The 57,671-nt window shown below is 42.1% G+C and carries 51 protein-coding genes and 2 tRNA genes (1 of these 53 running past the window's edge); 24 read left to right on the top strand and 29 right to left on the bottom strand.

All coding sequences use genetic code 11. The annotated features are described in order from the left end of the window. The 7 genes from VQ643_RS09355 to fabI form a co-directional block, all read left to right on the top strand. Positions 1-1,108 carry the 3' portion of a LysM peptidoglycan-binding domain-containing protein gene (locus tag VQ643_RS09355; RefSeq protein ID WP_414199497.1) on the top strand. Its footprint begins 401 nt before the window's first position, so 1,108 of the gene's 1,509 nt are visible here — the last part of the coding sequence; the start codon falls outside the window, past its left edge; its stop codon occupies positions 1,106-1,108. A gap of 83 nt (positions 1,109-1,191) precedes the next feature. Next, positions 1,192-3,015: an extracellular solute-binding protein gene (locus VQ643_RS09350; RefSeq protein WP_414199495.1), complete on the top strand. Its 1,824-nt coding sequence runs from the start codon at positions 1,192-1,194 to the stop codon at positions 3,013-3,015. Next, positions 3,015-4,829 (top strand): extracellular solute-binding protein, encoded by a 1,815-nt coding sequence (locus tag VQ643_RS09345; RefSeq protein WP_414199493.1) that lies wholly within the window; start codon positions 3,015-3,017, stop codon positions 4,827-4,829. Before VQ643_RS09350 ends, VQ643_RS09345 begins: the two co-directional genes overlap by 1 nt. Before the next feature lies 1 nt (position 4,830). Next, positions 4,831-5,916: a microcin C ABC transporter permease YejB gene (locus VQ643_RS09340; RefSeq protein WP_414199491.1), complete on the top strand. Its 1,086-nt coding sequence runs from the start codon at positions 4,831-4,833 to the stop codon at positions 5,914-5,916. Between the two features lies 1 nt (position 5,917). Continuing rightward, the gene (locus VQ643_RS09335; protein WP_414199489.1) at positions 5,918-6,937 is read left to right on the top strand and encodes an ABC transporter permease; all 1,020 of its coding nucleotides are present in this window, start codon (positions 5,918-5,920) and stop codon (positions 6,935-6,937) included. Beyond that, positions 6,915-8,555: an ABC transporter ATP-binding protein gene (locus tag VQ643_RS09330; RefSeq protein ID WP_414199487.1), complete on the top strand. Its 1,641-nt coding sequence runs from the start codon at positions 6,915-6,917 to the stop codon at positions 8,553-8,555. The genes VQ643_RS09335 and VQ643_RS09330 overlap by 23 nt, the downstream gene beginning before the upstream one ends. A gap of 2 nt (positions 8,556-8,557) precedes the next feature. Next, on the top strand, positions 8,558-9,355 hold the full coding sequence (gene fabI, locus VQ643_RS09325) for an enoyl-ACP reductase FabI (protein ID WP_414199485.1): 798 nt from the start codon (positions 8,558-8,560) through the stop codon (positions 9,353-9,355). A gap of 109 nt (positions 9,356-9,464) precedes the next feature. On the opposite strand, the gene rluB is transcribed toward fabI, so the two are convergent. Both rluB and rlmKL read right to left on the bottom strand, forming a co-directional pair. Continuing rightward, positions 9,465-10,706, bottom strand: coding sequence for a 23S rRNA pseudouridine(2605) synthase RluB (gene rluB / locus VQ643_RS09320; RefSeq protein WP_414199483.1), 1,242 nt, complete (start codon positions 10,704-10,706; stop codon positions 9,465-9,467). A gap of 73 nt (positions 10,707-10,779) precedes the next feature. After that, complete coding sequence (rlmKL, locus tag VQ643_RS09315; protein ID WP_414199481.1) at positions 10,780-12,960, bottom strand: bifunctional 23S rRNA (guanine(2069)-N(7))-methyltransferase RlmK/23S rRNA (guanine(2445)-N(2))-methyltransferase RlmL; 2,181 nt, start codon at positions 12,958-12,960, stop codon at positions 10,780-10,782. 396 nt (positions 12,961-13,356) lie between these two features. Here rlmKL and rmf point away from each other — a divergent pair, with 396 nt between their 5' ends. Then, positions 13,357-13,572 (top strand): ribosome modulation factor, encoded by a 216-nt coding sequence (rmf, locus tag VQ643_RS09310; RefSeq protein ID WP_414199479.1) that lies wholly within the window; start codon positions 13,357-13,359, stop codon positions 13,570-13,572. Positions 13,573-13,613: 41 nt separating this feature from the next. On the opposite strand, the gene VQ643_RS09305 is transcribed toward rmf, so the two are convergent. Continuing rightward, positions 13,614-14,645 (bottom strand): quinone-dependent dihydroorotate dehydrogenase, encoded by a 1,032-nt coding sequence (locus VQ643_RS09305; RefSeq protein ID WP_414199477.1) that lies wholly within the window; start codon positions 14,643-14,645, stop codon positions 13,614-13,616. A 209-nt stretch (positions 14,646-14,854) separates the two neighbouring features. Here VQ643_RS09305 and VQ643_RS09300 point away from each other — a divergent pair, with 209 nt between their 5' ends. The 3 genes from VQ643_RS09300 (at position 14,855) to sulA (ending at position 16,925) form a co-directional block, all read left to right on the top strand. Further along, the gene (locus tag VQ643_RS09300; RefSeq protein WP_414199475.1) at positions 14,855-15,703 is read left to right on the top strand and encodes a DUF6685 family protein; all 849 of its coding nucleotides are present in this window, start codon (positions 14,855-14,857) and stop codon (positions 15,701-15,703) included. 92 nt (positions 15,704-15,795) lie between these two features. Then, entirely contained in the window at positions 15,796-16,425 is a 630-nt protein-coding gene (gene lexA / locus VQ643_RS09295; RefSeq protein WP_414199473.1) for a transcriptional repressor LexA, read from the top strand. Positions 16,426-16,436: 11 nt separating this feature from the next. After that, positions 16,437-16,925 (top strand): SOS-induced cell division inhibitor SulA, encoded by a 489-nt coding sequence (gene sulA, locus VQ643_RS09290; RefSeq protein WP_414199472.1) that lies wholly within the window; start codon positions 16,437-16,439, stop codon positions 16,923-16,925. Positions 16,926-16,982: 57 nt separating this feature from the next. Here sulA and gltX read toward each other — a convergent pair whose 3' ends face one another. Further along, a complete protein-coding gene (gltX, locus tag VQ643_RS09285; RefSeq protein WP_414199470.1) occupies positions 16,983-18,467 on the bottom strand; it encodes a glutamate--tRNA ligase in 1,485 nt (494 codons plus the stop codon). Positions 18,468-19,161: 694 nt separating this feature from the next. Between gltX and VQ643_RS09280 the strand changes: the two genes are divergently transcribed. Beyond that, positions 19,162-20,076, top strand: coding sequence for a DMT family transporter (locus tag VQ643_RS09280; RefSeq protein WP_414199469.1), 915 nt, complete (start codon positions 19,162-19,164; stop codon positions 20,074-20,076). Here VQ643_RS09280 and uvrB read toward each other — a convergent pair. Beyond that, positions 20,073-22,082, bottom strand: coding sequence for an excinuclease ABC subunit UvrB (gene uvrB, locus VQ643_RS09275; RefSeq protein WP_414199467.1), 2,010 nt, complete (start codon positions 22,080-22,082; stop codon positions 20,073-20,075). The two genes, VQ643_RS09280 and uvrB, sit on opposite strands and share 4 nt — an antisense overlap. Before the next feature lie 146 nt (positions 22,083-22,228). On the opposite strand from uvrB, the gene VQ643_RS09270 reads away from it, so the two are divergent. Next, the gene (locus VQ643_RS09270) at positions 22,229-23,425 is read left to right on the top strand and encodes an amino acid aminotransferase (protein WP_414199466.1); all 1,197 of its coding nucleotides are present in this window, start codon (positions 22,229-22,231) and stop codon (positions 23,423-23,425) included. A gap of 54 nt (positions 23,426-23,479) precedes the next feature. Here VQ643_RS09270 and VQ643_RS09265 read toward each other — a convergent pair whose 3' ends face one another. From VQ643_RS09265 to tusA, 8 genes are all read right to left on the bottom strand, one after another. Next, positions 23,480-25,321, bottom strand: a complete 1,842-nt coding sequence (locus tag VQ643_RS09265) for an EAL domain-containing protein (RefSeq protein ID WP_414199465.1) — start codon at positions 25,319-25,321, stop codon at positions 23,480-23,482. 89 nt (positions 25,322-25,410) lie between these two features. Then, positions 25,411-28,065 (bottom strand): aminopeptidase N, encoded by a 2,655-nt coding sequence (gene pepN, locus VQ643_RS09260; RefSeq protein ID WP_414199464.1) that lies wholly within the window; start codon positions 28,063-28,065, stop codon positions 25,411-25,413. A 14-nt stretch (positions 28,066-28,079) separates the two neighbouring features. Continuing rightward, positions 28,080-28,925: a DUF2797 domain-containing protein gene (locus VQ643_RS09255; protein WP_414199462.1), complete on the bottom strand. Its 846-nt coding sequence runs from the start codon at positions 28,923-28,925 to the stop codon at positions 28,080-28,082. Beyond that, on the bottom strand, positions 28,925-29,197 hold the full coding sequence (locus VQ643_RS09250; protein ID WP_414199461.1) for a YeaC family protein: 273 nt from the start codon (positions 29,195-29,197) through the stop codon (positions 28,925-28,927). Before VQ643_RS09250 ends, VQ643_RS09255 begins: the two co-directional genes overlap by 1 nt. A 16-nt stretch (positions 29,198-29,213) precedes the next feature. Further along, positions 29,214-30,080, bottom strand: coding sequence for a rhomboid family intramembrane serine protease (locus tag VQ643_RS09245; protein ID WP_414199459.1), 867 nt, complete (start codon positions 30,078-30,080; stop codon positions 29,214-29,216). After that, positions 30,081-31,058: a metallophosphoesterase gene (locus tag VQ643_RS09240; protein WP_414199457.1), complete on the bottom strand. Its 978-nt coding sequence runs from the start codon at positions 31,056-31,058 to the stop codon at positions 30,081-30,083. Next, the gene (locus VQ643_RS09235; RefSeq protein ID WP_414199456.1) at positions 31,058-31,948 is read right to left on the bottom strand and encodes an NAD(+) kinase; all 891 of its coding nucleotides are present in this window, start codon (positions 31,946-31,948) and stop codon (positions 31,058-31,060) included. The genes VQ643_RS09240 and VQ643_RS09235 overlap by 1 nt, the downstream gene beginning before the upstream one ends. 20 nt (positions 31,949-31,968) lie before the next feature. Beyond that, the gene (gene tusA, locus VQ643_RS09230) at positions 31,969-32,208 is read right to left on the bottom strand and encodes a sulfurtransferase TusA (protein WP_414199455.1); all 240 of its coding nucleotides are present in this window, start codon (positions 32,206-32,208) and stop codon (positions 31,969-31,971) included. Positions 32,209-32,361: 153 nt separating this feature from the next. Between tusA and VQ643_RS09225 the strand changes: the two genes are divergently transcribed. Together VQ643_RS09225 and sodC are read left to right on the top strand one after the other, a co-directional pair. Then, positions 32,362-33,051, top strand: coding sequence for a crotonase/enoyl-CoA hydratase family protein (locus VQ643_RS09225; protein WP_414199454.1), 690 nt, complete (start codon positions 32,362-32,364; stop codon positions 33,049-33,051). Between the two features lie 90 nt (positions 33,052-33,141). Then, positions 33,142-33,669 carry a superoxide dismutase [Cu-Zn] SodC gene (gene sodC, locus VQ643_RS09220; protein ID WP_414199522.1) on the top strand — a complete coding sequence of 176 codons (528 nt, stop codon included), beginning with the start codon at positions 33,142-33,144 and terminating at the stop codon, positions 33,667-33,669. A gap of 60 nt (positions 33,670-33,729) precedes the next feature. On the opposite strand, the gene VQ643_RS09215 is transcribed toward sodC, so the two are convergent. Next, the gene (locus tag VQ643_RS09215) at positions 33,730-34,500 is read right to left on the bottom strand and encodes a spermidine synthase (RefSeq protein ID WP_414199452.1); all 771 of its coding nucleotides are present in this window, start codon (positions 34,498-34,500) and stop codon (positions 33,730-33,732) included. 116 nt (positions 34,501-34,616) lie between these two features. On the opposite strand from VQ643_RS09215, the gene VQ643_RS09210 reads away from it, so the two are divergent. Continuing rightward, complete coding sequence (locus VQ643_RS09210) at positions 34,617-35,945, top strand: class II 3-deoxy-7-phosphoheptulonate synthase (RefSeq protein WP_414199450.1); 1,329 nt, start codon at positions 34,617-34,619, stop codon at positions 35,943-35,945. An 80-nt stretch (positions 35,946-36,025) separates the two neighbouring features. Here the strand turns inward: VQ643_RS09210 and VQ643_RS09205 are convergent, their stop codons facing one another. From VQ643_RS09205 to VQ643_RS09175, 7 genes are all read right to left on the bottom strand, one after another. Next, positions 36,026-37,897 (bottom strand): SurA N-terminal domain-containing protein, encoded by a 1,872-nt coding sequence (locus tag VQ643_RS09205; protein ID WP_414199448.1) that lies wholly within the window; start codon positions 37,895-37,897, stop codon positions 36,026-36,028. A gap of 147 nt (positions 37,898-38,044) precedes the next feature. Beyond that, a complete protein-coding gene (locus VQ643_RS09200; RefSeq protein WP_414199446.1) occupies positions 38,045-38,317 on the bottom strand; it encodes an HU family DNA-binding protein in 273 nt (90 codons plus the stop codon). A gap of 128 nt (positions 38,318-38,445) precedes the next feature. Further along, positions 38,446-40,839 (bottom strand): endopeptidase La, encoded by a 2,394-nt coding sequence (gene lon, locus VQ643_RS09195; protein WP_414199444.1) that lies wholly within the window; start codon positions 40,837-40,839, stop codon positions 38,446-38,448. Between the two features lie 133 nt (positions 40,840-40,972). Next, the gene (gene clpX / locus VQ643_RS09190; RefSeq protein ID WP_414199442.1) at positions 40,973-42,250 is read right to left on the bottom strand and encodes an ATP-dependent Clp protease ATP-binding subunit ClpX; all 1,278 of its coding nucleotides are present in this window, start codon (positions 42,248-42,250) and stop codon (positions 40,973-40,975) included. Positions 42,251-42,337: 87 nt separating this feature from the next. Further along, a complete protein-coding gene (gene clpP, locus VQ643_RS09185; protein WP_414199441.1) occupies positions 42,338-42,979 on the bottom strand; it encodes an ATP-dependent Clp endopeptidase proteolytic subunit ClpP in 642 nt (213 codons plus the stop codon). 127 nt (positions 42,980-43,106) lie between these two features. After that, positions 43,107-44,438: a trigger factor gene (gene tig, locus VQ643_RS09180; protein ID WP_414199439.1), complete on the bottom strand. Its 1,332-nt coding sequence runs from the start codon at positions 44,436-44,438 to the stop codon at positions 43,107-43,109. Positions 44,439-44,548: 110 nt separating this feature from the next. Beyond that, entirely contained in the window at positions 44,549-46,126 is a 1,578-nt protein-coding gene (locus VQ643_RS09175; RefSeq protein ID WP_414199438.1) for a phospholipase D family protein, read from the bottom strand. 157 nt (positions 46,127-46,283) lie between these two features. Here VQ643_RS09175 and hemN point away from each other — a divergent pair, with 157 nt between their 5' ends. From hemN to VQ643_RS09160, 3 genes are all read left to right on the top strand, one after another. Beyond that, entirely contained in the window at positions 46,284-47,672 is a 1,389-nt protein-coding gene (gene hemN, locus VQ643_RS09170; protein ID WP_414199437.1) for an oxygen-independent coproporphyrinogen III oxidase, read from the top strand. A 76-nt stretch (positions 47,673-47,748) separates the two neighbouring features. Further along, complete coding sequence (locus VQ643_RS09165) at positions 47,749-48,450, top strand: Bax inhibitor-1/YccA family protein (RefSeq protein ID WP_414199435.1); 702 nt, start codon at positions 47,749-47,751, stop codon at positions 48,448-48,450. Positions 48,451-48,655: 205 nt separating this feature from the next. After that, complete coding sequence (locus VQ643_RS09160; RefSeq protein ID WP_414199433.1) at positions 48,656-50,221, top strand: ATP-binding cassette domain-containing protein; 1,566 nt, start codon at positions 48,656-48,658, stop codon at positions 50,219-50,221. Here VQ643_RS09160 and VQ643_RS09155 read toward each other — a convergent pair. The 5 genes from VQ643_RS09155 to VQ643_RS09135 all read right to left on the bottom strand — a co-directional run bounded on the left by VQ643_RS09155 (position 50,207) and on the right by VQ643_RS09135 (position 52,967). After that, positions 50,207-50,767: a hypothetical protein gene (locus VQ643_RS09155; RefSeq protein ID WP_414199431.1), complete on the bottom strand. Its 561-nt coding sequence runs from the start codon at positions 50,765-50,767 to the stop codon at positions 50,207-50,209. The two genes, VQ643_RS09160 and VQ643_RS09155, sit on opposite strands and share 15 nt — an antisense overlap. 8 nt (positions 50,768-50,775) lie before the next feature. Beyond that, entirely contained in the window at positions 50,776-51,543 is a 768-nt protein-coding gene (gene nagB / locus VQ643_RS09150; RefSeq protein WP_414199429.1) for a glucosamine-6-phosphate deaminase, read from the bottom strand. A gap of 9 nt (positions 51,544-51,552) precedes the next feature. Further along, positions 51,553-51,969: an NUDIX hydrolase gene (locus VQ643_RS09145; RefSeq protein WP_414199427.1), complete on the bottom strand. Its 417-nt coding sequence runs from the start codon at positions 51,967-51,969 to the stop codon at positions 51,553-51,555. A 5-nt stretch (positions 51,970-51,974) separates the two neighbouring features. Then, entirely contained in the window at positions 51,975-52,535 is a 561-nt protein-coding gene (locus tag VQ643_RS09140; RefSeq protein WP_414199425.1) for a TIGR00730 family Rossman fold protein, read from the bottom strand. A 117-nt stretch (positions 52,536-52,652) separates the two neighbouring features. Continuing rightward, positions 52,653-52,967 carry a hypothetical protein gene (locus VQ643_RS09135; RefSeq protein WP_414199423.1) on the bottom strand — a complete coding sequence of 105 codons (315 nt, stop codon included), beginning with the start codon at positions 52,965-52,967 and terminating at the stop codon, positions 52,653-52,655. Positions 52,968-53,165: 198 nt separating this feature from the next. Here VQ643_RS09135 and VQ643_RS09130 point away from each other — a divergent pair. Continuing rightward, positions 53,166-53,252, top strand: a tRNA-Leu gene (locus VQ643_RS09130). Between the two features lie 88 nt (positions 53,253-53,340). Continuing rightward, positions 53,341-53,427 (top strand) — tRNA-Leu (locus VQ643_RS09125). Positions 53,428-53,482: 55 nt separating this feature from the next. Here VQ643_RS09125 and VQ643_RS09120 read toward each other — a convergent pair. Next, positions 53,483-53,962 (bottom strand): bacteriohemerythrin, encoded by a 480-nt coding sequence (locus tag VQ643_RS09120; protein ID WP_414199421.1) that lies wholly within the window; start codon positions 53,960-53,962, stop codon positions 53,483-53,485. Between the two features lie 230 nt (positions 53,963-54,192). Between VQ643_RS09120 and VQ643_RS09115 the strand changes: the two genes are divergently transcribed. Beyond that, positions 54,193-54,411, top strand: a complete 219-nt coding sequence (locus VQ643_RS09115) for a hypothetical protein (RefSeq protein ID WP_414199420.1) — start codon at positions 54,193-54,195, stop codon at positions 54,409-54,411. Between the two features lie 156 nt (positions 54,412-54,567). Here VQ643_RS09115 and VQ643_RS09110 read toward each other — a convergent pair whose 3' ends face one another. Next, positions 54,568-55,698, bottom strand: a complete 1,131-nt coding sequence (locus VQ643_RS09110; protein ID WP_414199419.1) for an MFS transporter — start codon at positions 55,696-55,698, stop codon at positions 54,568-54,570. A 110-nt stretch (positions 55,699-55,808) separates the two neighbouring features. Here VQ643_RS09110 and VQ643_RS09105 point away from each other — a divergent pair, with 110 nt between their 5' ends. Both VQ643_RS09105 and VQ643_RS09100 read left to right on the top strand, forming a co-directional pair. Then, a complete protein-coding gene (locus VQ643_RS09105; protein ID WP_414199417.1) occupies positions 55,809-56,570 on the top strand; it encodes an AraC family transcriptional regulator in 762 nt (253 codons plus the stop codon). A 73-nt stretch (positions 56,571-56,643) separates the two neighbouring features. After that, positions 56,644-57,024, top strand: coding sequence for a hypothetical protein (locus VQ643_RS09100; RefSeq protein ID WP_414199415.1), 381 nt, complete (start codon positions 56,644-56,646; stop codon positions 57,022-57,024). A 64-nt stretch (positions 57,025-57,088) separates the two neighbouring features. Here VQ643_RS09100 and VQ643_RS09095 read toward each other — a convergent pair whose 3' ends face one another. Continuing rightward, complete coding sequence (locus tag VQ643_RS09095; RefSeq protein ID WP_414199413.1) at positions 57,089-57,508, bottom strand: hypothetical protein; 420 nt, start codon at positions 57,506-57,508, stop codon at positions 57,089-57,091. Positions 57,509-57,671: the final 163 nt, after the last annotated feature.

The raw sequence follows: 57,671 nt of genomic DNA, 5'->3' as shown, positions 1-57,671 counted from the left end.
CGCTTATGATCCAAGCGCTCTTTCATCTGCTAAGGCTGCTGGGCTTTGGCAGTTTATGCCTGCAACAGGTCGTTATTTCAATTTGCAGCAAACATCTTGGTATGACGGACGCTTAGACATAGTCGCTTCAACTGATGCAGCTCTAGACTATTTGCAATACCTTAACCAATTTTTTGAAGGTGACTGGCTATTGGCACTAGCTGCTTATAATGCAGGTGAAGGTACTGTGCAACGCGCCCAACGTAGAAATCAAAAAGATGGCTTGCCAACCGACTACTGGAATTTAAAATTACCAGCAGAAACACAGGCCTATGTGCCTAAGCTACTGGCGTTGTCTCAGATATTAAGCACACCAGAAAGTTATCAAATAGCCTTAGCTGATGTTCCAAATGAGCCTTATTTCACGGCGGTTGAATTACAACATCAAATAGCGCTCGAGCATCTTGCTCATATGGCAAAACTGGATAAAGAAGAAATGCAACGTTTAAACCCTGGCTATCGTCAAGGCGTAACTATGGGTGGACCTAAACGCATTTTAGTTCCTGCTGAAAAAGCACAAAAAATGCAACAACAGATTGCACAGCTTAAACCTGAAGATCAAGTACGCTGGCAAAGCTATATTGTACAGCGTGGCGATTCATTATCTGTTATTGCCAAACGCTTTAATAGCTCCGCAAAAACTATCAGCCAGCATAACAAGTTGCGCTCTAACAACTTACGCGTGGGTCAAGTTCTAACTATTCCAGGGCGTTTTGCCACTAGCCAGCAAACTTTAGCTGTGGATCATGTCCGTACGCAGAGCTATACAGTGAAGTCAGGTGATAGCTTATCCGTCATAGCGCAAGCACATGGCGTAAAAGAGGCTGATTTAAAACGCTGGAATAACTTAAAAAACAACACCTTGATGGTGGGTCAGCAATTAGCCATTAACCAAAACACGAGCAATACCACTAATAATGCAAAACAGCCTACGTACTATCAAGTGCAAGCTGGTGATTCTATGTATCAAATTGCCCAGCGCCACAAAGTCAGTTTGGAGCAATTACGCCAATGGAACCCAAAAACAAAAGTCATTCATCCTGGGCAACGCCTAGCACTGTATTTATAAAGTCGTAGAAGCAATATATCCCTAAGAAACTTGTTATAGTGCTACCTTGTCTAAATGCTGTTTGTATTTTTGATAAGGGTACTATGACGCGTTTTTTCACTCTTTTATTATTGGCTCTGCTCTCAACCCCTAGCTTTGCGACTATTGTGCAAAGCCACGGTTATGCACAGTTTGGCCAACTCAAATACCCTTCTACATTTACCCATCTGGATTGGGTCAACCCTAATGCGCCTAAAGGTGGAACTGTGCGCATTATGAACTATGGCACCTTTGATACATTAAACCCTTACACCATTAAAGGCATAAGCCCTGTTGCCTCAGATGATTTTTTAAATTACGGTGTCAACGAATTAAATGCCACATTAATGGCAGGTAGCGGAATCTATGACCCATCAGGCGATGAAGCAACCAGCGCTTATGGTCTTATTGCTGAAAGTTTAGAATACAGTCAAGACCGAAGCTGGGTCACTTTTAATCTGCGCAAAGAAGCAACCTTTCATGACGGTACACCTATTACCGCACAGGATGTCTTATTTAGTTATCAAATATTAAAAGAACAAGCACATCCCCAATACCGCGTACCCTTACAAGAAGTTGACCGCGTTGAGGTACTTAATAGCCACCGTGTACGTTTTGTGTTTAAGCGCGCTAATAACCCTTTATTGATTCTACGAATTGGAGAAATCCCCGTTTTACCTAAGCATTACTGGGAAAAACATGACTTTCAAGCCACTACCTTTAAGCCTCCTTTAGGTAGCGGACCTTACCGAATTACACAAGTAAAACCTGGCAAGCAACTTACATTTGAGCGTGTGCCAAATTGGTGGGGCGAAAACTTGCCAATCAATAAAGGAAAATACAACTTTGACAAAGTAATTCTTGATTTTTATCGTGATCGCCACGTTGCTTTTGAAGCCTTTAAAGCAGGCCAATTTGACATTTACATCGATCATCAAGCAAAAAACTGGGCTACAGCCTATAACTTTCCTGCCGTGCGAAAAGAGCAGATTATCCGCCGTGAAATTACTCACCAAATCCCTAGCCAAACCCAAGCTTTATTTTTCAACACACGGCGTACACAGTTTAATCAAATTGAAGTGCGTAAAGCACTAAGCTTGCTATTTGACTTTGAATGGCTCAATAACAGTTTATTTAACCAAGCTTACTTACGCTCTACAAGCTATTACCCCAATAGCCCCTTTAGCGCATTAGGCCTTCCAGATAAAAACCAACGTGTGTTGTTACAACCGTGGCAAGATAAGCTGCCGAAAGAGTTGTTTAGCCAAGCCTTTACCACAAGTACCACTGATGGTCGTGGGCTACCTCGTGAGAGTATTCGCCAAGCATTATTACTACTTGAGCAAGGCGGATGGAAACTCACAGAACAGGGTTTAAGAAACAGTAAAAACCAGCCTTTTAAACTAGAAATACTGCTCGTCAATCCAAGCTTAGAACGCGTCCTTCAGTCCTATATCAATAATTTACGCATGGTAGGTATTGAGGCAACGCTGCGAACTGTTGATCGCGCCCAGTTTAAACAACGTCTTGACCGCTACGACTATGATTTAACCTTGTTAACTCTGCCACAAAGTATTAGCCCTGGACTTGAGCAAGTCTTGTATTTTCACTCCAGCCAAGCCAATGTAACAGGTGGGAAAAATTACGCAGGAATACAAGATCCTGTAGTTGATAAAATGCTTGAACATTTAATGGCAGCGAAAACACGCGAGCAGCAAATAAATGCCACCCAAGCACTCGACCGTGTATTACTATGGCGCTACTACAGTATTCCTAATTGGCACATTAACAAGCATAGAATTGCTTATTGGGATCGTTTTGATTTTGTAAAAACCCCGCCTTATGCATTAGGTTTACGTGCATGGTGGATTAAACCGGAGAAACAGTAATGAAATGGATCTTACCTAATTGTCTTTTGCTGTTATCTAGTTGTTTTGCATTCACTGCATTAGCACAGCCGCAACATGCAATGACACTCTATGACGAGCCACCTGCTTATCCGGCAGATTTTACCCATTTCGACTTCGTCAATCCTCACGCCCCTAAAGGCGGTACTTTGCGCCTATCTGACTCGCGCACTTTTGATAGCCTTAACCCTTTTATTGCGCGCGGCAACCCATCAGCACACAGTATTTATATATTCGACATGCTCGGCTACCAATCCCCTGATGAGCCTTTTACAGTCTACGGATTAGTTGCAGAAAAAATGGAAAAAGCTGAAGACAATAGTTTTGTGCGCTTTTATATCAACCCTAAAGCTCGCTTTCATGATGACACGCCTATCACGGCCAAAGATGTTGCCTTTTCCTATAACATTCTGCTGGAGAAAGGCCATCCTCAATTTAAAACTTATTATGCCGATGTGAAACAAGCAGTTATTGAAGATGAGCTAACTATTAGGTTTGACTTTAAAACCAAAACCAACTACGAACTACCATTAATTCTAACTCAACTAGCTATTTTACCTGAGCATTGGTGGCAAGATCGTGATTTCTCTCGCGGCACATTAGAGCCTTTGTTAACGAGCGGCCCTTATAAAGTAATACGTGCCGAAGCTGGTAAGCGTTTGGTTTTAAAGCGCGTAAAAAACTGGTGGGCGAATGACTTGCCTGTTACCAAAGGCATGTTTAATTTCGATCGCATACAAGTAGATATTTACCGTGATAGTAATGTTGAGCTAGAAGCCTTTAAAGCAGGACAATTTGATTTAAACATAGAATATTCTGCGAAAAACTGGGCCACAGGCTATGAGAGTAATGCTCTTAAACGAGGGCTTTTTATAAAAGAAGAAATTATTAACCACATGCCCTCAGGCATGCAGGGCTATATATTTAACTTACGCGATCCACGTTTCCAAGACCCTAGAGTCCGCCAAGCATTAGGCTACCTATTTGACTTTGAATGGACCAATAAGCAAATTTTTTATAACAGCTACCAACGGACCAATAGTTACTTTGCTAACTCTGACCTTGCTGCTAAGGGCTTACCAAGCCAAGCTGAACTTGCCATTTTAGAACCTTTACGTGGTCAAATACCTGAGGAAGTATTTACTCAGGAATATCATCCCCCGAAAACCGATGGCAGCGGCATTATCCGTAAGCAACGCCTAGCTGCTTGGGCACTTTTACAGCAAGCAGGCTATCGTATTGAAAATGATAAAATGCTTGATCCTAATGGCCAGCCATTACGGTTTGAGTTTATGTTCTTTCAAGACTCATTGGAGCGCGTTCTCTTACCTTTTAAACGTAACCTTGCTGAATTAGGTATTGAAATGCAGTTACGCAAAGTCGATGTTGCGCAATTTATCAACCGCATGCGCAGCCGTGACTTTGAAATGAGTAGCGCTATATGGCCTCAAACCAACTCGCCAGGTAATGAACAACGTGAGTTTTGGCATTCTAGCAGCGCAGACAACCCCGCCAGCCGAAATTACTTAGGCATTAAGGATCCGGCTATTGATCAGCTAGTAGAGGGTTTGATTAACGCACACACACGTGAAGAGCTAATCACTTACACCCATGCATTAGACCGTGTTTTACTCTGGCATCATTTTGTAATTCCCAATTACTACTCAGATATATGGCGTATTGCCTACTGGAAAAAACTGCAACACCCCAAGCGGCTTGCGCAATATGACTATGCCTTAATGACATGGTGGATTGATACCTCGGCAGAAACCTCATCGTCATCGGTAGCGAAATAATATGCTTAGTTATATTTTTCGACGCTTATTACTGATTATTCCTACATTGTTTGGCATTTTATTAATCAATTTTTTGATTATTCAAGCAGCGCCCGGCGGTCCTGTTGAGCAAATGATTGCTAAACTTGAAGGATTTGATTCTATTGCAGGCGGTGCTACTGGGCGTATTAGCGGCGGCGGTAGTGAAGTGGCAACGAATGGCTCTGCCAACTACCGTGGCGCTCAAGGGCTAGATCCTGAACTAATTGCTGAAATTGAGCGCATGTATGGTTTTGATAAGCCAGCGCATGAGCGTTTCTGGTTAATGATCAAAAGCTACGCTCAGTTGGACCTAGGAAAAAGCTTCTTTCGTGATGCGCAAGTAACGGATCTGATTTTAGAAAAGCTCCCAGTCTCCATATCCCTAGGTTTTTGGAGCACACTTATTATGTACTTAGTTTCTATCCCATTGGGTATCTCTAAAGCAGTACGCCATGGTAGCCGTTTTGATGTATGGAGTAGTACTGCAATTGTCTTAGGCTATGCCATTCCTGCATTTTTATTCGCTATTTTATTGGTTATTGTTTTTGCAGGTGGCAGCTATTTCCAATGGTTCCCACTGCGCGGTTTAACCAGCGCCAACTTTGACGAGCTAAGTACACTAGGTAAAATTGCTGATTATTTCTGGCATCTCGCTCTACCTATCACTGCACTTGTTATTGGTCACTTTGCCACCCTCACCTTACTGGCTAAAAACAGTTTCTTAGATGAAATCAATAAACAATATGTAGTGACTGCTCGTGCTAAAGGTTTAACTGAGCGGGCTGTGCTTTATAAGCATATTTTTCGCAATGCCATGCTAATCATTATTGCCGGTTTTCCAGCGGCATTTATTGCTATGTTTTTTACAGGGTCCTTACTAATTGAAGTTATTTTTTCATTAGATGGCTTAGGCTTATTAAGTTTTGAATCTGCCATGAACCGTGATTACCCTGTGGTATTTGGCAGTTTATTTTTATTTACTGTTTTGGGCTTAATCGTTAAGTTGGTGGGCGATTTAACCTACACCTTAGTTGATCCACGCATTGATTTTGCAGGGAGACAGTAAGATGCGTCTTTCGCCCATTAATCAACGCCGTCTACATCGCTTTAAGCAACATAAACGCGGCTGGTACTCGTTATGGATCTTCTTATTCTTATTTGTCTTAACCCTAGGCGCTGAGTTTATTGCCAATGATAAACCCCTACTGGTCGAATATGATGGTGAATATTACTTTCCTATTGTAAAACGCTACCCTGAAACCGTATTTGCCGGTGAGTTTCCTCTACAAGCCAATTATAAAAGCCCCTATATCCAACAATTAATTGCTGAAAAAAATGGCTGGATGCTCTGGCCACCTATTCGTTTTAACTACGCCAGTATTAACTATGAGCTACAAGAGCCAGCCCCTGCTCGCCCTTCTAAACAAAACTGGTTAGGTACAGATGACCAAGGTCGCGATGTACTAGCTCGGGTTATTTATGGCTTTCGTATTTCCGTTGCTTTTGCGTTATTTCTAACACTGTGTAGCGCTGTGGTGGGCATTATTGTTGGCGCGATTCAAGGCTACTACGGCGGCTGGATTGATCTAATTGGACAACGTTTTATGGAAATCTGGTCAGGACTTCCCATGCTCTTTTTATTAATTATTATGGCGAGTTTTGTGCAGCCTAACTTCTGGTGGCTACTAGGCATTATGCTACTGTTTTCTTGGATGAGCCTTGTTGACTTAGTGCGTGCTGAGTTTTTACGTGGCCGCAATCTAGAATATGTCCGTGCAGCACAAGCCTTAGGTATGAGTGATCGTAAAATTATGTTTCGCCACATCCTCCCTAACGCCATGGTCTCCACTATGACCTATATTCCATTCTTAATTACAGGCGCAGTAGGCACCTTAACCGCCCTAGACTTTCTAGGATTTGGCCTTCCAGCGGGCTCAGCATCCTTAGGTGAACTGGTTGCGCAAGCCAAAGCCAATTTACAAGCACCTTGGCTAGGTATTACAGCCTTCACTGTGCTGGCATTAATGCTTAGCTTACTCGTCTTTATTGGGGAGGCGGCGCGCGATGCCTTTGACCCACGCAAATAACAACGCCTTACTTAGCGTTAAGCAATTAAGTATCAGTTTTGATAATGACTCTGGCAGCCGATCTATTATTGATAATGTCAGCTTTGATCTTCACAAAGGGCAAACGCTAGCGCTGGTAGGCGAAAGTGGCTCTGGCAAGTCAGTGACCGCCCATGCAATTTTACGACTACTGCATGCACAAGCGCGTTTTACCAGTGGGGAAATCATTTTTGATGGTCAAGACTTATTGCACATTCCGATAAAGGCTATGCAAAGCGTACGTGGCAGTCGGATTGCCATGATCTTCCAAGAGCCTATGACGTCACTCAACCCTTTACACACGGTTGGCAAACAAATTGCTGAAATGATCGCTCTGCATCAGCCCGTTACGAAGCAGCAAGCCTTTCAACGCGCGTTAGAGCTATTAACCTTAGTCGAGCTAAAAGATCCAGAACAGCGCTTAAAATCTTATCCGCACCAACTATCAGGCGGACAACGCCAACGCGTAATGATTGCTATGGCACTGGCCAACAACCCAGAACTATTAATTGCTGATGAACCAACCACTGCCCTTGATGTAACCATTGCCCAAAAAATTCTTGAGCTTTTATTGCGCCTGCAAGAGAAACTAGGCATGGCTATTTTACTGATTAGCCATGACCTTAACCTAGTTCGCCGCGTAACTAACTATGTGTGTGTTATGCAACGAGGCACACTAGTAGAGCAAGGTGAAACAGAGCAGGTTTTTACCTCACCACAGCATCCTTACACACGCATCTTGCTTGATGCCGAACCAGACGGAGAGCCAGCAACTACCACAGTAGGCAAAACACTACTCGAATGTAAAAACCTTAAAGTTTGGTTTCCGATCAAGCGTGGTTTTCTGCAACGCACAGTTAGCCATATTAAAGCAGTTGATGGCATAGATATTCAGTTGGCACAAGGCCAAACCCTTGGCGTGGTAGGAGAAAGTGGCTCAGGAAAATCCACCTTAGGTTTAGCCTTACTACGCTTGATAGACAGCCAAGGTCCTATTGTGTTTGCCGGTAACGCCCTACACTGTCTTGCCAATAAACAGCTACGCTCCTTGCGCCGACAGTTACAAATCGTCTTTCAAGATCCTTTTGGTAGCCTAAGCCCTCGGATGAGCGTAGCTGAAATTATAGGCGAAGGTTTAGACGTCCATAATATCGGTGATCAACAACAACGTGAGCAGGCAATCATACAGGTGCTTAACGAAGTAGGTCTTGATCCGCAAACACGCCACCGCTATCCGCATGAGTTCTCAGGCGGGCAACGCCAGCGCATTTCAATTGCGCGCGCATTGGTACTAAAGCCTCAACTGATTGTGTTAGATGAACCTACTTCTGCACTAGATCGCACAGTACAGAAGCAAGTTGTCACGTTATTACGTGACTTACAGGTCAAATACAACCTCACATACATATTCATTAGCCATGACCTTGCAGTGGTAAAAGCGCTCTGTCATCAGCTAATAGTAATGCGCGACGGTAAAGTCGTTGAATCTGGCAGTGCTAAATCAATATTTAGCCAGCCACAAGATAACTACACCCAACAATTGTTGGCTGCTGCTTTTTTAACGCAGCCAATAGAAGAAATCACTTGTAAAGAGGAATAACCATGGGATTTTTAACTGGAAAGCGCATTTTGATCGTAGGTGTTGCCAGTAAATTATCAATTGCATCAGGCATTGCTGCTGCCATGCACCGTGAAGGCGCAGAGCTAGCCTTCACCTATCAAAATGACAAGTTAAAAGGACGTGTAGAAGAATTTGCTGAAAGCTGGGGCTCAAACCCCAGCCTATGTTTTCCATGCGATGTAGCCAATGACGCTGACATCGAAAACGTATTTAAAGAACTGGCTAAACAATGGGACGGCCTAGACGGCATAGTACACTCCGTTGGCTTTGCACCAGGTGACCAACTAGACGGCGACTTTACTGAAGTAACCACACGCGATGGCTTTAAAATTGCACACGACATTAGTGCTTACAGCCTTGTAGCTTTAGCCAAAGCTGGCCGCCCATTAATGCAAGGGCGCAATGGCAGCATTCTAACGCTTAGCTACCTAGGAGCTGAGCGCACCATGCCTAACTACAATGTAATGGGCATGGCAAAGGCCAGCCTTGAAGCTGGCGTACGTTACCTCGCTGGCAGCCTTGGCCCAGAAGGTACGCGCGTAAACGCCGTATCTGCTGGCCCAATTCGCACATTAGCGGCTTCTGGCATTAAAAACTTCCGTAAAATGCTAAGCGCCAACGAAAAACAAACTCCACTTCGCCGCAATGTAACTATTGAAGAAGTAGGCAATGCTGGTGCCTTCCTTTGCTCCGACCTCGCCTCCGGCATCAGTGGCGAAATCCTCTACGTAGACGGTGGCTTCAACACCACCGCAATGGGTGCATTGGACGAGGAATAGATTAAAACTACTATGCAATTAGCACAGTGCCAACTAAGCTAATAAACTAAACTTAATCCTGTTATAAAAAAGCCCAGCATTTTTAGCTGGGCTTTTATTTGAGTTAAGATTATTTAGCTTTACGTAGCGAGCGGTTTGGTTTTACGTCAGCGTCGTTTTCGCTGCGTAAAATACGGCGGTTGGGTTGTGCATCATTTGGTTTACGGTGTTTACTTGTGTTGCCGCTATCACTGTTATTGGAGCGACGGCTGTTATTATATCTTGAGCCGCGACGCTCCGCGCCTTGTTCTCTGTTTTCTGTACGTGAGTTTCTTCCGCTTTGCTCAGGGCGAGTTCGACGCTGCTCGGTCTGTTTGCTACGGGCTGGGCGAGATTCGGTTTGTTCATTACTACCTGGGCGGTTTGAACGACGATTACTTGGTTTTTCGCGGCTAAATTCATCGCGGCCTTCGCGTTCTTCGCGTGGTTTAAAGCGTTGATTGTTATGCTTAGTACTCACTGGTTTAGCAATTTTGCGCTGTAAACGCTCTTGCTGGTCTTTGTCTTTTATAGTGCCTTCTGGTAAGGCTACAGGCTCTAGACCTACTTCTTTGCTGAGCACATCCAATTCATATTGGCTCATTTCGCGCCAGCGGCCTAAACGAATCTCTGAATTTAAAAAGACAGGTCCAAAGCGCACGCGTTTTAACCGGCTCACAATAACGCCTTGAGATTCCCATAAACGGCGTACTTCGCGGTTACGGCCTTCCATTACAACGCAATGATACCAACGGTTTAGACCATCACCTTCTGGGGCAACTTGAATATCAGTGAACTTAGCTGGGCCGTCTTCTAGTACTACACCATTTTTTAACGTTTCGATCATTTCGTCAGTGACTTCGCCACGCACGCGTACAGCATATTCGCGGTCCATCTCAAAGGACGGGTGCATCATGCGGTTTGCTAATTCACCGTCGGTAGTGAAGAGTAATAAACCTGAGGTATTAATATCTAAACGGCCTATATTAATCCAGCGTCCTACTTTAGGGCGTGGCAAACGATCAAAGATCGTTGGGCGCCCTTCAGGATCATTGCGTGTACAAACTTCGCCTTCGGGTTTGTTATAAATTAATACACGGCGAACACTTTGATTTACGTCTTCGCGCTTAAGAGGACGTTCATCAACAGTTATTTGATCTGTACTTTCAACGCGAGCACCTAAAGTAGCTATTTGGCCGTTTACTTTAATACGTCCGTTTTTAATCCATTGTTCAATTTCACGGCGTGAAGCTAAGCCTAGACGTGCTAGGACTTTCTGGAGTTTTTCGCCTGTGATTTCTGGCAGTTCTTGGTCTAGTAGATCTTCGCTCATGTGAGCACCTCGCGGTGAGTCTTAAATAAAGTGGCACATCATACAGGCTTGTATTAGATGTGCGAGATATAAATCACTCGGCGTGGCTGATGCGCCATGCTCGGTGAATTTTAGTGTTGCGTTTAAAGTCAGGATCCAATGTTTGGGCGCTGATTTCTACAACAGTATAGCGCTGCATTATGCTCTCATCTAACTCAAAACGGCGAAAGTTGTTCGAAAAATAGAGCACACCGTTTTTAGCTAAACGTTGCATTGCTTGGCTAATCAATTGTACGTGATCACGTTGCACATCAAATACACCTTCCATCCGTTTTGAGTTAGAAAATGTAGGTGGATCAATAAAGATCACGTCATATTCATTGCGATCTTGGGCAATCCATTGCATAACATCGCCTTGCTCTAAACGATGCTTATCAGAAAAGCCATTGAGTGCTAAATTACGTCTTGCCCAGTCTAAATAGGTTTTTGACAAGTCAACACTTGTACTACTACGTGCACCGCCTACAGCCGCATGCACAGTCACTGAACCTGTATAACAAAATAGGTTTAAGAAGCGCTTACCTTTAGCTTCTTGCTGGATTTTGCGCCGCATTGGGCGATGATCTAGAAATAATCCTGTATCTAAATAATCAGTTAAGTTTACAAGCAACTTAGCGCCTGCTTCTTGAACTTCAAAAAATTCGCCTTTTTGTGCTTGACGCTCATATTGACGCAAGCCTGCCTGACGTTCGCGCCGTTTAATGGCAATATGCTCAGCTTTTACACCTAACACGCTAGGTAAAGCAGCTATGACATCCAAAAAACGTGCTTGCGCTTTATTCTCATCAATCGTTTTAGGTGCGGCGTATTCTTGAACATGTACTTGGTTGCCATACACATCAATAGCCACTGCGTACTCTGGCATATCAGCATCATATAAGCGATAGCAGTCAATTTGTTCGTTTTTCACCCATTTACTTAATGCTTTAAGATTTTTCTTTAAGCGATTAGCAAACATTTGTGCGCCTTCACTTAATCGTGCTGGCTCTAAGGCATCAGCGAGTAATTTATCAGTTTGCGCAGCAGCATTATCACCCGTTACAAACTGATCTGTTTCCACTTTAAATAGCAACAGCTTACAAGGTAAAGCACCATTAAAAAAAGCATATTGCTTGTGGCTGCGTAGCCCCATGCGCTTGCCTAGCTGAGGTGCGCCTGTAAATACAGCGGCTTGCCAGTGCAAGCAATATTGGCGCAAGCGTTGTCCTAGATGTTGATATAAATAAAGCAAACTGGCTTCTTCGCCTAAGCGTTCACCGTAAGGCGGGTTACACACTACTAACCCTGTTTGATTTTTATCTGGATGCGGTTCAAAAGTAGCCAATTCACCTTGATAAATCTTAACCCAATCAGCTAGTCCAGCACGTTCAATATTATTGCGTGCTGGCTGAATTAATCGAGGATCAGCTTCATAACCACGAATCCAATTAGGTGTTTGGCTTAAACCCTGTACTGCTCGTTGCTGGGCTTCTTCTAACAAGCGCGTCCAAATGCTTGGAATGTGCCCTTGCCAGTGAGTAAAGCCCCACTCTTGACGTTTTAAGTTCGGTGCAATATCAGCAGCGATCATTGCGCCTTCCACTAGAAAGGTGCCTACACCGCACATTGGGTCTGTCAGTGCAGCACCTTGCTTGGCTAAGTCTTTCCAACCTGATCGAATAAGTATCGCTGCTGCAAGGTTTTCTTTTAATGGCGCCGCGCCTTGCTGCAAACGATAACCGCGTTGATGTAGGCTGGTACCTGATAGGTCTAGGGATACAACCACAGCATTGCGCTGCACATGTACGTTAATGCGTAAATCTGGATTGCGCTTTTCAATGCTTGGACGATTCCCTAAACGATCCCTCAACCGATCAACAATCGCATCTTTAACCTTTAATGCGCCAAAATGCGTATTATCAATGCCTGCCCCCTTGCCTGAGAACTCAATAGCCATGGTGCTTTGGTTGGTTAAATGATCGGCCCAATCCATTTCATAGATACGTTGATACAGCTCATCTGCGGTTTTTGCATCAAATTTATGAATAACTAATAGTACGCGATTAGCTAAGCGCGACCAGAGGCATAAGCGGTATGCTGTTTCTAATGTACCTTGCCCTTGTACTACGGCCACTCGCTCGCGTGCCGCTTGCAAGCCTAGCTCGGTGGCTTCTTCAACCAGTAACCCTTCTAGGCTTTTAGGGCAAGTTAAAGAAAGTTCATACAATTGAGACATAGCAATACCGCCTTTAAAAATTTCCACGCAGTATAAAGCGCCCAGCCAAAAGCGCTAGACTTTGGACTTAATCTTTTACTTTATTTTTATCTGTAGTTGAGTAAAAAATAGCCTTATCTGCTGTTAGATTACAAATCAGTTAACAAAAGTAACATTTAAAATAGAGAAAAGCTTATGTTGCACCTATTTCAAGCAGATAAAAAACAGTAACTTAGCCAAATATGCATAAAAAAATATTTATTTATAACTTTTTGGCAGTTTCTATTTCATGTCATACCTATTACAAGAGTAGTGTTGCATGTGCAACCTAATCCTATTAACCCTCTATCTGTTTAATTAAATCAATAAAGCAATATCCCAATAACCCACTAGAGATATCTGTGAGGCAACCGCTTTATGAGACGATTGAAAAGAAACCCCCTGACTCGCGCATTTATTCGCGGCTACCAAAACGGTTTAACTGGAAAATCCAAGGATTGCTGTCCATTCAATACAACTTCTGCTCGACAGGCTTGGCTTAATGGCTGGCGTGAAGGACGTAGTGATCAATGGGATGGGCTGACGGGCACAGCTGGCCTGCATCGTTTTAATGAGCTCAATGCTGTAGGTTGACAGCCGCTAAAAGGCAGCTAAATTAGCTGCCTTTCTATGACTTAAAATTTTCGAGCTGGCTGCTTTGCAATCGCATCTACAGATTGGCGAATTAAGTCAGGCCCTTGGTAAATAAAGCCTGAATAAATTTGCACTAAACTCGCTCCAGCTGCAATTTTTTCAGCAGCATGCTGCCCTTCAGTTATTCCCCCTACCGCAATAATTGGCAGTTTCCCCTTCAAATTCTCTGCTAGGACACTAACAACATGCGTGCTTTTATGCCGTACAGGAGCGCCAGACAAGCCACCTGTTTCATTGGCATACGCCATACCTTCCACACCAATACGCTCAACCGTTGTATTAGTAGCAATGACAGCATCCATACCTGTCTCTAGCAAAATCTGTGCAACCTGTTGAATTTCCTCGTCGGTCATATCAGGGGCAATTTTTATCGCAATAGGCACGTGACGCCCATACAACGAAGTAAGATAGGTTTGCTTGTCGTGTAGGGTTTCAAGGAGTTGACGTAATACGTCGCCAAATTGCAAGGAACGTAAACCTGGGGTGTTAGGTGAGCTAACATTTACAGTGACATAGCTGGCATAACCATAGACTTTTTCCAAGCAATACAAATAGTCTTCAGCAGCCCGTTCTACGGGGGTACTAAAATTTTTGCCAATATTAATTCCTAATACACCACGGTACTTTGCTGCCTGTACACGCTGCAACAAATAGTCCACACCTTTATTATTAAAGCCCATGCGATTAATAATGGCTTGCGCTTGTGGCAATCTAAATAGTCTAGGTTTAGGATTACCTGGTTGTGCCCGTGGTGTAACTGTGCCTATTTCAATAAACCCAAAGCCCATTTGTGACAGACCATCAATTGCTTCGCCATTTTTATCAAGTCCAGCGGCAAGGCCTACAGGGTTGGGAAACTGTATCCCCATCACATTTACAGGACAAGCGGGAACTTTCTTTGATAAAAGAGGGACAATACCTAGTCGCCCAGCGGCTCCAATTAAGTCTAGTGATAACTCATGAGATGTTTCAGGGGAAAACTTGAATAATAAATTTCGCGCAAAGCTATACATGGCAAGAGGCATCAATGGTGAATATAAGAAAGAAGGATAAGTATACTAAAATCTTTGGCTACTTCGCATTTTTTACAAAATAAGCCTAATTTTAGCGTGGCTTTTTTATATATTTCGTGAGCGAGCTCAGATTTGTACTGAGTAAAACAGTTAAACTTACACTGCACAATGGAACTATGCAAAAAATTGATGGAGGAATAGGCAGTACTATGTTGCAATCAATACTACGTCTAACAACAAAATTGACGCGGCGTGGTCAGTCAGCCAGTTTTTATAAACAGCTTGAAGAGGCTGTTGATCTCCCCTATGCCCCACTTTTTGCTCCTAAGTTTGATATTTTTCTACCTAGGTGCATTGCTATTCAACGTCTAATCCAATTGCCTAGTAATGGCTTATCAGGTCCTGTACAGCAAGATAAAGAGCAGGCTTACAATTATTTAAAGCATATTGTGACTACCACTACAGTAGAAAATCCTGTGTTTTCTATTGCTGATTTTGATGGCATTAATTGCCCTCCAGTGATACCTGAACTGGCCAATAGTCTTCAAACCTTTTCTAAAAGCTTTTACTGTCGTGATGCACGCATTTTAAGCTACAAGGATTTTGAAGCTGCTTTAAAATTATGCTTTGTTGATAAATATACACCTATTACTGTTGAGCAAGTTGGCTGGCTAAATGACAGCTATTTTTGGAATGCACGCCCCAATGCTAGTTTGGCCCATTTTGTTTGCGCACAAAATTATGCTCGTTTACGTAAGCTTGACACCGCAGTGCCTGTTATTATTCAAAAACATAGCATTAACGCCATTGCACTATCCCAGCTAAAAGCAAGTTATCACATTATTTCAATGCCACATGAGACCTGGAGTCATCCTGCTTTTATGTCGTTTTTAATCAAATGTGAACTGCCATATGCCCGCCTAGCTATTAGCCGCGCTCCCTATCCGTATATTGAATGGCTTCTGTTGCCACGTAACCATAGCCACTCCAATTTATTGGCTGAAAGCTTACTTGAAGCTGGAGCACCCGACGTTATGGCTTACCTGCAAAAACTTTAGGCTACCTTTCATCCTGATTTACACTCAGTACTTGCCATTTGCTATTTACTGTATATAATCACAGTCAATGATTAAAAATACAGAGTACTGCCATGATCAAACTGACTAAACGCCAAACGGAAATTTTAAATTTCCTAAAGGACTGGATTGAAACCAATGGTTTTCCTCCAACTCGTGCTGAAATCTCCAAAGAACTTGGCTTTCGCTCTCCTAATGCCGCAGAGGATCATTTAAAAGCATTGGCACGCAAAGGCGCTATAGAAATGACCCCTGGTGCTTCACGTGGTATTCGTATTACTGAACCGTTCGACGATGAGCCTGTAACATCTTTAGCCAGTAATGATAATGAGCTTCCTATTATTGGCCGTGTAGCCGCTGGTAGCCCTATCCTTGCGGAACAACACATTGAAAGTACGTGCAAGATTAACCCTGATTTTTTTCATCCTCAAGCTGACTATTTGCTACAAGTACGTGGTATGAGTATGAAAAACATCGGTATTTTTGATGGCGATTTACTCGCTGTACATACCACTAGAGAAGCACGTAACGGCCAAGTCATCGTAGCCCGCATAGATGACGAAGTTACGGTAAAGCGCTTTAAACGTGAAGGTAATACCGTATGGCTTTTAGCTGAAAACGAAGAGTTTGCGCCTATTAAAGTTGATTTAACTTCTCAAGAATTTGTCATTGAAGGCTTAAGCGTGGGCGTTATTCGCCGATAAGGAGAACAGCTATGCAATTTCAAACAGCAACCCAACATGCTCAGTTACCGTTATTTGCTTCTTTTAATACATCTGTATCGCCTGCGGTTTCTGTTGTACGTAAAGCTTCTCCTGAAACAGCTACTAATGCCTCAGATTTTTTTAGTGAAATCAGTTTACAGGGCAGTGAACATCAGTGTTTGCACTTATTAGCGCCTATGTTGCGCGCACTAAGTGAAGAACAAGGTGAGCGTTGGCTAACATTTATTTCCCCACCCGCTGCACTAACCCAGCAGTGGTTACGCGATGCAGGGTTAAACCGTGAGCGGATATTAATTCTACGCCCAAGCGGCTTACAAAGTAGTCAAGAATTAGCCTGTGAGGCATTGCGTTTAGGCAAAAGCCATACTGTTATTAGCTGGCTAAACCCTTTAGTACCTAGCGCCCAACGCAAGCTTATTCGAGCAGCTCGCTTAGGCGAATCGCAAAGCCTAAATATTAAGCATCCCTTCTCAATCTAAGCACCCTACTTAGATTGATTACCGCACAGTGCTGCAAAGCATTGTGCGGTTTTTTTATTAGCCTAATGTTTGGCTATATTGTTTTTCCCACTCTTTAGTTTCTTTTTTAGAAACGCCGCCTAGAACCTCTAAAGCCTGACGCAAACGAAAGCGTGTAATATCAGGCCCTAAAATTTCCATAGCATCCAATACAGAAACCGAGCTGGCTTGCCCACTGATAGCGACAAACATTAAAGGCATAATGTCACGGAGTTTCAATTCAAGTGCAGCACCAACAAGATTAATACATTCTGTAATGGCGTCTTTATTCCATTGGCGCAAGGCTTCCAGTTTCCAAAGCACAAATTGCATTGTTTGGCGTACTTGTGCTTCGTCTAGTTTCTTATGTGCATACTGTTCTTTGCTGGTTTGTACTTGACCGCTAAAGAAAAATCCCGCTAAAGGTGCAATTTGGCTAAAGTTTTCAACTCGACCTTGAACATGAGGCGCAATTTTCATCAAATGTTCAGTATTGAACGCCCATTTCTGAACCTCTTTAGCAAAGTCTTCTACACTTAAATCACGTACCCATTGTCCGTTTAGCCAAGATAGTTTTTCCAAATCAAAAATAGGGCCGCCTAATGAAACACGATTAATATCAAAGTGCTCAATCATTTCATCTAATGAAAATTTTTCACGCTCATCTGGCATTGACCAGCCCATGCGTCCTAAGTAGTTCAATAAGGCTTCTGGCAAATACCCCATATCACGATAGAAGGTAATACACGTAGGATTTTTACGCTTAGAAAGTTTGCTCTTATCGGGGTTGCGCAATAATGGCATATAACAAAGCTCTGGTTGCTCCCAGCCAAAATACTCATAAAGCTTAATGAGTTTTGGTGCTGAGGGTAGCCACTCTTCGCCTCGTAACACATGGGTAATTCCCATTAAATGGTCATCCACCACATTGGCTAGGAAGTAGGTGGGCAGGCCGTCAGCTTTCATTAGTACCTGCATATCCATACGATCCCAGCCAATTTCAACTTCGCCGCGCAACATGTCTTTTACGACACAGACGCCTTCAGTGGGGACTTTCATACGTATTACATGAGATTCACCCGCCGCTACTCGCCGTTGCGCTTCACCAGCTTCAATATGCATGCAATGTCCATCATAACGAGGCGTTTCCTTATTGGCCATTTGCTCAGCACGTACAGCATCAAGGCGTTCAGATGAGCAAAAACATGGAAAAGCATGCCCTTTATCTACTAATTCTTGGGCATATTTTTTATAAATAGGCGCGCGCTCACTCTGTCTATACGGGCCATGCGGACCACCTATATCAGGACCTTCATTCCATTCAATACCTAACCAACGCAGCGCTTGATAAATTTGTTCTTCCGATTCACGCGTTGAGCGTACTTGATCAGTATCTTCAATACGTAAAATAAATTCACCGCCATGCTGACGCGCAAAGCATAGGTTAAATAAAGCAATATAAGCAGTGCCTACGTGTGGATCACCAGTAGGAGAAGGAGCAATGCGTGTACGAACCGTGGCCATGAAAGTTCTCAATAAAACGAAAATAAAGTGTTATCTTAACAAAGCCTTGCGCCTCACTGCTAGTTTCCTCATATAGACTTGTTAAACCTAATGACTTTTTACATTAACAAAGGCTTAAGGCTTTTATACTTTAATTGAAAACTAGATTGCCCCATAGATTTTGTTACACTCTTGAGTATCAACAAAGAATACCCTGCTCAAAACAAGCTGCTGTGATTTTGTATAGAACTTAATTCTTTCAGCGCATTGCAGCTAAAGAAATTCGTTATCTAGCAAGCTCTCCAATCTAACCCTTATGTTTTTTTAACGAGAAGTTTTAATCACTATAAATCAATGGCAGTCATACTTAGATGACAACTTGCTTCTACATGCTGGTTAAAGGAGCCAAGCCACTCCGCATCCAAACAGATGATTTCCTTTAAGCTGAGTAAGTAAGATTGCAAGAACCAAATGTATAAGATTATAAAAATCACTTGTAGCAGCAGCTAAATTCAAGTTTTACCTTTGCTAGCTTAGGGTCGCAAACTTTCACTGCTTTGCTGTCTTTTGTTCTAAAACCTTCACAAAGTGCTCAGACAGATCAAAGCGACTTGGTTTAAACAGCTTGTAGCTCTTTACTGTTAAAGCCTTAAGCTAGTATTAGTAGCAAAAAACTTACAAAGCAGTAAACTATGGCTTTACCTAAAGTATTGCTATGAACCTATATAAACCTAGTCCTACAGCACTTATTATTATCTCTTTTGCTGCTGTTTATTTGGGCTGGGGTACAACTTACCTTGCCAACCACTTTTTATTGGAAGAAATCCCGTCTTTTGTCATTGGCTGTATCCGTTTTGGGTTAGCGGGTAGCCTTGCCTTAATTTGGGTGATTGTTCGCGGGCAATTTCGTTTGCAAAAAAGTGACATCATTAGTGCATTAATTGGTGGATTAATGCTCATTGCCGTTGGCCAAGGTGCGCTCATTTATGCCAACCAATTTATTGCAACAGGCATGGTTGCCATGTTATGTACAGCGCTGCCACTGTGGAGCGTTCTACTAGAATGGTGCTTAGGTGATCGCCCACCAGTTAAAACCTTAATTGGCTTACTCATTGCCATGCTAGGTATTAGCTTACTGGTCGGCAACACTTTTGGTGAGACTACAGGCTGGCAGCAATGGTTTGCCATGGGGTTAGTACTAGGCTGCACTTTGCTATGGGCAATGGGAGGTTGGTTACTAGGAAAACGGCCGCCCTTTCGTTCTAATTGGCTAGGAATGGCCTTGCAGATGCTAGTAGGTTCCTGTGCTCTCGCTATTTTAAGTAGCTTACATAACGACTGGGAAAAATTCAGCTGGCAAGCACTTTCTGCTCAAAGTTGGTGGTGGATGGTCTATTTAGTATTGCCTGTTAGTTTAGGTGTGTTTCCTGCGTATTATTGGTTATTACGCAATGTTCGCTTAAGCACAGTGTCCACCTTTGCATTTGTAAACCCTATGGTGGCCTTATTATTAGGCTGGCTGGTGCTTGACGAGCAATTAAACACCAGCGCTTTATTAGCCTGTGCTATTACCTTAAGTGGGGTGGTTTTGTTAATTCTTGGCCGATCAAGGCGCAAACCTCTCAATTAAAGCGTAAGTAGTACATCACGCAGCTTACTAATTTCATCACGCCATAAAGCAGCTTGTTCAAACTCAAGATCACGAGCAGCTTTAAACATCTGCTCTTCAAGCTGTTTAATCCGTTTCTCAACCTGAGCTGGTGTTTGCAAGGCGGCATAATCACCTGCATCTTCGGCTACTTTGGCTAGTTTTCTACGTTGATTACGCGCCCCAGGAACAACAGCACCCTCCATAATGTCACGTATATCTTTGACTACGCCTTTAGGTACTATGCCATGTGTTTGGTTAAAGTTAATTTGTTTCGTTCTACGGCGATCCGTTTCATCTATTGCCCGTTGCATAGAGCCTGTTATATGGTCAGCATACAAAATAGCCTTACCATTTAGGTTACGAGCCGCCCGTCCTATGGTTTGAATTAATGAGCGCTCTGAACGTAAAAAGCCTTCTTTGTCTGCATCTAATATAGCAACCAAAGAGACCTCTGGCATATCCAAGCCTTCTCGCAATAAGTTGATGCCCACTAACACATCAAAGACTCCCATGCGTAAATCCCGAATAATTTCTACCCGTTCTACTGTATCAATATCAGAGTGTAAGTAGCGCACTCGCACCTCATGACTACTTAGGTAATCGGTTAAATCCTCAGCCATACGCTTAGTTAACGTAGTAACTAAAATGCGTTCATTTACAGCTACACGTTGGTGAATTTGTGATAACAAGTCATCCACCTGAGTAGACGCTGGACGAATTTCTATTTCTGGGTCAATTAATCCTGTTGGACGTACTACCTGCTCGACTACTTGCCCTGCATGCTCAGCCTCATAGGGGCCTGGGGTGGCTGAGACAAAAATAGTTTGCGGGCTAATCGCTTCCCACTCCTCAAAACGCAGTGGTCGATTATCTAAAGCAGAGGGTAAACGAAAGCCATATTTGACTAAGTTTTCTTTGCGTGAGCGGTCGCCTTTATACATAGCGCCTACTTGCGGCACACTAACATGCGACTCATCTATCACTAATAATGCATTATCTGGCAGATAGTTATATAAGGTTGGCGGTGGCGCACCTGCTGGCTGCCCTGATAAATACCTTGAGTAATTTTCAATACCACTGCAATAACCCAGCTCTAACATCATTTCCATGTCAAACTGCGTACGCTGCTCCAAGCGCTGCGCTTCTACTAGCTGATCGTTCTCACGCAAATAGCAGAGGCGCTCAGCCAGTTCTTCACGTATACCATCAACGGCAGCTAATAATTGTTCTCGTGGCGTGACATAGTGTGTTTTAGGGTAGAACGTAAAGCGTGGTAATTTGCGAAAAACCTCTCCTGTGAGCGGATCAAAAGCACTGATACTTTCAATTTCGTCATCAAACAATTCCACGCGCACAGCTTCTAGCTCAGACTCAGCTGGAAAGATATCAACCACATCACCACGCACGCGAAAAGTAGCTCGTGAAAAATCTATTTCATTACGGGTATATTGTAATTCAGCTAAACGCCGCAAGAGTTCACGCTGATCCATACGATCACCACGGTCTAGATGCAGCATCATTTTCAAATAGGTTTCTGGGCTACCTAAACCATAAATGCAAGATACTGTAGCGACAATAATAGTATCAGGCCGCTCTAACAGTGCCTTAGTAGCGGATAAACGCATTTGCTCAATATGATCATTGACTGAGGCATCTTTCTCAATAAAGGTATCTGAGGCGGCTACATAGGCTTCTGGTTGATAGTAATCATAGTAAGAAACAAAGTACTCAACAGCATTTTCAGGGAAAAAACTTTTAAACTCGCCATAGAGCTGTGCTGCTAAGGTTTTATTGGGTGCCAAAACTAGCGTTGGCCGTTGTACTTGCTGGATCACATTCGCGATGCTAAATGTTTTACCTGAACCTGTAACACCCAACAATGTTTGATGAGCTAGCCCTGCTTCAATACCCATGACCATTTGCCGAATGGCCTCAGGCTGATCACCGGCTGGGGTATAGTTAGTTACCAGTTTAAACTGCGACATGCCAACTCCTGCACCACTAAATCTCGAAAAAATGCAACTCGTACTCGCTAAATATGCGTGACTATAATACTCTTAGAAACGTTCTGCGTCCTAACCTATTCTGCGACGCGTTGTTCCCTATTAATTAAACTGTCGAGCTGCCGAACATGAGTCTGTTCTCTGCCGTCGAAATGGCGCCCCGCGACCCAATTTTGGGTTTAAACGAAGCCTATAACGCTGATTCGCGTGCGAATAAAGTAAACTTAGGCGTTGGTGTGTATTACAACGAAGAAGGTCGTATTCCTGTACTTCGTGCTGTAGCCACCGCTGAAAAAGCTTTAGCTGAAACTAATAGCCCACGCGGTTACTTACCTATTGATGGTATTAACACCTATGACAGCGCTGTGCAAAAGTTACTATTTGGTAACAATAGCCAATTAATTACGGATAAACGCATAGTCACCACGCAAGCTGTTGGTGGCACTGGCGGTTTAAAAACAGGGGCTGATTTTTTAAAGCAACTAACACCTAATGCTAAAGTAGCTATTAGCAGCCCTAGCTGGGAAAACCACCGCGCATTATTTACCAATGCTGGGTTTGAAGTGGTTGAATACCGTTATTACAACGAAAATACGCATAATGTTGATCGTGAAGGTTTTTTCGCTGATCTAAAAGCACTTCCAGAAGGCACTATTGTTGTGCTGCATGCGTGCTGCCATAACCCTACTGGAGCAGATTTAACGCTTAACGATTGGCAAACTGTATTAGATATTTGCCAAACACGTAAACTTATTCCTTTTATGGACATAGCCTATCAAGGTTTTGCCCAAGGCCCTGATGAAGATGCTGCCCCTGTTCGCTTATTTGCTGAATCAGGCTTACGCATTTTTGTTTCTAGCTCATTTTCTAAGTCTTTTTCATACTATGGTGAGCGCGTTGGTGCTTTATCCATTGTATGTGCTGATGCTGATGAAGCAAAACGCGTACTCTCGCAGGTCAAACGTGTTATTCGCACCAATTACTCCAACCCTCCTACTCATGGTGCGCGTATTGTTAGCAATGTGCTAAATAATCCTGAATTAAAAGCGCTGTGGGAGGAAGAACTCACAGAAATGCGTGTGCGTATTCGTACCATGCGCGAGCTTATGGTAAAAAAACTCGCAGAGAAAGGCGCTAAACGTGACTTTAGCTTTGTTATGCAACAACGTGGTATGTTTTCTTATTCTGGATTAACTGCTGATCAAGTTGAACGGTTACGTACGGAATTTGGTATTTATGCTGTAAACACAGGTCGAATCTGTGTAGCTGCGTTAAATATGAATAATATTGACCTCGTAACTGACGCTATTATTGCTGTTTTGTAAACTCGCTAATAGACAAAAGGGCTATCTTAGATAGCCCTTTTTTGCATCTAGATATCAACTATTTTGCATATACTCACGAATAAAGGCGGTATAAAACACTCTTTTTCCCACGATAACTTTTGAAAACGACAAGCTACAGTCTTTATAAGTTCGGTCCTTACGCATAATTTTTAAAGTACGCCTTTGCCCACGATATTGGGCTGTAGTATGGCGGTTTTCAGACACAAAGGAATCAAACTCCTGTTGTAAGCTCTCTGGCACTAAATGATGCATTGACTGAGCTAAAATCTCATGCTTTGCATAGCCCCATAAATTTTCAGCGGCTTGATTAAAAATAATTACTTGGTTCATTTCATTAATAACTACTACAGCATCAATTGCCTGCTCTAAGGTTTGCATGAATAACTGATAGTTTTCCTCTGGTGTAGCACGCAATAGCATGCGTTGTAAGCTGCTAGCAGCTGTATCAATTTGGGCATTATTAATTAGGATTTCTGTAGCTTTATCGGCTGTCAGTGGCCGCCCCAATAAGTAACCTTGCAAATAATCACAGCCTAAGTTTTCCAAAAAGCTTTTTTGCTCTAAGGTTTCTACACCTTCTGCAACCACTGACATATTAAAGGTGTGCGCTAACGTAATAATAGAAGCAACCATCATGGCATCTGGCGATCCAGGCTGAATATTTTCAATAAAGCCTTGATCAATTTTTAAAATATTAGCTGGCAAATAACGCAAATATAATAAGCTTGAATAACCTGTCCCAAAATCATCAATCGCCAATAATACGCCTAAGTTAGCAAGGTTATTTAAGGTCGTAATACTATGCTCGACATCATGCATAGCTACAGACTCTGTGACTTCTAAAATCACACAGTCTGCTGGTACAGTTATATGGTTTAAGCACCAGCGCACGTAAGCAACAAAATTAGCATCAAGCAATTGGGCGGCAGAAATATTGATGCTCATTTTTATCGCACTAAAGCCAAGATCATGCCAAGCTTTCAACTGCATCAAGGCCTGCTTAATAATCCAATGCCCTAAACAGATAATCGCACCGTATTTCTCGGCTGTGGGAATAAATTGGATAGGTGGAATAATACCCCGTTCTGGGTGCTGCCATCGGGTTAGCGCTTCAAAGCTAAAAACACCTCCGTTCCAGCTATTAAACTTTGGCTGATACTCAAGAAAAAACTGGTTTTCCTCAATAGCCACATGCATTTCACGGACAAATTCCGCCACTTGCTGTTGAATTTGGTTACTGGAGTAGCCTGCAATAAAGTACTGATTCAGCCCCATAGCAACGGCTTTATACAATGCACTGCCTGCACTATTAATGATATCCTTGCTGGTTAGCCCATGATCTGGGCATAAGGCAATGCCTATATTGCATTCAATATGAATATTTTTTTTATTAATTTGAAATGCTGAGGAAACAGCAAGAATTAGCCCAGATGCTAGCGCACAGAGTTGTTTGTAGTCTGTTTGCATAGAGACAAAAGCAAACTCATCCCCTTCCAAACGAGAAAGTACAACTTGTTCTTCTGCAACACAGTCTAAGATCCGTTGCTGAACTTGAGCTAAAAAAAGCTCAAACTCTTTACTGGTTAACTGTATCGATAGCTCAGTGCCTGCCACACTAATGATAAATACAGAAAAAGACTGGTTATGCACACGTGCTTGATCGACGATTTTCTCTAAATAATGCTTAAAGTTTCGACGCGCTGGTAATTGTTTGTTCAACGTCATTACCGGCAATTCAGGTGTTTTTTCTTCTAGTTTTTTTAACGACGAATCTAGTGCTTTCTTTTGTCTTCTCAGACAAGACACTATAACGAGCAATAAAATCAGAAATCCACTACCTAAGTACAGCACATGCATTAAAAACTGATCATGCATTTTATTACCTTAAGTTTACTCAACTACTAAATGAGACCGTGCCATCCTGACAAGAAAAAGGCCAGAGTGCTTATGTCTGGCCTTATGAACTAAGCAAGCGTTTTGCTAATAACTTCAAACACATCAGCAGAAAGCTGTGCTTTTGCTTTAATACGCTCTAATTGAGCACGCATTAAGGCTTGGCTGTGTGGTTTAAAACGACGCCAACGTGTTAATGGTGTTAGCATCCGCGCTGCTATCTGTGGGTTTAAGCTATCTAGGGCTATCACTTGATCAGCTAAGAAAGCATAACCACTACCATTATCGTCATGGAAGTGTAACAAATTTTGGTTAGCAAACGCGCCTATTACAGCACGAACTTTATTAGGATTTTTTAGGCTAAACAAATCATGCGCCATTAATGCACGTAAATGCTCTAAATCGCCAGCTTTAGGTGAGCTTGCCTGTACGCTAAACCATAGATCCATCACCAAAGAATCATGTGCAAATTCTTTTGAAAAACTCGCCAATACCGCATCTGACTTAGCACGCGATAAGCCATTGACTAAATACGACAAGGCAGCTAAGCGTTCAGTCATATTATCTGCTGTTTCAAACTGTTGAAGGCATAAATCTTCCATGTCTTCACTGCCTGTTAACATGGCATATTTTAACGCTATGTTTTGCAGGCTACGACGGGCGAAATGCTCCGCCTCGGCAATATAAGGTGTTTGAGCAGAGATAGTGCTTAGTTCTAAGTAAAGTTCATGGAACTCTTCATAAAAGCTAGTGGCAATATGCTTACGTACTAAATCACAGGCTTTACAAATAGCACCCGCATCAGCTTCTGGGATTTGCTCGATAACATAGGCTTCACTTGGCAACGTAAACATCTGTGCAACAACGGCTTGATCTAAGCGTGAATCCGCTAAAACGGCAGATAACGCTTTGATTAACCGACCATCAATCTGTACTTCTTGGTTATTGATGATTTGCTCAGTCACCTCTTTGAGTACCGCCAGCGCCAGCTGTTGACCAGCCTCCCAACGATTAAAACTATCGTTATCGTTTGCCATCAAGAACATCAGTTGATCGCGGCTATAGTTATACTGCAAGATGACTGGCGCTGAATAACCACGTAGCAATGAAGGTATTGGCTGCTGAGGTACGTTACTAAAGGTCAGCGTTTGTTCTGCCTGGGTGATAGCAAAGACACGCTCTGTACCTTGCGCATTTACTTCATCCGCCAATTGAATCGGCATATCTAAACCACAACCACCGACCAACCCCATCTTCACTGGAATAACCAAAGGCTGCTTTTCTGTTTGATTGGGTGTGGCTGGGCAACTTTGCTCAAAATGCAGTTTATAGGTTTGGCTAGCCGCATCATACTCATCTGTCACCTGTAAACGCGGAGTACCTGCTTGGCTATACCAACGTTTAAATTGAGTAAGATCGATACCGCTCGCGTCCTGCATAGCTGCGACAAAGTCATCACAGGTTACGGCCTGCCCATCATGTCGCTGAAAATAAAGATCAGAGCCTTTACGGAAATTTTCAGCGCCTAATAACGTATGTATCATGCGTACTACTTCAGCACCTTTCTCATAAATGGTGACGGTATAGAAGTTGGAAATCTCCATGTATTCAGCAGGTCGCACAGGGTGCGCCATAGGGCCTGCATCTTCGGCATATTGGTGAGTACGTAAGAAAGCGACATCTTCCATGCGCTTCACTGGGCGTGAGTTCATATCGGCGGAGAATTCGCTGTCACGGAAAACCGTAAAGCCTTCTTTTAATGATAACTGAAACCAATCACGGCACGTGACACGGTTACCTGACCAATTATGAAAGTATTCATGCGCTACCACCCCTTCTACACGCTGAAACGCAGTGTCTGTTGCAGTTTGCGCTTTAGCTAACACACAGCTTGAGTTAAAAATATTCAAGCCTTTGTTTTCCATAGCCCCCATATTAAAGTCATTAACCGCCACTATCATAAAAATATCTAAGTCATATTCACGACCATAGACTTGTTCATCCCAACGCATGGACTTTTTCAGGCTGTTCATCGCATGCTGACATTTATCAATATTTTCAGGCTCAACAAAGATGCGCAAGGTAACCTCACGCTGACTCATAGTGGTAAACTTATCTTCAACACACCATAGATCACCGGCAACTAACGCAAACAAATACGCCGGTTTTGGAAAGGGATCTTGCCATGTAGTCCAATGGCGCTCGCCTTCCTCACCGCTAGCAACCAAATTACCATTGGATAACAGCACAGGGTAGCCTTGTTGTTCTGCAGTAATAGTCGTCGTAAAGCGGCTCATCACATCTGGGCGATCTAAGTAGTACGTAATTTTACGAAAACCCTCAGCCTCGCATTGGGTACAAAACATCTTGCCAGACTTGTACAAGCCTTCTAATGCTGTGTTATTTTGCGGTTCAATACGTACTGTAGAATCAATGGTAAATTCAGCCGTTGTTGGCTGTAAGCTAATATCTGTTTCTGTGAGCTGATAATCATTCGCCGTTAGCTCTTGATCATTTAATGCAATACGCTCCAGTACTAACTCTTGCCCAACCAAGGTTAATACTGGCAGTTGTGCATCTAATTCAGGGTTACGTTGCATTATCAATTGAGCATGTACAAGCGCATAGTCTTCATGCAAGTCAAAGGTAAGATGGGTTTCTTTAATTAAATAGTCAGGCGCTTGGTAATCGCTCAAACGTATTGTTTTTGGTTGATCTGTGCGCATTTAGTAACCCATCCTTAAAACAATGTGGTGTCGTTTACGCTTAACACCATTTGATAAGCAGTATATTTACGAATATTAATAACGCCTGTATCGAAAATAAGATACTGGCCTTTTATGCCTAATAATATACCCTCGACAATAGGGTTTTTATCAAGATTAAAACTACTAATCTTTACCGGATATTCCAGTACAGGATATTGTAAAAACAAGCTCTCCCGTTGTTCAAACGGCTGAATCGCTTGTAATCCAAAGCGCTGTTGTAATTGATAAATACTAGCTTCACAGCGGCTTAATAACTGATCACGCTGAGCGGCCATATCCAGCTGCTTTGCATCATTTTTTAGCATAGCACGCCAATTTGTTCGATCACTAACATGCTCACGCAAGGCATCCTCAATTAGGCCTGATTGCTGTCTAGTCGCTACACGAAAAATAGGCAAACCTTGTGTAGCACCTTGATCTATCCAGCGTGTTGGAATTTGAGTAGCACGTGTGATGCCTACTTTTAACGCTGAGGAGTTAGCCAAATAAACAATGTGGTCTGACATACAAAATTGCTCAGCCCAGCTCGGTTCACGGCAAGTACCTTGTTCATAATGACAACGTTCAGGCGCCATCATACAGCTATCACATTGTGCTAGTGTCTGAAAACAATTCCAACAATAGCCTTGGCCAAAACTAGTTTTGGTTTTATGCCCGCAATGGCAACACAAAATACTACTTAAATATTCAAGCTTTAAATGCTTACCTAAATACGGACTTAATTGAATACGCTGCTCACCTAAAACGAGCTGATACTCAATAGGATCAGCAAGCTGTGTCTGCATTTTTTCTAGGCTACCGCGAGCTAACTCCAACATTAATGTAATGTTCCTTTTGCGGGCGCAAATAAGCTATCATCTGATGCTGTCTTTTTACTTTTTGAGCCGCACTCTTGCCCACCCATGTAGCCTGTCCGCTGATCTTCTGGAAGATTTTGTTGTTCCCAAGCAATAATTGCCATCATTACAGTTTCTTTTTGTTCTTGCGTTAAACGACGTCCATCTGGCCATTTGCTCAGCTCAAGTGCCGTTTTAAACTGCTGATAGGTGTTTTCATCTAAATTTGCTAATAATTCTACAAAATCTTGCATCGCCGATTCCTAATACCTAATAAGAGCGTCGTTTTGCTAGCCAACCAAATAAAGCGCCAGCTAAACAACCTGAAATTAACCCGCCTAGGTGGGCTGCATTGGCTATTTTGCCAAGTCCCATCGCACCTAGAATACCTGTCATACAGACCACTAGCCATACTAGCATCATGACGATAATAGCACGTGGCAAATCGGCAAAAACACTGGGAATAAAACGATTATAAATCCAGCAATAGCCTAATAACGCATAAATCAAACCAGACAAGCCACCAAAAAAAGGGGAAGGTTCATAAATAAACTGCGCTGCATTGGCTATAAAACCTGTTAGCAATGCCAATAGCATAAAGTTTAAGCTTCCTACTTGTCGCTCTATACGTCGCCCAAGCTCAAACATCCATAAGGAGTTCATCGCAATGTGCGCCACCCCAAAGTGCAAAAACATAGGGGTAAACCAACGCCATATTTCTGTTTGCGTAAAGGCACTAGGTATAGATGCAGAAAAAGACAGCTCATGCCCTACAATCTGGAAAGGGATAAAACTAAACCACTGCACCGTATTGACGTTCTCCCCCAGCTGCGTAATAACAGCTAATACAATGCTAATCCCAATAAAAAGGTAAGTTATTGGCGCCAGCCACCAACGTAAAGCAAAGGTGGTGGAATAAGCGCTACCCGACAAAGGTTCAGTGGCAGGCAAATTGTCACCTTGTGAGTAGGATTGAGCTAAAACAGCGGCTGTGTGTAATTTAGTTTCATCAACCCACAATACTTGCTGTCCTTGTTCTTCTGTCACACGATGCTCAATCTCTGCATGGCGCAATACATTCAGTAAGCCACGCAAGTCAATCTCTAGTGGGGCTTTTAAAAGTGGAGTAAGCGTCATTTATGCAAGGTCCTTTCTGTCCACATCAACCCAGACAAATTTGTTATCATCTAACTGTGTTTCCTGATCCAAACGATACGCCACTAATTTACCGCCTTGTACTGCACTATAATCTAAGCAGGCTACGTTAGTTGTTAACGCCTGAGGCTGGCCTTGACGCCAATAGTGACCTACAAACAACATTGGCTGCGTTTTATCATAACTGGCCAAAAATTCTTTATAACGTGAGGGCAAAGGTAGCTGAGCAACATGTTCAGGTAAGGCATCTGGCTGAAAAACAACGTCGCCGTATGTCTGGGGTGGCTGATCTTCTTGCCAAAACTTGCTACGGAATGAGCCGCGGGTATAACCATCTTCACTGGTGAGACTTACCCCTTGAGGTAGCGGCAGATTAATACCACGTAACAAACGATTAAATACTTGACGGGCAAAACTTTTAGGGATAGCAGCTTGCTGTAAAAAAGCCAGATCAACACGCCCCTCTGGAAAGCGGCATCTTAGGGTTTTAATAAGTTCGTCATCCCAATAGGCGTGGACCAATCGGCAGCGTGTATGCTCCATAAACAACGGCATATCCGCAAACCAGGCGATAAACTGCTGCCATTCTTTAGGGTAAGCTAAAAACTGCTCGTGGGTTTCCTGTATTAACCGCTGATGGCGAGCATTATGTTCACGCACAAAAACAGCACTACTCCCTGCTGGCGCTAATGTATGCCAAGCCAAAGCATAAAACTCATGATTGCCCATAATGCAATGAGCCAACCCTGCCTGCACCATGTTATAAACAATATGCAATGCCCGCCGTATATTAGGCCCACGATCTACAATATCCCCCAAAAATAGCACTTGTCGCTGCGGGTGCTGCCATACCCCTCGTTGCAAGCGGTAACCTAGCTGATCCAGCAGCTTTTCCAGTGTATAAGCGCAACCATGCACATCACCTATCACATCATAACTACGTGATGGGTCAAGCTGCATTAGTCTTCTCCTTGCCCAAGTCGACTACCCCAGCCTAGCTTGTCGCGACACACTGCATAGTAGTTATGATCTAAAGGATGTATCAAAGTCAGCTTATGCGGCTTGCGTTGAATGTGGATGGTATCACCTGGCGTACAGGTAATATGATTTTGCCCATCAAAGGATACCAATGGGTAGATGGTTAAATCTGAGGAAATAATAATTTTCATTTCACTATCAGCGCTGACCACTATAGGACGACTTGATAATGTATGCGGATACATAGGTACAACCCCTATAACATCTAGCTTTGGATGCATAATAGGCCCCCCCGCTGACAGAGCATAAGCCGTAGACCCTGTAGGCGTTGAGATAATCAAACCATCAGCTTTTAAGCTATACACAAATTGGCCATCTATAAATAGCTCAAACTCAATCATACGGGTCGATTTGCCTGGATGCAGCACAACATCGTTAAGTGCATCACCCTGACCAATAGGCACGCCATTACGCCGCACTTCTGTTTCCAATAAAAATCGCTGTTCAGTGGTATAACGCCCCGATAACACTTCAGCAATTTTCTCTTCTAATTGGCTAGGTGCAATATCTGTTAAAAATCCTAAGTTACCCCGATTAATACCTAAAACAGGTACTTTGCTTTTAAGCAAAGCGCGCGCTGCACCCAGCATGCTTCCATCGCCGCCTACCACTATAACTAAATCACAGACTTCACCTAATAGCTTGCGCGAACTAGTTTGCAAATGATGTCCTGGTAACATCTCCGCAATACTTTCTTCTAAAATCACATTCAGATGGCGCCCTAATAAATAGCGTTTAAGGCGACGGATAGTTTCCAGCACTTTAGCACTGCCTAAACGTCCAATAATGCCTATATTGCGAAATTGTTCCATAGCGTCCTCTGAGCTTACCTCTAAGCCTGTTTTTTACGAATCCAATAGCTGTACTGCCCCTCTTGCACTTGCTGAGTGATGAGTTCATGCCCTAGAAAAGTACAAAACTTTGGAATATCACGTTGCGTTGAGGGATCCGTAGCTACTACCTTTAATAATTGTCCAGCGTGTAGCTCACGCACTGCATTATGCAGCAGCATGACAGGCTCAGGACAAAACAAGCCGCTGGCATCTAATAGTTTATCTTCCACTAAATTCATATAAGATTACTCCAAAGCAAGTCGTTATTGTCCCTTAATGTGCAGTTTTAGGCTATAGAATTGCATAAAGTGTGACTTTAAAGTCAGCTTTAACGCTTTACCTCCATGCTTTGCCTAGGTATGTTTCATTCATCAAACAATAAGGATAGCAAGATGACTGACTTAATTTCTTATCAATTAACTGATGGTATTGCCACTTTAACGCTCAATAATGGCAAAGTGAACGCCATTTCACCTGAACTGATTAAACAATTCCACCTTCACCTTGACCAAGCAGAAATAGACAAAGCGGTTGTTATTATTACAGGCCAAGCTGGTATTCTATCTGGCGGTTATGATTTGAAAGTGATGATGTCAGGCCCTGAAAATGCACTTAATTTAGTCAGTCAAGGTAGCGCCTTAACCCGTCGCTTATTAGCCCACCCTTATCCTGTTATTGCCGCCTGCTCTGGTCATGCCATTGCAAAAGGTGCCTTTTTGCTACTGGCAACTGATTATCGCATTGGTATCGAAGGTGATTTTAAAATTGGTCTAAATGAAGTCCAAATTGGTATGGCTATGCATTATGCAGGCATTGAATTAGCCAAAGATCGTTTAACCAAGCCAGCCTTCCAGCGAGCGGTAAATAATGCTGAAATGTTTAGTCCTGTAGCCGCTATTAGCGCTGGCTTTCTTGACCTAGTAGTGGCGCCTGAAGCGCTAGCAGAAACAGCGATTACAGTCGCTAAGCAATGTAAACAGCTGAATATGCGCGCTCATCATGAGACTAAGCTAAAAACGCGCCATGAATTATTACAACGCCTAGATCAAGCGATTGAGCTGGATAAGAAACATTTTGGATAGTTGCCCAGTTCATGTTGTTTTATTATAGGCATTGCTTTTTTCCAAATCTCGTTTGAGCATAGCGTTTTACTCAACAGTGGGACTTTAATGATGAAGTTAAAAGCGTTATGCCTTATTAGTTTGTTTGCCATGGGCAATGCCTATGCTGCTGAGACAACTGTTAGCATTAATGAAGCACTGGCCACAGGTGCTGGACAAAGCCTTGGCAGTATTACCATCAGCGAAACCGAGTTTGGCTTACTGTTCACACCGAATTTAAAAGGTTTACCTGCAAACGGTGTGCACGGTTTTCATATCCATGCGAATGGTTCATGCGATCCTGATGAAAAAGAAGGTAAAGCTGTCGCTGCTTTAAAAGCAGGCGGGCATTTTGATCCTGAAAATACAGGCGTGCATTTAGGCCCATTTGACAGCAAAGGTCACTTAGGCGACCTACCTAGCTTGGTTGTTAATCAGCAAGGTGTCGCCAACTACCCTGTACTAGCGCCTCGCCTTAAATCTATTGAGCAATTAAAAGGCAAAGCCATTATGGTACATGCAGGCGGAGATAACTTCTCTGATCAACCTGAAGCCTTAGGCGGTGGTGGAGCTCGTATGGCCTGCGGTGTTATCCAATAATCCAAGCACCAGCACCTAATATGAACTACCCCAAAAAGTTGGACTAACTTTTTGGGGCTTTTATTTTGAAGGTTGGTTTTTGGGTGAAATAACCTGCTCTAGCAAATAATCTAAAGTAAAGCCTAACTCTGCCTGTATATATTCTATTTTATCTGATAGTGCTTTTAAATCTAAATGCTGCGTTTGCCGCGCTGGCACCCAAAGCACCACATTTCCTTCCTGTAAAGGACACTGCCAAAAGTGTCCTGCAAATACCTCATTAAATAACTCGATACCTAAAGGCTCACCGTTAGGCAGGCCCCATTGGTTGATAATCAACCAGCCGCCTTCATTCAGCTTGGCTTGGCAACTTTGTAAAAATCGCTTGGCTAAATGCGCTGCCGAAGGCCCAGTATCGGTATACAAATCCATAAAAATCAGATCAGTATTAGTTAACTTTGGTAATTGCTCAAGCGCATCACCAATAATAATTTCAACCCGTTGATCTGGCGTAAAGTCCATATACTCCTGAGCTAACTCAAGCACTAACTGGCGTAACTCAACCACCTGAGCCTTTTCCAGCGGTAAAGCACTTAAGCACGCATTTGTTAAGCTACCAGCACCTAAACCCAGAAAAAGCGCAGAAGCTGGCTGCTGGGCATTCAACGCGCCTAATAACATAGCGCGCGTATAGTCGTACTCGAGCCAAGTTGGATGTTTTTTCAAATAACAGCTTTGCTCTACTTCATCACCAAACTCAAGGTAACGATAAGCCCCTTGCTCCACAACACGAATACGCCCATAGCTATCATTTTTTTCAATAATAAGATGTTCTTGAGAGGGATTTTGCACGACAATCAATGCCAACCTAAAGAAATAGACAAAAGTTATAAAACAAGCAATAAGTTAACACTAATTTGCTGTTAGGATAGCTTTTTTATACAGATCTGGACGATAGAGAGTTTGGCATGTGGAGCCCTAATAGCTGGCGTAGTTTTCCAATACAGCAACAACCTACTTATTTAGACCAAGTAGCGCTTGCCCAAGTAGAGCAGCAAATAGCTAGCTTTCCACCTTTAGTCTTTGCAGGTGAGGCTCGCCAGTTACGCCATGCCTTTGCTGAGGTAACCCAAGGCAGAGCTTTTTTATTACAAGGCGGTGATTGCGCTGAAAGCTTTGCAGAGTTTTCTGCGGGAAAAATTCGCGATACCTTTAAAGTCTTACTACAAATGGCTGTGGTAATGACTTTTGCTGCTGGCTGCCCTATTGTCAAAGTAGGACGCATGGCAGGACAGTTTGCTAAACCTCGCTCAAGTGATAACGAAACCATTAATGGCATCACTTTACCTGCCTATCGCGGTGATATTGTCAACGCTATTGAGTTTACGCAACAAGCACGCAGAGCAGATCCTTCACGTTTATTACAGGCTTACCACCAATCTACGGCTTCTTTAAATCTATTACGTGCCTTTGCTAGCGGTGGTTTTGCTGATTTACAGCAATTGCATCGCTGGAATCTAGATTTTATTGAAAACGCTCAGCTTAGTGCAAAATATGGTGAGTTATCTGAGCGTATTGAACAGTCTTTAGCCTTTATTCGTGCATGTGGCTTAGGTAACGCGCCTCAACTGCGTGAAGCTGATGTGTTCACCGCCCATGAAGCGCTGCTCTTGAACTACGAAGAAGCTCTAACTCGCCGTGATAGCCTCACTGGCGATTATTATGCCTGTAGTGCTCATATGCTTTGGATTGGTGATCGTACTCGGCAACTTGATGGGGCACATGTAGAATTTCTACGCGGTGTGTACAACCCCATTGGCGTGAAGGTTGGGCCAAGCATGCAGCTTGATGAGCTTATTCAATTAATTGATGTACTCAACCCTAATAATGACCCTGGACGCTTGAATCTAATAGTACGCATGGGCGCGGCCAACGTAGATAAACACCTACCACAATTGTTGCGTAGAGTGAAAGATGAAGGTCGCAATGTACTTTGGAGTACAGATCCTATGCATGGCAATACCATCAAATCTTCTAATGGCTACAAAACGCGCGACTTTGCCAGCATCATGCATGAGGTAAGAAGCTTTTTTGCAATTCATCGTGCAGAAGGTACTTATGCAGGCGGTGTGCATATAGAAATGACAGGACAAAACGTTACTGAGTGCATTGGTGGTACTAAGCTAATTAGTGAAGATAACTTAGCTGATCGCTACCATACACATTGCGACCCACGTTTAAACGCTGATCAAGCGCTGGAGCTAGCATTTGCTATTGCTGATGAATTAAAGCGTTAAGCGCTACTTATATTCTCTAAACAAAAATTACAGGTATAAAAAAACCCTTGCATTTGTGCAAGGGTTTTTAGCATTAGGCGTTAAGCATCGTCTTCGTCAAAAATTTCAATTTTTGCATCAGCCCGTAATTGCTCAAGGTAAGTTGTAAATGCAGTCTCTGCTGCACGTGAGCCTAATATTTTTCTGGCCATAGATAATTCTTCAGCAGAAAGCTCAGTATCACTTTCATTGACCTTGCTTAAACGAATAATAGCAAAGTCACCATTAGCTAAACTTAGACCATGATAACTAGCCTTACCTTCTATAGGTTTTGGCATGCGAAACAGAGCTTGCACAACTTTTGGATCAACTGAGCTCTCTCCTCGACCTGCAGCGGGTTTTTCAGTCCAAGATAAATCTGCTGCTTGACCTTCTTTGAGCTGAGTAATTAATTTAGCACCTTGCTCTTTGGCTTGTTCAGTGCCTTTTTCAAACATAAGCTTTTGCTTAATATTTTCGGCTACTTCTGCAAGCTCAAGCTGCTTAGATTGAATATGTTGTTTAACACGTAACACAAGCACAGTTTCAGGATCAAGTTCGATAAGGTCGCTATTCATTCCATTTTCAAGTACTTCCTCGCTAAATACAGCCTGTTGTACTTTCTTATTCGCAAAAACACCTTCTACTAAACCTTGACGAGAAACAGGCTCCGAGACTTCAACTGTTAGTTCTAACTCTTGTGCCAATTGCTGTAAGTCACCCGATGACTCATAGGCTTTTTCAGCCAACAACTTGCTTTGCTCAACAAATTTTTGCTCAACTTGCTGTGCTGAAACTTCTGCGGTCATCTTCGCCTTTAGTGATTCAAAGCTTGGCACCTCTGGCGTGCTAATATCAGTCAACTTAATGATATGCCAGCCATAGTCACCACGTACTGGCTTAGAAACTTCACCTTCTTTTAATGCAAACAACGCTTTTTCAAAAGCAGCATCATACACACCAGGTCCAGCATAACCTAGATCACCACCTTCCAATGAAGAACCTAAATCATCTGAATTTGCCTTTGCTAATGCCGTAAAATCTTCGCCAGCAGCAATACGCTTCTCTAGATCTAAGGCTTTTGCTTTAGCTGTTGCATCATCAACGGTGTCATTTACTTCAATCAAGATATGCGCTGCACGACGTTGTTCAGCTAAGTTGGCAATTTCTTTGGCATACTGAGCTTGTAGCTGTTCATCCGTCACTTTTACAGTATTAGCGAATTGGCTTTTATTTAGCTGGACATACTCTACAACAGCCTGCTCTGGACTCATGAAATCCGATGTGTTGGCCTGATAGTAGTCTGCAATCTCTGCCTCTGTCACAGTTACCGTTTTCACTTGCGGCACAATAGCAAAAGCAAAATCACGCGTTTGCTCATTGAGTCGCAATAAGGTTTTAATTTGCGCATCTGTAATAAAGGTAGCGCCTGATATTGCTGCTTTTAACTGACTCTCAACGAGATCTGAAGCTAATAGTTTCTGGTATTGAGCTGGTGTATATCCGGCCTGAGAAACAAGCTGAATGTAAAGATCTTGGTTATACTTTCCATCAATCTGAAAATTGGGTGTTGCAATAATATGGGCATTCACAATTTCTTGCGAGACAGCAAAGCCAGCATTAGCTGTTGCTTGTGCAAGCAATCGTTGAGCAATTAGCGTTTCTAACGCTGCCTGACGAATAATCTTGTCATCAATATTAGCAATATCTATCTGATCGCCATATTGCTGTGCCATTTGGCGACGCTGTCTATCCATTGCTTGCTGCAGCTCGTTACGCGAAATTTCTTCACCGTTTACTTTTGCTGCTAAGTTGCTAGTACTTGCTGACTGGAAAATAGCTTCAAAACCTGTCAACGCAAACAGTACGATAATGACACCAATAATTGTCTTTGAGATCCAACCCGTCGCGTTGTCTCTAATATCTTGCAGCATGCATCCCCCGAAGTAAGTCGCAACTGACTCTGCATCAATGAATAAAGTCCATAAAAGAAAGGCGCATCATAGATGCGCCCTTCTGTCATTGAAACGTGGGCAAATACCCCTGAGCGCGTTGCTCTCGTTTCTTAGTGTTAACTTTAATTAGTTAACGGCATCTTTCAATGCTTTACCTGCTTTAAAGCCAGGAACATTGGCTGCAGCAATTTGGATTTCTGCACCAGTTTGTGGGTTACGACCCGTACGTGCTGCACGCTCTTTTACAGAGAAAGTACCAAAGCCAACCAATACTACTGAGTCGCCTTCTTTTAGAGCACCAGTGATGGACTCAATTACTGCGTCTAGCGCACGGCCAGCTACAGCTTTAGGAATGTCAGCAGAAGCTGCAACGGCATCAATCAATTCAGACTTGTTCACTTAAAGTCCCCTTACTCTCTATTAAAATTCAAAATTGGTGCAAACAAAGCGTTTGTTTTTCGTGACCACAAACTCATTGGCGTGCTTTATAGCAAGGCAATCAATTTGTTGTCAACAAACCCTTTAAATTAATGCCTACTAATCCGTTTAGTGGATTTTGCGTTTTTGATAGTGTCTTTAGCTACCAACTCAGTTGAGTCTGCCAAAGGCTCTGGTGCATATTGCAACGCAATTTGTAGGACTTCGTCAATCCATTTTACTGGCTTAATCTCTAAATCAGCCTTGATATTGGCTGGAATCTCTTTTAAATCACGCACATTTTCATCAGGAATGATAACAGTTTTAATACCACCGCGATGCGCTGCGAGTAATTTTTCTTTCAAACCACCAATGGCTAACACTTGTCCACGCAAAGTGATTTCACCTGTCATGGCAACATCAGCGCGCACAGGAATTTCAGTTAGCGCTGAAACCAAGGCTGTGCACATACCAATACCAGCACTTGGTCCATCTTTAGGTACAGCGCCTTCTGGCATATGTAGATGAATATCTTTTTTCTCATGGAAATCAGATTCAATCCCCAATGCCTTAGCCCGGCTGCGTACCACGGTTAGAGCGGCCGTCATGGACTCTACCATGACATCACCTAACGATCCTGTCTTAATCAGCTGACCTTTTCCAGGGATTACAGCCGACTCAATAGTGAGTAGTTCTCCTCCTACTTGAGTCCATGCCAAACCTGTTACTTGACCTATCTGATCATGCTCTTCAGCTAGCCCGTAGTGGTATTTACGAACCCCAAGATAATGCTCAAGTCCAGCCGCATCAACTGTTAAGGTCATTTTTTTGCGACTAACGTGCTCTTTTACTGCTTTACGGCAAATTTTAGCGATTTCTCGCTCCAGATTGCGCACGCCAGCTTCTCGCGTGTAATAACGAATAATATCCAAAATAGCACTTGAGGTGATTTTTATTTCATCCTCTTTCAGACCGTTAGCCTGAACTTGTTTGCTTATAAGGTATTTTTGCGCAATATTTAGCTTTTCGTCTTCAGTATAGCCCGATAAACGAATAACCTCCATTCGATCCAGTAAGGCTGGTGGAATATTCATAGAGTTGGCAGTACAGACGAACATCACATCAGATAAATCGTAGTCCACTTCAAGATAGTGATCATTGAAGGCATTATTTTGTTCCGGATCCAACACTTCTAGCATGGCAGAAGATGGATCGCCGCGCATATCTGCCCCCATCTTGTCAATTTCATCTAACAAAAACAGTGGATTACGAACACCAATCTTACTTAAGCGCTGAATAATACGTCCTGGCATTGAACCTATATAAGTGCGGCGATGACCACGAATTTCGGCCTCATCACGAACCCCACCTAGCGCCATACGAATATATTTACGATTAGTTGCCTTAGCAATAGATTCAGCTAACGAGGTTTTACCTACTCCTGGAGGACCAACAAGACACAGAACAGGGCCTTTAAGTTTTTTAACGCGTTTTTGTACCGCTAAATACTCCAAAATGCGCTCTTTGACCTCTTCAAGCCCATAATGGTCCGTATCTAAAATAGCTTCTGCTCGCGCTAAATCATGACGAACCTTACTTTGTGCTGTCCAAGGTACATTGATCAACCAATCAATATAAGAACGCACCACAGTTGCTTCGGCTGACATAGGTGACATCTGTTGAAGTTTTTTAAGCTCAGCCTGTGCTTTCTTTAAAGCTTCTGCCGGCATACCGGCTTGTTCAATTTTGGCGGTCAATTCATCAAGTTCGCTTTGACCATCTTCCCCCTCGTTAAGCTCTTTTTGAATGGCTTTTATTTGCTCATTCAAGTAGTACTCACGCTGGCTTTTCTCCATTTGCTTTTTCACACGCCCACGAACGCGCTTCTCAACTTGCAAAAGATCTAGCTCAGTATCAAGGAAGCCTAAAATTAACTCGACACGCTCAGCCCAAGGTAAGGCTTCAAGCACCTGCTGTTTCTGTTCTAAACGCAGGCTCATTTGCGCGGCAACACTATCAATCAAATGACTAAAATCATCAATTTCTTGGATGCTATTTAGCGTTTCTGTAGGTACTTTTTTGGTGCCTTTGGCAAAGGTTTCAAATTGCTCTAACAGCGTGCGTTTAAGCACCTGTTTTTCAGTTTCACTGATTTCGCTTTCATCAAGAATTTGAGCCTCTGCTTGCCAGACATTATTTTCTTCATAAAAGCCTACCGCTTCAGCACGCACAGCCCCCTCAACAAGGACCTTAACAGTACCATCAGGCAGTTTTAGCAATTGCAGTATGTTAGCTACTGTGCCAATCGAAAATAAATCTTGTGCACTTGGGTTTTCATCTGCAGCATTTTTCTGAGCTAATAAAAGCACTTGTTTTTCGCCAGCCATTGCCGCCTCAAGGGCATCAATGGATTTTTGCCGACCAACAAATAACGGCATTACTACGTGTGGATACACCACGACATCGCGCAGTGGCAACAAAGGCAAATCAATTGTTGTATTCATATAGTTACTCAGCAGCACGCTTAAAAACAAAATTAATATCTGCTAACTAAGATGCGGACTCGCTTAGTGAAATGCAAGGGTTAGATCAAAAAACAAAGGACCCGAAGGCCCTTTTGTTATCCAGATCAACAACTTAGATATCAGGCGCTGCTTTTGCTTCTGGCTCAGAAGTGTAAATTAATAGCGGCTGAGAGTCGCCAGTAATCACACTTTCATCAATCACCACTTTTGAAACATCCGTTTGTGAAGGTATTTCATACATGGTATCCAGCAACACACCTTCTAAGATAGAGCGTAGTCCACGAGCACCGGTTTTACGCTCTAAAGCCTTGCGAGCTACTGCAGTTAAAGCATCATCACGGAACTCAAGCTCTACTTTTTCCATTTCAAAAAGCTTAGCAAATTGCTTAGTTAACGCATTTTTAGGCTCGGTCAGTATTTGAATTAAAGCGGTTTCATCTAATTCATCAAGTGTTGCAATAACAGGAAGGCGGCCAATAAATTCAGGTATTAAACCAAATTTAACTAAATCATTAGGCTCTACTTCACGCAAAGCTTCGCCGATCTTTTTACCTTCTTCTTTACTGCGAACAGTGGCGTTAAAGCCAATTCCACTTTTTTCTGAACGATCTTGAATTACTTTTTCTAGACCTGCAAAAGCACCACCACAAATAAATAAAATATTGCGCGTATCTACCTGCAAGAACTCTTGCTGAGGATGCTTACGACCACCTTGAGGCGGAATAGAAGCTACTGTACCTTCAATGAGTTTCAATAAGGCTTGCTGTACGCCTTCACCTGAAACATCACGGGTAATAGACGGGTTATCCGACTTGCGTGAGATTTTGTCAATTTCATCAATATAGACAATGCCCATTTGCGCTTTTTCAACATCATAGTCGCATTTTTGCAAGAGTTTCTGAATGATGTTCTCAACATCTTCACCTACATAACCCGCTTCAGTTAATGTAGTAGCATCTGCCATAGTGAAAGGTACATTCAGTAAACGTGCTAAGGTTTCTGCCAGTAATGTTTTACCTGAGCCTGTAGGCCCAATTAATAAAATATTACTTTTACCTAACTCAATACCATCTGCCTTAACCCCTGAATTTAGACGCTTATAGTGATTATATACGGCAACTGACAGGACTTTTTTAGCCTGCTCTTGGCCAATCACATACTGATCTAAAATGGCATTAATTTCTTTAGGTGCTGGTAACTTATGCTCTTTTTGGATTTCTTGGTTGTTTTGCACTTCTTCACGAATAATATCGTTGCACAAATCAACACACTCATCACAAATAAATACCGAAGGACCAGCAATTAGCTTACGCACCTCCTGCTGGCTCTTGCCGCAGAACGAGCAGTACAGCAGCTTAGCTTTTTCGTCACCACTACGTGTGTCAGTCATTCATTTGTTCCACTTAAGTCTGTATTTCACACAAAATGATGTCTATAACCTAAAAAATCAAGGCATCATACTGCTGAATTATTACTTTTATGCGCTTAATTCACGCTTTGATACAACTTGGTCAACTAAACCATAGTCAACAGCTTGTTGCGCACTCATAAAGTTATCGCGATCTGTATCACGCTCAATCACCTCTATTGGCTGCCCTGTATGCTCTGCCAATAAGCTATTTAAGCGCTCACGAATGGTTAAAATCTCACGCGCATGAATTTCAATATCAGAGGCTTGCCCGCGGAAACCACCTAATGGCTGGTGAATCATGACCCGTGAGTTAGGTAAACATGAGCGCTTGCCTTTAGCACCCGCTGTCAAAAGAAAAGATCCCATGCTACAGGCTTGGCCAACGCAAATAGTGGCTACATCAGGTTTAATTAACTGCATGGTGTCATAAATTGACATGCCTGCGGTTACTGAACCACCTGGCGAGTTGATGTAAAGCTGGATATCTTTATCTGGATTTTCAGCTTCTAAAAATAGCAACTGAGCCACCACCAAGTTAGCCATGTAGTCTTCTACTTCGCCAACTAAAAAGATGATTCGCTCTTTTAATAGGCGCGAATAAATATCGTAAGAGCGTTCGCCACGCGCGCTTTGCTCTACGACCATTGGCACTAAACCTCCGGCAGCTTGAATACCCATTTGTTCTGGCATAAACAGTTTATGTGACATAGCCGGCGATACTCCTAGTTATTCTTAGGTTCAGATAAACAAGCCAGCACTAAGGCTGGCTTGCGCGATAGATATACAGAATACACAGTATCTATCATTTATTTTGGAAGCAGATCAAAAAAGAAGCTTACTCAGCAACTTCTTCACCTTCTTCTTTTGCTGCTGGAGCAGCTGGTTTTACTGCATCTTCATACGCAACTGTTTTATCAGTTACTTTAGCTTTACTTAATACAGTATCAACTACCATATCTTCAAGCACTACTGCGCGTACTTCTTCAAGCTGTTGTTCGTTTTTCAAGTACCAAGCCACCACTTGCTCTGGCTCTTGGTAAGCGCTTGCTAGCTCTTCAATCATGGCACGCACAGCATCATCAGCTGCTTTTAGCTCAAATTGTTTAATCACTTGCGCTACTAACAAGCCTAAGGCAACACGGCGTTGAGCTTGTTCTTCAAATAACTCAGCTGGTAATTGGTCGGCTTTGATATTACCGCCAAATTGCTGTGCTGCCTGCATGCGTAAACGATCAACTTCGTTAGCAATTAATGCTTTTGGCACCTCAATTTTGTTAGTTGCTAACAAGGCATCCATTACTTGGTTTTTTACTTTAGCCTTGATGGCTTGCTTAAGTTCGCGCTCCATGTTCTTACGCACTTCTGCGCGGAATCCTTCAGCACCACCTTCGTTAATGCCAAACAAAGCAAAGAATTCATCATCAAGTGCTGGTAATACAGGAGCCTCAACCGCCTTAACAGTTACGCTAAACTCAGCCTCTTTACCAGCAAGCTCAGCATTTTGGTAGTCTGCTGGGAAGGTTGGTGTAATAACTTTCTCTTCGCCTGCTTTAGCACCGACTAGTGCCTCTTCAAAGCCAGGAATCATACGTCCTGAACCTAAAACTAAAGGCACATCTTTGGCGCTACCGCCTGCAAATTCAACACCGTCAATCTTGCCAACAAAATCAATTTTCACTTGATCATCATTAGCCGCTGCACGATCTACTGCCTCAAAGCGTGTATTTTGTTTACGTAGATTGTCTAGCATAGTATCTAGATCGCTATCAGCTACTTCAGAAGCTAAGCGTTCAATCTCAATGCCTTCAAAGCTGTTTACTTCAAACTCAGGAAATACTTCGAAAGTAGCAACAAATTCTAAGCCTTTATCTTTAGCAAAAGCAGTTACTTCAATGGAAGGATTACCTACTGGATTAGCTTTTTGCTCAACCACAGCTTCATAAAAGCTAGCTTGAATTAAATCACCTAATACATCTTGACGCGCATCCGCTTCATAACGCTGACGCACAATATTCATTGGTACTTTACCAGGGCGAAAGCCAGGAACTTTGGCTTTACGCGCTGTTTGTTGTAGACGTTTAGTAACTTCGCTCTCAACACGCTCAGCTGGTACGCCAATAGTCATGCGGCGCTCGAGGTTAGAGGTATTTTCTACGGAAACTTGCATGTATTTTCCTCGTTGAACAGACATGGCCAGACATACCGACCCTAAATCTAAGGGCATGCATTCTAGTGATATCTAAAAAAAATATCCATCCATATACGCAATCTTATTGCTTAAAGTAGCCATTCAATTGGTAACCAGGATAAAAATCTTACTCCTACGCGACGCCAAATACTCGCATTAGGTTCTGAATAGTGAATAATGCGCTCACTTTCATTTTTTTCAACCCAACACAGTCGCCCGTTATCGCAAATTTCTACTTTATACGCAGCGTATGGTACATCTTCATCAAAGGTTTCGCGGATTTGCGCTGCCAATTCAGGACTATCAATCACAAAACCTAATTCCGTGTTCAAATTAGCAGATCGCGGGTCAAAATTAAATGAGCCAATAAAAACACGCTGTTGATCAACAGCAAAGGTTTTTGCATGCAAACTAGATCCTGAGCTTCCCATAATGCGAGAACTTTTACGCTTTTTGGGTGGCTGGTGCACGCGACGCATTTCATACAAAGTTACACCACTACGAATGAGCGCTTTACGCCGTTTAGCATAGCCTGCATGTACTGCTGCCACATCAGTAGCCGCTAATGAGTTTGTTAAAATCCGAACTTCGACGCCCTCTTGCACTATTCGCGCAAACGCATCTGTTCCGCTCTTAGTAGGAACAAAATACGGCGATATAAGCTCAACATCTGTTTGTGGTGCGCCTATAATATCGCGTAATTGTGAGGACAACAGCCCTTCTGCCTTAGCCTGCCCTAAGCCTTTACGAGGATCATCACTCACCATTTTAATTGGCGCCCAAAGCATTTCTAATTGACCGGCATTTAACTGCTGAACAAATTCTAGTTTTTGCAATGAAGCTATGTACTTCTTGGCTTCAGGTTTGCGGGTAATCTGTTGTGATTGTAATGCCAATTCTCGCAAGCGCTCAGTTGAAACAGCAGCAACTATAGTACTAATAGGATAAGTTGAGTCGCTACTCCAGTAACGATCAAAATCCTCTGAAACCTGCTCTACAATTGGACCAATAGTTAACACATCTAAATCTGCAAAACTCAAATCAGGCGAGGCGCCAAAATACTCATCACCAATATTGCGTCCACCAACAATAGTGGCATGATTATCAATAGTGAATGATTTATTATGCATGCGTCGATTGGCACGCGAGAAATCGCTTACATAGCCAATCAGCCGAGGTTTTCGCACCACAAAAGGATTAAATAAGCGCACTTCAATATTAGGATGCGCATCCAGCATAGAGAGCAACTCATCAAGACCGCCTGTATTATTATCATCCAACAACAAGCGTACTCTCACTCCTCGGTCGGCAGCTGAGTGCAATGCCTCAAATAGCATCACACCTGTCATGTCGTTGTTCCAAATATAATACTGCACATCAATGCTGCGTTCAGCAAAGCGCGTAAGCCAAATACGCGCAGCAAAGGCGTCTACAGACTCCTCTAGTGCATAAATCCCATTTTTTCCAGGGTGTGTTTCCAAAGCCGGCAAAACCGCTCTAGCAAAACTTGTATTGCGGGTTTCTTCCACACTAAAAGCACGGCTTACAGGACGATTGTCTAAGGAAGGTAAGCCAGAACAACCCAGCATTTGCACTAACCCCAAAGAGAAAACAATAAGGCGCACATAAGTAAATACCCTCATCGCTAACGAGACTCGCTTATACACAACAGAATACCCTAGTGTAATTGAGCCTAGATGGTTTGCCCAATAAATTGCTACAAATCAACGTCAGGTAGCGCTGTTCAATGTACGGATAAGATCTAAGGTAAACTCTATCATTATCAAAATTTACGTCTGCATTTAGTAAAGTAGAGAGTAAAAAATGCCTGTTATTCCTGCGTTTGACCGAGCTTTAGTCGAAAAATACGACCGTCCCGGACCACGTTACACATCCTACCCAACAGCACCGCAATTTCATACCGCGTTTGCCGTTACAAATTATGAACAAGCTATTGCGCGCAGTAATAGTGAACAGCCTGCCACACCACTGTCTATTTATATTCATATTCCTTTTTGCCAAAGTCTTTGTTACTACTGTGCTTGCAATAAAATTATTACGCACAAAACCGAGCGTGCAGCACAATATCTTGAATATTTAAAAAAAGAAATTGTTTTACAAGCGGCACTCTTTGATAAAAAGCGCGTAGTTACTCAGCTTCACTTAGGTGGAGGCACGCCTACCTACTTAACTAATGAGCAATTAAAAGCGCTAATGGAATCTTTGCAACAAGCATTCACCTTAGATAGCAGTGAAAAACGTCAGTTTTCTTTAGAAGTAGATCCCCGCACCATCACCCCAGTGCAACTTAAAGAGCTTTATGCCTTAGGTTTTAACCGTTTAAGTTTCGGCGTTCAAGACTTTGATGCTGATGTGCAGCAAGCGGTTAATCGTGTACAAAGCCAAGAACAAGTTGTTGCACTCATGCAGGCTGCTCGCGAAGTGGATTTCAAATCAATTAGTGTTGATTTAATTTACGGACTACCCTTACAAACAGTTACCAGCTTTGACGAAACCCTACGCAAAATTATTGCCTTAAAACCTGACCGAATTGCAGCTTACAGCTATGCGCACCTTCCTCAATTAGTTAAAGCGCAACGCATGATTAAACCTGAGGATATGCCGCCACCTGAGCGTAAGTTAGAGTTATTAGAGCTAACCATTCAGCGGTTATCTGAAGCGGGCTATATCTATATTGGCATGGACCACTTCGCGCATCCGGATGATGAATTAGCCATTGCACAACAAGAAGGCACCTTACAACGTAACTTCCAAGGCTACTCAACGCACGCTGATTGTGACTTGATAGGGCTTGGTGTTTCATCCATTGGTAAGGTTAATGATACCTATAACCAGAATGTCAAAGAATTATCACAATACTATGCTTTATTAGACGAAGAGAAGTTACCTCTTTTGCGCGGCTATCAACTCAATAATGACGATATTTTGCGCAGAGATGTGATTAGTTCTCTAATGTGTCATAACCATATTGATATTCCCGCTATTGAAGCCCGCTACAATATCGACTTTAATAGCTACTTTGCAGATGCCATTAGTGCATTGGCAGAACACGTAAGTGATAATTTGGTTGAAATTACACCACAACGTATTACGCTATTACCTAAAGGGAACTTGATGATGCGTACTGCTGCTATGGCATTCGATGCTTATTTAGGCAAAGATCAGCGCGGTAATTTCTCACGTACTGTTTAAGCGATGGCATTAAGCGTGACCTAATGGTGTGTATTAATGTCTAACAAACAAACTTAATTTATAAACGAGGATACACATGGATAGAAATCTAACGCTAGATAGCCATAGTGAAAACCAAGCCATACAAAGTTTTGTGACTAATGTCTTTGGCTGGATGACTATTGGCCTAATTGTTACTGCAGTAACCGCTTGGTACAGCCTAGATAGTGGCCTTAGCTATAGAATTGGTCAAAACTTTCCTCTTCTGATTGGCTTAGTTATTGCTGAAGTTGCTTTAGTCCTAGGTTTAGTACACTTTCTAAACCATCTTAATGCTGCTTTAGCTACAGGTGGCTTCCTACTTTATTCACTACTTACAGGATTAACACTTTCAGTTATTCTTCTTCAGTACACCTCAACCTCTGTTACTAACGTATTCATTACGACAGCAGTGATGTTTGGTGCTATGGCAGCTTATGGCTACACCACGAAGAAAGATTTAACAAGCTGGGGCAAATTACTCATCATGGGATTGATTGGTATTATTGTTGCCTCCTTGCTAAATATCTTCATTCTTAAAAGCTCAATGATGCATTTACTCATCTCTTATGTTGGTGTTGTGGTTTTTGTTGGCTTAACAGCTTACGATACACAAAAGATTAAAATGATGGGTGCAGAAATGTCTGCTAGCGACCCAGAAAACTATCGTAAAAGTGCCATCATGGGTGCTCTAGCCCTGTATTTAGACTTTATCAACCTATTTGTTATGCTATTACGCATTATGGGTGATCGTGATTGATTGCTGTTTAAGCAAGAAGTAAAAGCCAGCATTTTGCTGGCTTTTTTCATATATACAAACAATACACTAGACAAATAAAACCACTGAATTTATAGTTGATCTACCTATTTTTACTGGAGTCATTACTGTCATGAATTAAGCCCTTATTGCTTATCACTACGCCCTATTTCTGGCGTCGTATTTTTTATTGCATTAAGGTATGTTTATGACGATGACTTGCTGCCAAATTAGCCAGCTAACGGCTGGATTTGAATTCCCTATCCTCCAAAATCTAAACTTCTCGTTAACTAATCAACTTGCTGGCTTAGTGGCACCTAATGGCCAGGGCAAAAGCTTACTACTACGCACACTAGCCCAACAACTAGCTCCATTAGCTGGCAAGGTACAGTGGCAAATCACATTTACCTATGTTGCCCAGCAATCTTTCCCTACCGATACTCGCCTTGCTGACGCACTCGGTATTGCACCACTCTATGATGCTTTTATACGCATTAAGCAAGGCTCAACAGAAATTAGTGACTATAATTTAATCGAAGCCAACTGGCATCTGCCCAGCCTTTGGCAAAAACTACTCGATGAAGCGCAATTAAATGTAAATCTAGCTGATAGCTGGATGCAACTGAGCGGTGGCCAACAACAACGCCTGAAACTTCATTTCGCTTTTGCCCAAAGCTCAGATTTTCTGTTACTTGATGAACCTAGCAATCATCTTGACACCTCAACGCGTAACTGGCTTTTAGCTAAGCTGGAGCAACATGCAACTGGCGCCTTAATTGCCAGTCACGATAAAGCATTACTTGAAAGAATGCAGGCTATCTACCAGTTAAATAAATTGGGAATACAGTATTTCACAGGTAATTTTTCTGCCTATACTTTGCAGCAACAACGCTATGAGAACGGCCTAACTCAACAAGCTGAGCAACTAAAAAAACAACTCAAACAAGAAAAAGCACAGCAACAAGCTCGCTTAGAAAAGCAACAGCGTCGTCAGCACGAAGGACAAAGGCTTCGCAAAACAGGCTCTCAGTGCAAACTATTTCTTGATCGCGCCAAAGACAGTGCTGAGCAATCAATAGGCCAAGTGCAGCAAGCACATGAACAGCGCAGTCAGCAATTAAAGGAGCAACTCAAGGAAAAACAACAACAGCTAATTTATAAAAGCACACAGTCATTTTCAATAGATCATAAAGCTAACCAAAACGGCTTAGCTATTTCTATACAGCAACTTTGTATGCCTTTTACTCATAAAGTGGTTAGCTGCCATATACAGCATGGCGAACACTGGCATATTGAAGGCTGCAATGGTTCAGGCAAGTCAACACTATTAAAGTTAATTGCTCAACAGCTCACGGCCAGTACTGGGAATATCATTGTATTAGGCAAATGTGTTTATTTAGATCAACACTTTTCTATGCTTAACAAAACACAGTCAGCTTATGCTTATTTACGCGAAATAAATCCTGAAATATCGGAAAGTCAATGGCGAACATTACTAGCAGGTTTTCACTTAACTGGCGATAAAGCATTGCAGCCTATCGCGCAATTAAGTGGCGGCCAGCAACTAAAAGTAGCCTTACTAGCTATCGCTCATCAGCCACAGCAACCTATTATTCTGCTGCTGGATGAACCTGAGAATCATCTTGATTTAGAAGCAAAACAATTACTTGCCAATACGCTTGCAAATTTCCAAGGCACTTACTTATTGGTGTCACATGATACTGAATTTGTAAAGCAAGCTGCTATTGATCAGCAATTATCACTCGACAACTGAATACACCTGCCAAGCCTGAGCAGGAACATTCAAATAATGCGCAATAGCTTGCGCTTGCACTTGATACAAATACTGACAACCTGCTGCTTGGAAAAAACTCATAAAATCAGGCGCTAACATAAGCGCCTTAGATAATCCAAGCTCACTATCTAAAGCATAAATAGCCTCTGTAGTGCAATTAATTAAAACAGCATAAGGGTCAGATAAGGCAATTACTAACCATTCTGCAGGACGTTCAACAGTATCCCACCAGCAACCACCAAAGGCATCTACTGTATTAATGGCTAACAGATAGGACCAATAGCTTTTCTCTTTTTGGTAACCAAAACAAAAGGGACCTAAGCTAAAATCAGCAAGATCATAGTCATCTGCAAACTGCTGAAAATCCTTGGGTAAGGTTACAGCTAATTGTTTTAAGACTTGCTGCTTTATTGCTGAATCATCCCAAGACTTCTCTACCAAATAATAGGCAGAGAACGCCTCCCCCAAGGGCATAAACCTTGCGCGCAAATCAGCTCGTATTTGTGCAATACTATGTGAGTGCATGGCCAATACTATAACATCTGAGCATTCACCCGAGCGTGTTGCTGAGCTGTTTCTGGTAATAGGCTAGCAGCAGCTGAATCTAAAACAATAATTGCGTTAGGATGATTTTTAATCGCCGACGCCGGAATACGCTCAGTAGGTTCATTGGCGTAAATAGCCTGCACAATTTCTGCTTTATGTGCTCCTGTTGCAACAAAAAGAATCTCTTTCGCTTGCAAAATATCGTGCATCCCCATGGTAATGGCATGCGTTGGTACTTCATCTAGCTGAGTAAAAAAGCGGGCATTATCTATACGCGTTTGCACGGATAACTCAACAACATGCGTTGGTGCATTAAATGCTGTATTAGGCTCATTAAAACCAATATGGCCATTGCCGCCAACACCTAATAACTGCAGGTCTAAACCACCAGCCTCTAAAATAGCTTGAGAATAATTTTTACTCTCAGTATTTAAGTCAGCAGCTACTCCATTAGGCAGATGGACTTGAGCATCATCAATTGCAATGTGATCAAATAAATGATGATGCATATAGTAATTATAACTTTGCTCATGTGATGGCGGCAAACCAACATATTCATCTAGATTAAAGGTTATTAACTGCGATAAGTTGCTATTGTTTGCCTTTAATAACGCAATAAGTTCTTGATAAACAGGCTCCATAGTACCGCCGGTAGCCAACCCTAACACGGATGTAGGTTTTTCAACTATTTTGTTAAAAATACGCTGCGCTGTAAAACGGGAAACCTGCTCTACTGAATCAAAAATCAAATACATAAACGTGTCTCAAAATCCATCTTTAATGGTCAATAATTGTTTGGCAATAGGCAGTACAAATTGTTGTGTAAGCGCTGCTAATGGCACAGTCTGTGTTTGTTCAAGACCAAACCAAGTGGCTTGAGCAATTTCTTGAGAGGCACGCACCTCTCCATCATAAAAACAAAGGTAAATATCTGCTTCTACTGTATGATTTTCTTCGTTGGCCGCTGGCGCAGAAAACTGACCAATAAACTCAAGCTGACTTGGCTCTAACTGAATATTTAACTCTTCATGAAGCTCACGCAATAATGCCTGCTTCGGCTGCTCATTAGGCTCTAGTTTTCCACCTGCCTGCATAAAAAATATGGTATTTTTTTTACGCACCAGCAATACTTGTCGCTGACTATTGAGCAATAATGCTGCGGCTATTTTTATGCGATTCACCCTAGTCACCATTTAGGCTGTGGCACTTGATACGTTTCAAAAGCCTGCCAAATCTTATGAATATCATTACTAAATATAACCATCTCAGCATGCGCTGGCTTTAAAAAACCAGAACATTTCATCTGCTGTACAAATTCAGCTAAAGGCTGGTAATAGTTCGCAACATTAAGAAAGGCACAAGGTTTCTGGTGATAGCCCAACTGTCCCCACGTCCATTGCTCAAATAACTCTTCTAAGGTTCCTGGCCCACCAGGTAACGCAATAAAAGCATCTGCCAAATCCGCCATTTTTTGTTTGCGCTCATGCATATTGGTAACTACGTGTAATTGCGTTAGGTTTTGATGCCCTAACTCGCCATCCAAGAGGGCTTTAGGGATAACCCCCACAACCTGGCCACCTGCTTGCAAAGCCGCATCAGCAACAACCCCCATCAGCCCAACACTACCGCCACCATAAATCAGTGTTAGCTTTTTTTGTGCTAGAAACTGCCCAACTTCTTTTGCTTTTTCAGCAAAAATAGGCTCAACACCAGTATTTGAGCCGCAAAAAATAGCCACACTTCTCATCTAGGCACATCTCTTAATTTAAAGGCGCACAATTTAGCAGCATTAGAGTTGTAACAAAATGAAAAACTAGGCAGTTTTTTTATATGACACCATCACACTTAATAGAAAATAATAATGTTACGCATTGTAGATACGATTACAGGCAGCACAACGCTTTTTATTGCCGGGTATAGGCAGTAGCTGCCCATGGCAAACTTTACAAAAATGCGTCTGTAGAACAACAGAGTTTTTTATTTTCTTACCTTTGAAATACCTATAGCCCAATAAAAACACTAAAAAAACCAAAGCAAGGCAAGCAGCAACTAATGAAAAACGACTAATAAGCTCCACCAAAAAATGGCTATCTGGAGTAATTTTGTCCTTAGTATAAGACCACGTAAATATAGCTAAACTCAAAATGGCTAAAACATAGCGCTCAAGTAATGTAAGCATTGTTTTACACACCTATAATTTGCTTTTCGCTACTTTACTGCAAAACCCATCAAGTTGCTTCAAACAGAATGCATGTTATTGAATTGCATGGTTTTTCATGTTTTTTTTAAAATGTGCTTTTTTTTCAAAAAAAGCTTGCACTCGTGATAGGTAATCTATATAGTTCGTTCCCGTTCAAGCAGCAATGCTGATTGAGCCGCCCGGGTGGCGAAATAGGTAGACGCAAGGGACTTAAAATCCCTCGGTAGCAATACCGTGCCGGTTCGATTCCGGCCCCGGGCACCATCGAATTCTAAAGCCTTCTTCTTGAAGGCTTTTTTATTAAGCCATATTCTGCTGTAATTATTTTTGCATTTTAAATGACAAATGCACTGCCCGGGTGGCGAAATAGGTAGACGCAAGGGACTTAAAATCCCTCGGTAGCAATACCGTGCCGGTTCGATTCCGGCCCCGGGCACCATCCTTTTACCCCCTCAAAAGTATAAAAATGAGTACCTTACCAGCCACTCAAGAGGCTACTTTTGCGTTTTTAATTTCGGCGTTATTGAGCGCACCTTATCCATCACCTTATCTAGCATTCCGCGCCGCAATGACTTAACTACTATCTGTGCATAATGCTGATCTTCTTTACGTATATGCTCTAACGCCCAATTTCCTACATCAGTTCTTAAAGAGCGCGCCAAACGTAATGCATCCTCGCCCTGCTCCAACCTAACAAAATAATGATCAAGCTGCTGACGAAAAGTCTCATGACTATCTTGATGCTTTGCCCAAAAAGGGTAGCCACTACGACGCAATAAATCATCTTCATACAGATGCACATTTGTTGCGTACTGAATAACACCCTGTAGAATAATTTCGAAATCTGCGTCTCTTTTGTCAGCAATCAAATGCCCCAACTCATGAAAAAACTCGAACAGCAACTGATGTTGCCTATCGATTAAGTCTATGCCCGTTGCAAAACTACTTGACCACTCTAAATTTATATTACTCACCAGAGCCTGCCTCCCCTAAAAAAAGACAATGGTTTCCATATAAATATATATTTAATTTATTACATATTAATGACTAAAGAGTCCCAAAGCCCTACATAACTTGAGATAATTTTTACGGGAAAATTTCACATTTTTGTGCTTTCATTGAAAAGTTACATGAACACAGCAACGACTTGCAAAATAAACTGTATTGATATACAGTTTATTTTGCAATTTTAAAAGGATAAGCCATGAATATCCCCCATGATACAGAAGACCTAGATGTTGCCATTGCTTTTCTACAACGCCGGATCAGGGAAAACAATAGTAGCCAACAACTGGTTGAGCAAACTGCCAAACACCTAAATGATATGTTATCAATTAATAAACCTAAAGCCCAAACCCTAGCTTGGCAAGCTTTACATATAGTAGAGTCTGAACATCAACAGATAACGCCTAGTGTAATCTAGTGTAGAACACGCGTAACCAAATGCCAGCTATTTTCTTTTGATACCACACTTCAAAGCCTTCTTCTACTTCATAAATTACTTAGTATAAGCTTGTCACGGAAGACATTAAATTTTAATCTTAAGAACCACAAGCAACCTTTTTTATTTATAGTTAAATTAATTATTTTTACTTCTTAATACTACTAATGCAATACATGCCAATAGCCCACAAGTAAAAATAACCATAGCTATATTTTGTAATGCGCCTGCTACTAACAAACCTAAACTAATAAGTAAGTAATAGCACAGCCCTAGCAAGGCTCCTGCACGTCCTAATGCAGCATGGTAGTCTTTTAAAGCATCGCTCAGTATAGCTGGAATTGCTAGACCATATGCACAAAAGGTTAAAAATACACCAATTAAAAAAATGAAGTTCTGACTAAATAACCAACAAAAAACACCACTGAGCAGTAAAATAACACTGCCTAATTTAACTATTGACACAGACAACCAGTTTTTAGTTAATAGTTTTTTATTTAGTAACGAACCTATTACTATTCCTAAGCTTAAAATCAAACCAGAACAAGTAAATTCTTTCTCTGTCACTCCTAACTTAATAAATATAAATGGACCTAATTGATAATAAGAAAACAAACTTATATTAAACACTGTAATAAGTAATATACTTCTCCAAATTTGTTTATCATGCAGCATTTTCTTTAATAATGTAAAAAAGCTGATCTTCATTGCTGGTATTTGATAGGTTTCAGGTAGTTTCCAAACACACCATAAGACCAAGCCTACAGATAAAACAAATAAGCCAAATAAAACACCTCGATAATCAAAGAAATATAATAACCCTCCTGCAATGGCTAACCCCAAAGCTGGGCTAACCCCCAAGGCAATACCCACCCGAGAAAAGACTTGGGTTAATGCTGCCCCTTGTAAGACATCACGCATAACTGTTTGTGTACCAATGGATGCAACCGCTGCCGCAAAAGCCGTAATCAAACGGCAAATAAGAAAAAGATCAAAGCTGGATGCCCATAAACTCAACAGTGCACCTAATGCATATACACTAAGTCCTAACATCAGGCTTTTTCTTCTACCTATAACGTCACAGGCTACACCCCAAACAACAACACCTATAGCAAAAGCCGTAAAATACAGTGAAATAGTTAAACTGGTTGTTTCAGCAGTAACGCCAAAAATAGTCGACAGCTCAGGTAATATTGGACTGTAAATGGTTTCAGCAATCTGTGGAAACATCATTAGGCTAACAATTAGCCATTGATTAATAGTTTTCATATAACCTCCTAAAGAGAAGGCAAGATTACTTAATGTAGAAAAAGATTATTTTATAAATTATGACTACTTTATTATAAAATAAGACAAAATTTAGCTGATCGAGGATTTATATGTGGATTGAGCCTACCGCCCATTTTATGCCTGAAAACTATAACAGCCCCATTATAGGTATCGCATCACAGCTAAAAAACCATAATTCAGGCATACACCAGCATGACCTTGGGCAATTACTTTTCTCAGGTAAAGGTAGTATTAAACTCTGTTTAGAGCAGGCTATTTACGTACTACCCCCAGCCCGACTTGCGTGGATACCAGCTGGGGTTAGTCACCAAGCCATCATGCATGATGTTGTTAACTATCGCTCTATTTATCTTGATCGACAGATAAGCCTTCAATTACCTGACCAACTTTGTGTATTTTCCTGTACAGCTGTCCTCAGCGCCTTGTTAGAACGCATTGCGTTTCTCCCCTTTTCTACTGATTGGGATGCTGGCGTATATCCTCATTTACTCGCGGTTTTTTTATATGAACTAAAGCATGCCCCACACGAAAATTTTCGCCTCGCCTTACCTTCTGATAAACGCCTTGCGCATATCGACTGGAATAGATTACCGCCAACACTTCAAGTACTCGCAAAAGACTCAGCTGCTAGTGAGCGAACTTTATCGCGTATTTTTATCAAAGAAACAGGTTTAAACTATCAACGATGGCGCCAGCAATGGCGCTTATTAAAAGCGATAGAACTGTTAACTTACAATACTAGCTTACTAGATATAGCTTTAGAACTGGGTTTTAGTAATGACAGTGCCTTTTCTACTTTTTTTAAATCCATGACAGGCAAAGCACCACGGCAATATATTGAAACAAGTTAAATTAGAGTCTTCTATAATATCGATAATAAATAAATAAAAATTCGGTTATACTTTTTATTTAACGGATTTTCATATGCCCCAAACCGCTCGCGAGCTTGCTTTTGAATTATTAAACTGGAACCGTCGTTATCTGCTTGCTGACAGCAAATTAACAACAGATATCATCCGACAACGCTTTGCTGATATTTTTACTGTCCGGGCTAATGGACGTGAATATCCTGCTAATCCAGAAAACTATTTAACCTTTTTAGACGGTTTTAAAAAAGATATTGCTGCTATTAATTACCAGATAACACAAACTGTTGAACAATCAAATACTGTTGTACTTTGCATGAAAGCCATGGTTAATCGGATCTCTGGCAATACTGATGAGTTTGAGGCCATGTTGCTTCTAGAATTTGACAATCAGGGTAAAGTAACGCTTTGGCATGAAGTCTACTTACCAAGAAATTAATCTAGTCAGTAAGCTTTATTAATTAACAAAAATAAAGCTTACTACTTAATATTTAGTACAATTTCTATTTTTTATCATTATCTAAACTAAATGAATATTTTACCCCAAGTAGAGCTCCTAACGCCGAAAAAATAAAACTTAAAATTAGTATTAGCTTGAAATTAAATTCAAGGTTTTCACTCTCTTTTGCTGCTAACTCTAACCATCCAATATATGTTAGACAAGCAATGCCTATAACGATTAAAACAGTTAAAACCATAGCGACCAAACCGCGTTTGCTAGGTGCAGCAGCGGCTGCAAAAACAATACAATAGTAATAAGGTATAAATACTACAACAGCGCCTACATAGTTCGCTATTACTGGCTCATGTTTAAATAACACCGTCATAAAGGTGCCTAAAATAAAAATTTTGACAAAAAGAAATACCAAAATTTCAACCGGAAAAACACTTAACCAGCGCACAACTTTCGGCCAATTTTTCATAAAAATTAAGCCATGTTGTTTATTAATCCAAGGCTTTTTCTCCCTAACTCTTTTTAATTTTATATCCTTATATAATTGTATTTACTGCACAAACATTATAATCAAAAAATATATTGGCACAAGAGTAACAGGTCACAAATCTTAAATATATTGCTAGAAATAT

It is taken from the genome of Pseudomonas sp. F1_0610, assembly GCF_047470865.1.
In the GTDB taxonomy this organism is placed as follows: Bacteria; Pseudomonadota; Gammaproteobacteria; order Pseudomonadales; family Pseudomonadaceae; genus JAZDRH01.
The sequence above is the reverse complement of the archived record's forward strand: the minus strand, read 5'-3'. Positions and strand labels throughout refer to the sequence as shown.

What these genes read in the sequence shown, in the direction of transcription:
- nagB (WP_414199429.1), bottom strand. Translation starts at nt 51,543, where the DNA reads ATGTATTTGATTTTTGATTCAGTAGAGCAGGTTTCCCGTTTTACAGCG.
- tig (WP_414199439.1), bottom strand. Translation starts at nt 44,438, where the DNA reads ATGCAAGTTTCCGTAGAAAATACCTCTAACCTCGAGCGCCGCATGACT.
- VQ643_RS09245 (WP_414199459.1), bottom strand. Translation starts at nt 30,080, where the DNA reads ATGACGCTTACTCCACTTTTAAAAGCCCCACTAGAGATTGACTTGCGT.
- clpP (WP_414199441.1), bottom strand. Translation starts at nt 42,979, where the DNA reads ATGTCACATAAACTGTTTATGCCAGAACAAATGGGTATTCAAGCTGCC.
- VQ643_RS09110 (WP_414199419.1), bottom strand. Translation starts at nt 55,698, where the DNA reads ATGAAAACTATTAATCAATGGCTAATTGTTAGCCTAATGATGTTTCCA.
- VQ643_RS09235 (WP_414199456.1), bottom strand. Translation starts at nt 31,948, where the DNA reads ATGGAACAATTTCGCAATATAGGCATTATTGGACGTTTAGGCAGTGCT.
- VQ643_RS09225 (WP_414199454.1), top strand. Translation starts at nt 32,362, where the DNA reads ATGACTGACTTAATTTCTTATCAATTAACTGATGGTATTGCCACTTTA.
- VQ643_RS09155 (WP_414199431.1), bottom strand. Translation starts at nt 50,767, where the DNA reads ATGCACTCACATAGTATTGCACAAATACGAGCTGATTTGCGCGCAAGG.
- tusA (WP_414199455.1), bottom strand. Translation starts at nt 32,208, where the DNA reads ATGAATTTAGTGGAAGATAAACTATTAGATGCCAGCGGCTTGTTTTGT.
- VQ643_RS09305 (WP_414199477.1), bottom strand. Translation starts at nt 14,645, where the DNA reads ATGTATAGCTTTGCGCGAAATTTATTATTCAAGTTTTCCCCTGAAACA.
- sodC (WP_414199522.1), top strand. Translation starts at nt 33,142, where the DNA reads ATGAAGTTAAAAGCGTTATGCCTTATTAGTTTGTTTGCCATGGGCAAT.
- VQ643_RS09140 (WP_414199425.1), bottom strand. Translation starts at nt 52,535, where the DNA reads ATGAGAAGTGTGGCTATTTTTTGCGGCTCAAATACTGGTGTTGAGCCT.
- clpX (WP_414199442.1), bottom strand. Translation starts at nt 42,250, where the DNA reads ATGACTGACACACGTAGTGGTGACGAAAAAGCTAAGCTGCTGTACTGC.
- rlmKL (WP_414199481.1), bottom strand. Translation starts at nt 12,960, where the DNA reads ATGTCTCAATTGTATGAACTTTCTTTAACTTGCCCTAAAAGCCTAGAA.
- VQ643_RS09165 (WP_414199435.1), top strand. Translation starts at nt 47,749, where the DNA reads ATGGATAGAAATCTAACGCTAGATAGCCATAGTGAAAACCAAGCCATA.
- rmf (WP_414199479.1), top strand. Translation starts at nt 13,357, where the DNA reads ATGAGACGATTGAAAAGAAACCCCCTGACTCGCGCATTTATTCGCGGC.
- gltX (WP_414199470.1), bottom strand. Translation starts at nt 18,467, where the DNA reads ATGGCCACGGTTCGTACACGCATTGCTCCTTCTCCTACTGGTGATCCA.
- uvrB (WP_414199467.1), bottom strand. Translation starts at nt 22,082, where the DNA reads ATGTCGCAGTTTAAACTGGTAACTAACTATACCCCAGCCGGTGATCAG.
- VQ643_RS09210 (WP_414199450.1), top strand. Translation starts at nt 34,617, where the DNA reads ATGTGGAGCCCTAATAGCTGGCGTAGTTTTCCAATACAGCAACAACCT.
- sulA (WP_414199472.1), top strand. Translation starts at nt 16,437, where the DNA reads ATGCAATTTCAAACAGCAACCCAACATGCTCAGTTACCGTTATTTGCT.
- VQ643_RS09255 (WP_414199462.1), bottom strand. Translation starts at nt 28,925, where the DNA reads ATGTTGGAGTTAGCTCGCGGTAGCCTAGAAAAAATGCAGACACAGCTT.
- VQ643_RS09250 (WP_414199461.1), bottom strand. Translation starts at nt 29,197, where the DNA reads ATGCAAGATTTTGTAGAATTATTAGCAAATTTAGATGAAAACACCTAT.
- pepN (WP_414199464.1), bottom strand. Translation starts at nt 28,065, where the DNA reads ATGCGCACAGATCAACCAAAAACAATACGTTTGAGCGATTACCAAGCG.
- lexA (WP_414199473.1), top strand. Translation starts at nt 15,796, where the DNA reads ATGATCAAACTGACTAAACGCCAAACGGAAATTTTAAATTTCCTAAAG.
- VQ643_RS09335 (WP_414199489.1), top strand. Translation starts at nt 5,918, where the DNA reads ATGCGTCTTTCGCCCATTAATCAACGCCGTCTACATCGCTTTAAGCAA.
- VQ643_RS09205 (WP_414199448.1), bottom strand. Translation starts at nt 37,897, where the DNA reads ATGCTGCAAGATATTAGAGACAACGCGACGGGTTGGATCTCAAAGACA.
- hemN (WP_414199437.1), top strand. Translation starts at nt 46,284, where the DNA reads ATGCCTGTTATTCCTGCGTTTGACCGAGCTTTAGTCGAAAAATACGAC.
- VQ643_RS09105 (WP_414199417.1), top strand. Translation starts at nt 55,809, where the DNA reads ATGTGGATTGAGCCTACCGCCCATTTTATGCCTGAAAACTATAACAGC.
- fabI (WP_414199485.1), top strand. Translation starts at nt 8,558, where the DNA reads ATGGGATTTTTAACTGGAAAGCGCATTTTGATCGTAGGTGTTGCCAGT.
- VQ643_RS09115 (WP_414199420.1), top strand. Translation starts at nt 54,193, where the DNA reads ATGAATATCCCCCATGATACAGAAGACCTAGATGTTGCCATTGCTTTT.
- VQ643_RS09280 (WP_414199469.1), top strand. Translation starts at nt 19,162, where the DNA reads ATGAACCTATATAAACCTAGTCCTACAGCACTTATTATTATCTCTTTT.
- VQ643_RS09135 (WP_414199423.1), bottom strand. Translation starts at nt 52,967, where the DNA reads ATGCTTACATTACTTGAGCGCTATGTTTTAGCCATTTTGAGTTTAGCT.
- VQ643_RS09095 (WP_414199413.1), bottom strand. Translation starts at nt 57,508, where the DNA reads ATGAAAAATTGGCCGAAAGTTGTGCGCTGGTTAAGTGTTTTTCCGGTT.
- VQ643_RS09160 (WP_414199433.1), top strand. Translation starts at nt 48,656, where the DNA reads ATGACGATGACTTGCTGCCAAATTAGCCAGCTAACGGCTGGATTTGAA.
- VQ643_RS09340 (WP_414199491.1), top strand. Translation starts at nt 4,831, where the DNA reads ATGCTTAGTTATATTTTTCGACGCTTATTACTGATTATTCCTACATTG.
- VQ643_RS09345 (WP_414199493.1), top strand. Translation starts at nt 3,015, where the DNA reads ATGAAATGGATCTTACCTAATTGTCTTTTGCTGTTATCTAGTTGTTTT.
- VQ643_RS09100 (WP_414199415.1), top strand. Translation starts at nt 56,644, where the DNA reads ATGCCCCAAACCGCTCGCGAGCTTGCTTTTGAATTATTAAACTGGAAC.
- VQ643_RS09265 (WP_414199465.1), bottom strand. Translation starts at nt 25,321, where the DNA reads ATGCATGATCAGTTTTTAATGCATGTGCTGTACTTAGGTAGTGGATTT.
- VQ643_RS09330 (WP_414199487.1), top strand. Translation starts at nt 6,915, where the DNA reads ATGCCTTTGACCCACGCAAATAACAACGCCTTACTTAGCGTTAAGCAA.
- VQ643_RS09270 (WP_414199466.1), top strand. Translation starts at nt 22,229, where the DNA reads ATGAGTCTGTTCTCTGCCGTCGAAATGGCGCCCCGCGACCCAATTTTG.
- VQ643_RS09240 (WP_414199457.1), bottom strand. Translation starts at nt 31,058, where the DNA reads ATGCAGCTTGACCCATCACGTAGTTATGATGTGATAGGTGATGTGCAT.
- rluB (WP_414199483.1), bottom strand. Translation starts at nt 10,706, where the DNA reads ATGAGCGAAGATCTACTAGACCAAGAACTGCCAGAAATCACAGGCGAA.
- VQ643_RS09300 (WP_414199475.1), top strand. Translation starts at nt 14,855, where the DNA reads ATGTTGCAATCAATACTACGTCTAACAACAAAATTGACGCGGCGTGGT.
- VQ643_RS09350 (WP_414199495.1), top strand. Translation starts at nt 1,192, where the DNA reads ATGACGCGTTTTTTCACTCTTTTATTATTGGCTCTGCTCTCAACCCCT.
- lon (WP_414199444.1), bottom strand. Translation starts at nt 40,839, where the DNA reads ATGAATACAACAATTGATTTGCCTTTGTTGCCACTGCGCGATGTCGTG.